This is a genomic window from Methylobacterium sp. ARG-1 (genome assembly GCF_001262595.1).
Classification (GTDB): domain Bacteria; phylum Pseudomonadota; class Alphaproteobacteria; order Rhizobiales; family Beijerinckiaceae; genus Methylobacterium; species Methylobacterium brachiatum.
On sequence record NZ_LHCD01000003.1, the window covers coordinates 279686 to 335855 of the forward strand.

Consider the following 56170-nt stretch of genomic DNA (forward strand, 5'->3'; position numbering starts at 1 on the left):
TCGGCTATACCGATAAGCCGGTGACCGAGCTCGGGCCCGACCGGGTGATCGAGCATTTCTCGGAGCTGCCCGAGGCGGTCCGGGCGCTGGTGCCGATGGAAGCCGCTTAAAGATTCAGCGCAGCCAGCTTCGCAGCCGCGCCACCGCCTCGTGGCACTCGGCCTCGGAGCCGGCGAACGAGAACCGGACGTGGTGGTGGCCGAGATCCGGGTCGAAATCGAGCCCCGGTGTCGCGGCGACGTTGGCCTCGTCGAGCATGCGCCGACAGAAGCCGGTAGCATCGTTGGTGAGGTTCGCCACGTCCGCGTAGAGGTAGAAGGCGCCGTCGGCCGGGTGCACGCGCCCAAGGCCGAGGCCGGGCAGCGCGTCGAGCAGGATCGCCCGGTTGCGGGCATAGCCGTCGCGCACCGCGTCGAGTTCGTCCGTGGCGTCGAGCGCTGCGAGCGCACCGACCTGCGAGAGGTAGGGCGCCGAGATGTAAAGATTCTGCGCCAGCCGCTCGATCGGGCGGACCAGGATTTCCGGCACCACCATCCAGCCGACGCGCCAGCCGGTCATGCAATGGTATTTCGAGAACGAGTTGATCACCAGTGCGTCTGGGTCGAACCGCAGGGCGGTCACGGTCGGCAGGCCGTAGCTGAGGCCGTGATAGATCTCGTCCGAGATCAGCGGCAGGCCCAGCTCCCGAGTCGCCGCGCAGAGGTCGCGCAACGCGGCTTCCGTGATCACCGTGCCGGAGGGGTTGGCGGGGCTCATCACCAGGGCGCCGGCCACGGGGGCGCGGGCATGGGTCTCGCGCAGCAGGGCGGCGGTGGGGGCGAAGCGGTCCTCTTCGCGCAGCACCATCGGGGCCGGCACGAGGTCGAGGGACGCCAGGATGCTGCGATAGGCCGGATAGCCAGGCTGCGGCACCGCCACCCGGGCTCCGGCATCGAACAGGCTCATGAAGGCGAGCACGAAGCCCGCCGAGGAGCCGGTGGTGATCACCACCCGCTCCGGGCTCACCGCGACGCCGTGGCGCTCGGCATAGTCCCGGGCGATCCGCTCGCGCAGAGCCGGCAGGCCGAGCGCCTCGGTATAGGGCACCCGGCCGGTGACGAGCGCCGCCTGCGTCGCCGCGATTACCGCCCGCGGGGCCGGTGCCGAGGGCTGGCCGACCTCCATGCGCACCACGTCGTCGCCGCGCCGGGCCTTGGCGGCGGCCGCGGCCATGACGTCCATGGCGAGGAACGGCTGGACGGCGGCGGCCCGCAGGGAGATCGGAATCATGCTTTCCTGACGGGGCGCGAGAGCGGGGTCGACGGACATCCGGGGTTAGCCCCTGGCGGCCCCGGCCTCAACTGGCGTCAGTGCGGCGCGAGGCCGGCGGCCATGTTGACCACCAGCGCCAGGATCCCGGTGTTGAACAGGTAGGCCCCGATCGTCTGCGCGGTCGCGATCCGCCGCATGCGCTTGCTGGTGAGATTGGTGTCCGAGGTCGCGGCCGCCGCCCCGATGGTCACGGTGAAGTACAGGAAGTCCCAGAAATCCGGCTCCATCTCGCCGTGGAAGTCCAGGCCGCCGCGCTCGGCGCCGGCTTCATCCTCAGTGCCGTAATAGACGTGGGCGTAGTGCACGGTGAAGATCATCTGCACGAACACCCAGGTGCAGACCAGGCTTGCGCCGGCGAGCGCGAGGGCATAGCGCTCGCCGGGTCCGGCGATGCGGCCGCCGACCACCAGCACCGCCACCGAGCCGAGGCTCGCCGCTGACGCCAGCAGGGCGAAGATCGTGATTACCCCGGCGCTGTCGTCGAGCCGTGCGGCCTCGCGGCGCATGGCGTCCCGGCTCTGCCCGGTCGCCCGTCGCACGACCAGCCCGGCATGGACGATCACGCCGGCGCACCAGCCGGTCAGCAGCCGCATTCCGGGGTCGAGGCCCGGCACAAGCAGGGCGGCGGCGATCGCCACCAGGATCGCGCAGAGCAGGTGCGGGCGCAGCCAGAAGGCGCGGAACAGCTTGAACATGGCGGACCGGATTGCGCGCGGCGGGCGGGATCTGCGGGCCGGTCTCGTGATTTGACCCGGCGCCGCGAAAACGCCTAACCCACCATCTACCGCTCGCGCCACGCGCGGGCCGGCTTGCCGCGCAAGCGAGGATCCATGCTCTTCAACCGCTCCCTGCCCGCGCTGGCCCTGGCGCTCGGTCTCGCCGCCGTCCCGGCTTCGGCGCAGGACGCCACACAATCCGCCGCTCCGGCTGCTGCGGCCTCGTTCACGGACGCGCAGCGCGCCGGAATCGAGGCGATCGTCAAGGACTACCTGATCAAGCATCCCGAGGTGCTGCAGGAGGCCCTGGCCGAGGCCGAGAAGCAGCAGGCCGAGACGCAGCGCCTCGCCCAGACGGCGGCCCTTAAGGAGGCCCGCGAGGCCCTGATCAACGGCCCGCACGACGTCGTCGCCGGCAACCCGACGGGCGACGTCACGCTGGTCGAGTTCTTCGACTACAATTGCGGCTATTGCCGCAAGGCGCTGGTGGACGTGCAGACCCTGATCAAGACCGACCCGAAGCTGCGGGTCGTGATCAAGGATTTCCCGGTGCTCGGCCCGGAATCGCTCGAGGCCAGCCAGGTCGCCATCGCGGTGCGCCAGCAGCTCAAGGGCGACAAGCTGTTCGAATTCCACCAGAAGCTGCTCGAGACCAAGGGCCGGGTGAACGGCGCCCGGGCGATCCAGGTCGCCAAGGACCTCGGCGCCGACACGACCAAGCTGCAGAAGGACATGGCCTCCCCCGAGGTGAAGGCCGCGCTCAGCGAGAATCGCGGCCTGGGGGACCGACTCGGACTGTCCGGCACGCCGGCCTTCATCATCGGCGACGAGGTGATTCCGGGCGCCGTCGGCGTCGATCCGATCCGCAAGACCATCGCGGATGTACGCCAATGCGGCCACGCCTCCTGCTGAGGCGTCGGGCCGGACCTAAGCACCGGCGGATGGCGGAGGGCGCGGTCTTGTCGCGCCGGGCCGCCTTCGGCTAGAGCGTCATCCCGGAAGGCGGTTGCCGCCTTTCGGAAAAAGACGATGCAAATCCAAAGTTCTAGCGCATCGGGCCGGTTCCGATCCCCGGAACGATGCGCTAAGAGCCGCCAGCCATGAGGCTGTGATCGAGTGCCAGCGCGCATGCCGGATGAACCGACCGCCGCGGCGCGATACGAAGAAGGCCGGATGCCCAAGAACGATCCCATCGACCCCGAGCTCGTGCGCGAACTCGCCAACCTCGTGACCGAGACCGGCCTGTCCGAGATCGAAGTCGAGAAGGGCGACCTGCGCATCCGCGTGGTGCGGCGGCTCGAACCCGTGAACGTCCAGGTCGCGGGCCCTGCCCCGGCCGCCGCCCTCGCGCCGCCCCCGGTGGCGCCGCCCACCGGCGCCCTGGCGCCGGCCGAGCCGGCCCGCGCGCATCCCGGCTCCGTGCCGTCGCCGATGGTCGGGACCGCCTATCTGCGCCCCTCCCCCGAGGCCAAGGCGTTCATCGAGGTCGGCTCGAAGGTCGAGGTCGGCGACAAGCTGCTGCTCATTGAGGCGATGAAGACCTTCAACGAGATCGTGGCGCCCCGCGCCGGCACCGTGACGGCGATCTTCGTCGAGGACGGCCAGCCGGTCGAGTACGGTGAGGCGCTGCTGGTCATCTCCTGACGCATCGTCCCGGCAACCGGCTCCGGCCGGCTCGCGGGTGAAGTGGATGCGACGACAGAGCTTTTCGCGAAGTGCCGGGCGGTGCATCCGCTGCGTGCTTCGGTCCGCGTCCCGCGCCGAGGCGGTGATTGCCCCGGCGCAGGGTGTTTTGGGCGTCTTCCGCCGGACCGGCTGCCGCTTCGGGCCTGGAAAACGCCGCGCAACAAGAGGATAGATCATCCTGCGCGGTCCCGTCGGATCGCCTGGACGCTCTAAGGGTTCGATGTTCGACAAGATCCTGATCGCGAACCGCGGCGAGATCGCCCTGCGCATCCTGCGGGCGGCGAAGGAACTCGGGATCGCCACCGTGGCGGTTCATTCCACCGCCGACGCGGACGCCATGCATGTTCGGCTCGCCGACGAGAGCGTCTGCATCGGGCCGCCCTCGGCCCGGGACAGCTACCTCAACATCCCGTCGATCATCGCGGCCTGCGAGATCACCGGGGCGGATGCGGTGCATCCGGGCTACGGCTTCCTGTCGGAGAACGCCCGGTTCGCCGAGGTTCTGGCGCATCACCAGATCGGCTTCATCGGCCCCAAGGCGCAGCATATCCGCACCATGGGTGACAAGATTGAGGCCAAGCGCACCGCGGTGAAGCTCGGCATTCCCTGCGTGCCCGGCTCGGAGGGCGGCGTCGAGGATGCCGACGAGGCCAAGCGCGTGGCCGCCGAGATCGGCTACCCCGTCCTGGTCAAGGCGGCGGCCGGCGGCGGCGGTCGGGGCATGAAGGTCGCCCGCAGCGAGGCCGAGCTGGAGCAGGCGATCGGCATGGCCCGCTCCGAGGCTAAGGCCGCCTTCGGCGACGACGCGGTCTATCTGGAGAAGTATCTGGAGAAGCCCCGGCATATCGAGGTGCAGGTGCTCGGCGACGGCCGCGGCGGCGCGGTCCATCTGGCCGAGCGCGACTGCTCACTGCAGCGGCGCCACCAGAAGGTGTGGGAGGAAGGCGGCTCGCCGGCGCTCAACGAGTCGATGCGCGCCGAGATCGGCGGCATCTGCGCCAACGCCATGAAGGAGCTGGGCTATCTCGGCGCCGGCACCGTCGAGTTCCTGTACGAGGACGGGCGGTTCTACTTCATCGAGATGAACACCCGCATCCAGGTCGAGCATCCGGTGACTGAGATGATCACCGGCATCGACCTCGTGATCGAGCAGATCCAGGTCGCCTCGGGCGGCCCGCTCTCGGTCTCGCAATCTGACATCAAGGTCGAGGGGCACGCCATCGAGTGCCGGATCAATGCTGAGCACCCGGAGACCTTCCGGCCGTCCCCCGGGCAGATCACCCATTACCACACCCCCGGCGGCCTCGGCGTCCGGGTCGATTCGGCGGCCTTCCAGGGCTACCGGATCCCGCCGCATTACGACTCGCTGATCGGCAAGCTGATCGTCCACGGGCGCACCCGCAACGAGTGCCTGATGCGCCTGCGCCGGGCGCTGGACGAGTTCGTGATCGACGGCATCGACACCACCCTGCCGCTGTTCCGGACGCTCGTCCGCAACCCGGACGTCCAGAACGGCCTCTATGACATCCACTGGCTCGAGCACTTTTTGGACGATGGCGGGATGAAGGTCTGATCCCGGTCGGGATCAGACACCGCCCTTGCGGCGATCGCGGCCGGTGCCGGCTCTGGCATTTGGACCGAGCCCGCGCGACACTCGCCTCATGCACGATCCGACCCGCGTGGACATCACCCCCGAGATCCTGCTCAAGGCCTACGCGGCGGGCATCTTCCCGATGGCCGAGGATGCGAGCGACCCGACCCTGTACTGGGTCGAGCCGCGGGCGCGCGGCGTCCTCCCCCTCGACGGATTCCGGGTGTCCCGGCGCCTCGCCCGGACGGTGCGCTCCGACCAGTTCGAGGTCCGCTGCGACACCGATTTTCACGGGGTGATCACCGGCTGCGCCGCCCCGCGCCGGGACAGCGAGAAGACCTGGATTAACGGCCGCATCCGTGAGCTCTACGGCGCGCTGTTCGACCTCGGACACGTCCACACGGTGGAGGTCTATGCGGGGGCGGAGCGGCGCTTGGTCGGCGGCCTCTACGGCGTCTCGCTGGGCGCAGCCTTCTTCGGCGAGAGCATGTTCCACGAGGTGCGCGATGCCTCGAAGGTCGCCCTCGTCCACTTGATGGGCCGCCTGCGCGCCGGCGGCTACCGGCTCGCCGACACGCAGTTCGTGACCGACCACCTCACGCAATTCGGCGCCGAGGAGCTGCCGCGGCACATCTACAAGCGGCGGCTGGCGGCAGCCCTCGACCAGGGCGCGGATTGGAACGTCTGGCCCTGCGACGGCTCCGTGCCGGGCGCGCAGGTGCTGGCGGCTCTTGGCGCCGTCGAGACCTAGCGGAAGATCGCGTCGAACAGATTCTGCGGCTGCGGCGGAGCCGGCGGGGCCGGAGCCGGGCCTTCGTTCGACGGGAAGAATTTGCGCGAGGGCTTCTGGCGCGGCTGCACCGGCACGCCGCGCGGCGCCTCGACATCGACCTGGCCGGCGGCGTTGAGCTGCTGGGCGGTCTTGGTCGAATCCCGGCCCGCGCGCTTCGTCCGCTCCGGCTTGGCGGCCACCGCCGGCACGTCCTCCTGCTCCTTCGCCTCGGCGATCACGTCGCTGCCGCCTTTGCAGTCGACCAGCCAGACGTCATAGATCGGATGCTCGATCGCGTGCAGGCCCGGGCTCGACGCGAACATCCAGCCGGTGAAGATGCGGCGATACTTGTTGTCGAGCGTGACCTCGTCGACCTCGAGGAACGCCGTGGTCTTGGCGCTCTCGGTCGGCGGCCGGGTGTAGCAGACCCGCGGTGTCATCTGCAGCGAGCCGAACTGCACGGTCTCGTCCACCGCGACCTCGAAGGACACGATGCGGCCGGTGATCTTGTCGAGGCCGGAGAAGACCGCGGTCGGGTTCTTGATCTTGTCGGCGGCGGCCGGGCCGGCGCAGAGGCCGAGCGCCAGGGCGGCCGTCAGGACGGGGCGTGCGAGGGCTTTGGTGCGGCTCAAGGCTCGGACCCCTAAAGCATCGTCCCGAGCGGCGGCCGGCCTTCGGACGACGACGATGCGAAACAAGGACCCCAGAACCGCGTCCCGGATCCGGAACGCGACGCTAGAGGGAGGCCGGTCGCGCCGTCACGGGCGCGGCGGTCGGATCGGATCGCCTACCAGAACACCGGAACGGTGGCGGCAAAAGGGCGTCCGGGCACCGCCGGCCGAAGAGGCTTACTCGCCCGGCCTCCAGGACACGTAATCTCCGGTCGCGGCCGGGCGGGAGCCCCAGGAGAGCTGCGAACCCTGCGGCCGGTACGCGTTCGGCGTGCCGGTCTGGTTCTCGACATGCGGCTTCTGCCAGGGGCGCGGCGTGTAATCTTCCTCGCTCGGGGCGAGGTCGACGTTGTGGCACAGCCAGGCGCGCCAGCCGGGCGGCACCTTCGAGGCGTCGGCGTAGCCGTTATAGATAACCCAGCGACGCTCCGAGCCGACCGAGCGGTCGATCAGCGCGCCTTCCGCCTTGTAATACTTGTTCCCGAGCTCGTCCTCGCCGACGAAGATGCCGGAGCGCGCGGTCTGGAGCGCCAGCGAGACGGTCTGGCCGTTCCACCACGTGAAGACGCGCAGCAAAGTGTCCTTCAGCGCCATCGCCGGTCCCGGTATCAAGCCACGCCGCACGGGCGCTTCGTCGCGCCGTTATGGTGAGCGCACGCCCGCGAGTCCAGCGGTTCGGCCCAACTGTCGCTGCGCGGCCACGCCCGGTTCGGCCATCTGCGGCGTATTCGCGGGCCGCCCGAAGGTGCCTCTACTTTAGGGTGTGGATTGAAAATTTTTCCGATCCGAATCCCGAATGCCGGAAGGGCACTTATCCGGGGTGGCCGGGATATCCACAGACTTTTGGTTGCCAGCACAACATCTAGCGGGGAACCAGCTGGCCGCACACCACTTGTTGACGTGAGAGCGATGGCGGCGGTAATGTCTCTGCATCGGTCGCGCCGCCCATGTGGTGCGTTTAAGCAGGTTCGACCGTCCCTGAATCATCTTCGCAGATTCGCCGCGTGCCCGGCTTCCGGGCGCGGGTGAACGCGACCCCCTTATTGGGCATCGACTCCGCGTTCAGCGGGGCCGGGACACGCGTGTCCCGACGGGAGAGGTGTGTTTCATGCGGTTCGAGCGTCGCTACACCACGGCCGGACAGTCGCCTTACACCGGCATTCCGTTCCGCAAGGCCCTCAGTGAGATCCGCAATCCCGACGGCTCGGTGGTGTTCCGCCTCGACGGCATCGACGTCCCAGAGAGCTGGAGCCAGGTCGCCAGCGACGTGCTGGCCCAGAAGTATTTCCGCAAGGCCGGCGTGCCCGCCCGCCTGAAGAAGGTCGAGGAGAACGACGTCCCCTCCTTCCTCTGGCGCTCGGTCGCCGACGAGGCCGCGCTGGCCGAACTCCCCGAGGAGGAGCGGATCGGCTCGGAATCTTCGGCCACGCAGGTGTTCGACCGGCTCGCCGGTTGCTGGACCTACTGGGGCTGGAAGGGCCGCTACTTCTCCTCCGAGGAGGACGCCTCGGCCTTCTTCGACGAGCTGCGCTACATGCTCGCCAAGCAGATGGTGGCGCCGAACTCGCCGCAATGGTTCAACACCGGCCTGCATTGGGCCTATGGGATCGACGGCCCGAGCCAGGGCCATTTCTACTGCGATTACCGCACCGGTGAGCTGACCCGCTCGGCCTCGAGCTACGAGCACCCGCAGCCGCATGCCTGCTTTATCCAGGGCGTCCAGGACGACCTCGTCAACGAGGGCGGCATCATGGACCTGTGGGTCCGCGAGGCGCGCCTGTTCAAGTACGGCTCGGGCACCGGCTCCAACTTCTCGGCGCTTCGGGGCGAGAACGAGAAGCTCGGCGGCGGCGGCAAGTCGTCCGGCCTGATGAGCTTCCTGAAGATCGGCGACCGGGCGGCCGGCGCGATCAAGTCCGGCGGCACCACCCGCCGCGCGGCCAAGATGGTGATCGTCGATATCGATCACCCGGATATCGAGGCGTTCATCGACTGGAAGGTGAAGGAGGAGCAGAAGGTCGCCGCCCTGGTGACCGGCTCCAAGGTCGTCTCAAAGCATCTCGGCCTGGTCATGAAGGCCTGCACCCAGTGCGAGGCCGAGGGCGACGCCTGCTTCGATCCCGAGCGCAACCCGGCGCTGAAGCGCGAGATCAAGGCCGCCCGCAAGGCCTCCGTGCCGGACGCCTACATCAAGCGCGTCGTCCAGTTCGCCCGCCAGGGCTTCACCAAGATCGACTTCCCCGTCTACGACACCGACTGGGATTCCGAGGCCTACCTCACGGTCGCCGGCCAGAACTCCAACAACTCGGTCTCGCTGACCGACGACTTCCTGCGCGCCGTCGACGCCGACGCCGACTGGCACCTCACCCAGCGCACCACCGGCAAGACCGCCAAGACCCTCAAGGCCCGGGACCTGTGGGAGAAGATCGGTGAGGCCGCCTGGGCCTCGGCTGATCCGGGCCTGCACTTCAACACCACGATGAACGACTGGCACACCTGCCCGTCGGGCGGCCGGATCCGGGCCTCGAACCCGTGCTCCGAGTACATGTTCCTGGACGACACCGCCTGCAACCTGGCCTCGGCCAACCTGCTGACGATGTACGACCGGCAGACCAAGCGCTTCGACGTCGAGGCGTTCGAGCACCTGAACCGCCTCTGGACGGTGGTGCTCGAGATCTCCGTGATGATGGCGCAGTTCCCGTCCAAGGAGATCGCCGAGCTGTCCTACCGCTACCGGACGTTGGGCCTCGGCTACGCCAATATCGGTGGCCTGCTGATGACCATGGGCCTGCCTTACGATTCGCATGAGGGCCGCGCGCTCGCCGGCGCCCTCACCGCGATCATGACCGGCGTGGCTTATGCCACCTCGGCCGAGATGGCGGCCGAGCTCGGGCCGTTCCCGGCCTACGACGACAATGCCGACGCGATGCTGAAGGTGATCCGCAATCACCGCCGCGCCGCCCACGGCGAGGCCGAGGGCTACGAGTTCCTGAGCATCGCCCCGGTGCCGCTCGACCACGTCAACATCCCGCAGGACAATCTCGGCGCTCATGCCCGCGCGGCCTGGGACCGGGCGCTCCAGCTCGGCGAGACCCACGGCTACCGCAACGCCCAGACGACCGTCATCGCGCCCACCGGCACGATCGGCCTCGTGATGGATTGCGACACGACCGGCATCGAGCCCGACTTCGCCCTGGTGAAGTTCAAGAAGCTGGCCGGCGGCGGCTACTTCAAGATCATCAACCAGGCGGCGCCGGACGCGCTGCGGGCGCTGGGCTACCGGGAATCCGAGATCGCCGAGATCGAGGCCTACGCGGTCGGCCACGGCTCCATGGGCCAGGCGCCTGCGATCAACCCGACCACCCTGCGCGCCAAGGGCTTCACCGACGATAAGATCGCCGCGGTAGAGAAGGGCTTGAAGTCGGCCTTCGACATCAAGTTCGTGTTCAACCGCTGGACGCTCGGCGACGACTTCCTGACCCAGACCCTCAAGGTCCCGGCCGAGAAGTTGTCTGATCCGACCTTCGAGCTGCTGCCGTTCCTCGGCTTCTCGAAGAAGGACATCGAGGTCGCCAACACCCATATCTGCGGGGCGATGACGCTGGAGGGCGCGCCGGGCCTCAAGCTCGAGCACTACCCGGTCTTCGACTGCGCCAACCCGTGCGGCCGGATCGGCAAGCGCTACCTCTCGGTGGAGAGCCACATCCGCATGATGGCGGCGGCCCAGCCGTTCATCTCGGGCGCGATCTCCAAGACGATCAACATGCCCAACGACGCCACCGTCGAGGATTGCAAGGCGGCCTACCGCCTGTCCTGGACCCTGGCGCTGAAGGCCAACGCCCTCTACCGCGACGGCTCGAAGCTCTCCCAGCCGCTCAACGCCGCCCTGATCGCCGATGAGGACGACGAGGCCGAGGACGCCTTGGAGGCGGTGCTGCAGGCTCCGGCCGCCGCCCGCGCCGCACAGGTCGCCGAGAAGATCGTCGAGCGGGTGATCGAGCGGGTCGAGCACATCCGCTCCCGCGAGAAGCTGCCGGCCCGCCGCAAGGGCTACACCCAGAAGGCGGTTGTGGGCGGCCACAAAGTCTACCTGCGTACCGGCGAGTATGACGACGGCCGCCTCGGCGAGATCTTCATCGACATGCACAAGGAGGGCGCGACCTTCCGGAGCCTGATGAACAACTTCGCCATCGCGATCTCGCTCGGCCTCCAGTACGGCGTGCCGCTCGAGGAATATGTCGAGGCCTTCACCTTTACCCGGTTCGAGCCGGCCGGCTTCGTGCAGGGCAACGACGCGATCAAGAACGCGACCTCGCTCCTCGACTACGTGTTCCGCGAGCTGGCCGTCTCGTATCTGGGCCGCGCCGACCTAGCCCATGTCAGCCCCGCCGAGATCGGCGGCACGGTGATCGGCGGGGGCGAGACGGCCGACACGACCCGCGAGGGCCCCAAGCCCGCCCCGGCCTCCTCGATCGTGTCGCGCGGCCTGCTGCGCGGCTCGGCCGACCGACTCACCCTGATCCAGGGCGGCCCGGCGGGCGGCGCGGTCGGCGTCGGAGCCCCGAGCACCGGACAGACGGCCCCGGCCGGCGGGACGGTCCACGCGATCCACGGCACTTCTGCGCTGAAGGCAGAGCCCGCGGTCGCCGCTCAGGCCGAGACGATCGCCGACACCCTCCCCTTCGCCAAGGCGGAACGCACGGTGGCCGACCGCCGCGCTGAGGCGAAGATGAAGGGCTATGTCGGCGAGGCCTGCCCGGAATGCGCGAACTTCACCCTGGTCCGCAACGGCACCTGCCTGAAATGCGACACCTGCGGAAGTACAACAGGGTGCTCTTAATTATGCCGTGTTGCGTCGTGTTGTCCGACGGGCTATAGTTTGTCCATCGTCTAGGGGATAGTTGGCAAAGCACTGACCGCGCTTTGATTTTTCTGGGCGAGTTAGTGTTTAGACTTCAGCTAGCTCGCTGCAGCCCTCGGCCCGGAACTGCATCATCTCGGAGAGCATCCTTGGTGGGCTGGCGCCGGGGAAACAGCTGAGAGCTTAGTCTAACGAAACTAGGACACAGCGGCGGGTGCAGCCCGCCGCTGGATGCATCAAGGAACAAAACGGGATCGAGCTTAGCCGTAGTTCAGAAGGGGTGGAAGGAATTCAAGATGGATGATGCGCAGTAGCTCGCCGCTGCCCTACCCGAAAAGTCGATGCGACCGTACCGCGTGCTAGGGTCTGGACTCGATCAGCACCAGAAAGCGATGACGGCGGCGAGGGCGACGGCTGAGGCATAGTTGCGGGCGAGCTTGTCGTAGCAGGTCGCGACGCGGCGGACGTCTTTGAGGCGATTGAAGGTGGCCTCGATCCGCCAGCGCTCGTGATAGCGCCGCTTGTCGTGGCGGATGCCTCGCTTGCGACCGCGCTGACCCGGGATGACCGACGTGATGCCCTGCGCTCGCAGGTCGGCGCGCAGCCAGTCGGCATCGTAGCCCTTGTCGGCAGCCAGACGCCGGATCCAGCCGGGCGCTTCGGCCAACACCGCCGGCGCAGTCGTCACGTCGCTGGCGTTGCCGGGCGTCAGCAGCAGGACGCCGGGGCGGCCGAGGACATCGGTGAGCGCGTGGATCTTGATCGTCAGGCCGCCGCGCGAGCGCCCGATGGCCTGCGCTTTCGCCCCCCTTTGCCGCCGTGCGCGGCGCGGTGGGCCCGCACATAGGTGCTATCGAGGGCGGCTGCGTCGCCTGCCCACCCGGCCTTGGCCAGATCCGCCAGCATGGCCTTCCAGAAGCCGCGGCGGGACCACCTGCTGAACCGGTTGTAGACGGTGGTGCGCGGCCCATACTCCGCTGGGCAGTCGCGTCAGCGGCAGCCCGAGGTGAGCACGTGCAGAATGCCGGAGATGATCTGCCGGTCGTCCCTCCACTCGGGTCCGGGTTGACCCCTGGGCATGAACGGTTCGATCACCGCCCACGCTCGTCCGAGAGCCAGAACAGGTCCGCCATCGCCACCTCCAGGCCGCAAAACGGCCGCCTGGAATCACAAAACGACAAACCCTGCAACAGCTTGGTGCGGTTCACACCCAAGCGCTGCCTCTTTCAAGGTCTCCGAGGTCCATGATGCGCAAATCATGGAAACGCAGGGGGGCTGAATCAAGATAATAATGCAACTGTCATGCTAGGTGAACTTCCAGTCTGGACTATACACAGCAACATAAGATGCATGATTAGCGCCCCAGGCTGGATCAACCATCTTCGCGAGTGCTTTACGAGCGAGCTCGACGCGCTGCGGACGATCTTCGGCTGGTAGGCTTGGACATCCTAGCACAGCGAGGCAAGCAGCAAGACAAGCGCGATATTGACCCGTATTGAAAGCGTTCACTGCAAATTTGTCTTGTATGCCATACGCATACATCCAGGGCTGAAGAAAAACCCCTTCCGCCGGCATTTTCAAGTCGAGACCAGCCTCTGCGTAGTGATATCCCTCAACGTACCGATTTTTGCTTTGGCAATATCGACTGGCGTGGTAGCGGGCCTCGACGCGCCGAGGGATGACGGCGATGGCCTGATCGTAAGTGGCAGTCACCCTATCAAACGGCTCATCAAGGTTTTCCATCAATAAAGCCGCATCCAAGTAACTGACATATATCTCTTCATCCCAAAATCCAAGCTTGGTGCGCCTGAGGTAAGCCTCGAGCGCTTTCCGATGCTCGGAACAGTCTCGATAGCTCTGGGCAAGGTAGAAAGTATATCGAGAAATTAGAAACGGATCTTTTTCGATTTTTAAAGTTTTCTCTAGTATCTCAGAATCGCGTATATAGGTTCTATCGTCACGCCTCCGCGCGCCGTCATGGCCCCGCTTCATTGCAAGCGGCAAAGTGCCGGTCCAGGCCAACTCTTTGCAGTCCGCAAATTCGTGGAGAACGCCTCGGTAACACCAAGGCATCGTGTTCTTGAATAATTGTGGGCGATGATATCGTGTTGTCAGATCATGGATCTGAAAATTGTATCCGGGAGCATCCAAGTCTGGCATCACGAAGCCAGCCGCGACGGCCAGCTCGGTGTCCGGGCTAATCAGCACGTCGTCTGCATCGATGACGAGCGTATAGTCGCCATGCGGCCGGGCAAGATCCAGGGCCTCGGTGCGGTTGTAGGCGAAATCGACCCAGGGGCGTTCCACCAGGGTGCCTGGCATATCGGCCATGGCGGCGCGGATGATGTCCTGCGTTCCGTCCGTCGAACCGGTGTCGACGATGATCCAATGATCAATAACCGGCCTAACAGAATCGAGGCAGCGTCGAATAACCGCCGCTTCGTTCTTGACGATCATCGACAAGCATATCTTTTGACCGGACGGAGTCATCTTCGAAACATTTCCTGACGCTGGGACAAGCAGGACCCGGTGACGTGATTCCAGCTTGTATCGTGACGCCGGGACTTTCGCAAAGCGCGCAAACGTCGATGGACTGTGAATGTTCCGTTTTATGAAGATCGCTGATTCATAATTTGAAGCTATTGTTTCCGTAATCCCTGCATCACGACGCAAGAAGATTTTATTTTAACCCAGACAAGATAAATTATACTGAGGCATGACGCCTGAAATTTGATGAATTGGAGATCCGGAAATTTCGAAGCAATCGATCGGCACATCAGTCCGGTCTGGCCAGCCCGACAATCGCGCTTATTCGATGATGTGCTTCAGGAAGCTGCTTACGGGCGGCGCTGGACGTCCCGGCACCGCTCGCTGAAACGCCGGCCGGCTCCGCTGTAACGGTGACGGCATTAGCAGAGATCTGAATCCAGCCGATACGCGCGGGTTCAGGGTGATCGTGAACCGCCGATTCAACCGGCCCTGTTCCGGGAAACATGTCGTCCGTGACGCAGCGACGCCTCGCCGCCATCCATCGAATCACCGGCGCTTCGGATCCTTCCATTCCGGAGCGCCGGCGATTGCTGAGCCGGCCAACTCACCCCACGGCGCGCGAGGCTTCCCGGACCTGTCGGGTTGCGCGATCGACCTGCTCGGTGGCTCGGGCGATCGTGTCCATGCCGGCCGCGATGCTGGAAACGCCGTGCGAGGCCGTCTGCATGCTGCCGGACATCTCGCGGGTCACCGCCGACTGCTCCTCGACCGCGGCCGCGATGGTCGAGGAGACCTCGTTCAGGGTCCGGATCGTGCCCTGGATCGTATCGATCGCGCCCACGGCCTCCTGCGTGGCCGATTGGGTCGCGGCGATCTGGCCGCGGATCTGGTCCGTAGCCCGGCCCGTCTGCTCGGCGAGGGCCTTGACCTCCGAGGCGACCACCGCGAAGCCGCGGCCGGCCTCTCCGGCCCGAGCCGCCTCAATCGTGGCATTGAGCGCCAGCAGGTTGGTCTGCGCCGCAATGCCGGCAATCAGGCCGACCACGTCGCCGATCTGGGTGGCTTGATCGCTCAGGCCGGCCACGATGCTGCCGGTGTGCTGCGCCTGGGTCACCGCTTGCCCGGCGATCGAGGCGGCGTGGCTCACCTGGCGGCTGATCTCGTTCACCGAGATCGAGAGCTGCTCCGCACCCGAGGCGACCGCCTGGATGTCGTCGGACACCCGACCGACGGTATCGGCGGCCGTCCCGGTCTGCCGCGTCACATCCGTGACGGCCTGCCCGATCGCGTCGAGATCCGCATCGATCGCTTCCCGGGCCTCGGCCCGGCGCTGGCGTTCACGGACCTGCGCGGTGATGTCGGTTGCGAACTTGACCACCTTGATGGGCCGACCATTGCCGTCATTGATCGGGTTGTAGGTCGCCTGGATCCAGATTTCCCGCCCGCCTTTCCCGATCCGCCGATACTCGGCGGACTGGAATTCGCCGCGTGCCAGCGCCGCCCAGAACGCGCGATAGGCCTCGCTGGACCGCTCCGCATCCGTGACGAACACGCCATGGTGGCGGCCGACGATCTCGTCTGCGCTGTAGCCGACCGCGTCGAGGAAGTTCTGGTTGGCGCTCAGGATCGTCCCATCGAGCGCGAAGGCGATCACCGCCTGCGAGCGGTGAAGGGCGGCGATCTGACCGTCGAGGTCGAGGGCGCGCAGCTTCTGCGCCGTGATGTCGGTGGCGATCTTGACGATCGTGGTCGGCTTCCCGGCCCGGTTGAGAACCGGGATATAGGACGCCTGGATCCAGACTTCCCGTCCATCCTTGCCGATGCGCTTGTACTCGGCGCTTTGGAAGGTCCCGGCCCGCAGCTTGTCCCAGAATTGCCGGTAGGCGGCACTCTCGCGCTCGACCGGGTCGACGAACAGGCTGTGGGGGCGCCCTCGGATCTCGCCGAGTGTGTAGCCCATGACCGCCAGGAAGTTCGTGTTGGCGTCCAGGATCGTGCCGTCCAGGGCGAACTCGATCGTGGCCAGCGACCGGTCCAAGGCCGCCCATTTGTCCCGTTGGCTCCGTCCACCCGTCAGGCGATCGAACATCGTTTCCTCCAGATGCAGGCCCGTCGCACGGCGCAGACCGGCATCGCCATGCGGGATGCCGGCGGCGGGCGCGCCTCAGCATCGGCAGTCTTGGGATGCCAGTAACCGAAGCGCCTTGATCGCAGGTTAAATCGCCGAACCCGTCATAAACTATGACAAATCCGATGCCGTTCGAGCATTTCCAAGGAAAAAATCGCAACCGCACGCAGCGGTTGCAGGCTTGAACTTTGACTTTTGTCTGAACCCGGCAGTCGATGGATGCCTCGGTGGGGCGGAACCACTACTGGAACAGCTGATTTTATAACGTGTGATGGTTTATGCCATGCTCTAGATGCACGTGATCCGCTGTTGTGGCCGCGCCCCATACGAATGGCGTGGTCGGCCGGGCTGGGACGCCGCTCATGCGTTCGCGACGGTTGCAGCCCTGCTTGACCGGCGATGCCGCACCACGCGCCGCTGAATGCGCGCACAACGCAGGGGACTGCGAAGGCTTTCAACGTGTCCGTGCATGAGTTCTGGCAGGCCAGGCACGGCATCTCAGCACGCGTCACGGGAATGTGAGGCGGACGGCTCCAAATCCCGCACCTGCGGGGTCGGCCCAGCTATTCCGGCGGCTGCGTCGGCGCGGAACCTTGGGCGTGGCGATCTCGCAGGTGCTGTCGCGCCACAGCCCGCGTCGCGGTCGGACCGGTTTCGTTCCTTCAAGCGGTGCTCGTCCGCGCCTGCCCCATACGAACCCGGGCACGCGTCGCGCGATAGCGCCGACCTCGCCGGGGCGATACCCGACTGCTTGTCAGCCGGCTCGGCCGATCGTCGCCTCGATCCGGCCATGTGGCTCGTCGGTGGGCAGGAACACCGTACCAGGATTCTCCAGACCGAAGGGTTTCAGGTCGATCGGCACGTAGTGCTTGTTCGGCATAACGAAGGCGATCTCGACCACCTCGGGGACGGCCGCGAGCGCGGCCTCGCCCATCCGGTACATGCTGTCCTGCACGCCCCGGCTGTAGGTCGTGCCGAAGACCGTGAGCAACGTCGCAAGAATCCGGGCATTGGCGGTTTCATAATCCGCCGGGGCCGCCGACCAGGTCCAGGTCGCGTCCATGCTGGTGGCGGCGATGCGATCGGTGGCGTCCGGGAGCGTCCGGTAGCCGTCCGCGACGAAGCCGGCCCAACCCGATTGGGTGGTCTTCATGAAGGTGTAGCCGCGGATCCCGGACTTCAGGATCGATCCGGACCGGGTGGCCTCGAGACCCACATAGCCGGACCCATTCCCGTCCCGGGTGAAGGTGTGGCCGTTCGGGACGCCGTCCACCGCGTGGCGCTGCCAGCAGGTCTCCTCGGCCTCGATCATCACGGTCTCCACCTGCGGATAGGTCTCGAGCAGGACTCGCGCTACCGCCACTGTGAAACCTTCCGCGTCTAGGGACAGGTTTCTGGCCGCCGTCACGTTGACGATGTTCTTGACGCTGTCGGTGGCGATGCAGGCGCGGTTGTCGCCCTCGGTCCAGGCGGCGTCGAAGCGCCCGGTCAGGAGCACGGAGAGCGTCAGCTCCCGCGGGACGTGGTGATCGCCAGAGCGGGTCAGCCGCATCACCCGAACCCGGTCCTTGCCGTATCGCGATGCCGTCAGAGCCATCATGATCCCCGAGTGGACGCCCCGAGCGGGGCCGTGCGGAGCGGGAGCTTAGGGTGGGAGCAGGCGCTTCTCCAATGCGGGGCAGCGCATCGGCAGACATATTGCTAGCCTAACCGGCATCCCGCCGGGAGGATTCCAGGGAGCGGCCGTGGACCTCAACACGATCGAGACCGTCATCCGGCCCCGCGCCCGGACCGACCTGCCGGACTGGCGCGCCGGCGACGCCTGCCTCGCCGGCGGGACCTGGCTGTTCTCGGAGCCGCAGCCCGAGATGCGGCGTCTCGTCGACCTGACGGCACTCGGCTGGCCGTCCCACACCATCGCGGCCGAGGGTTTGACCCTGGCCGCGACCTGTACCATCGCCCAACTCGATCGGCTGGAGCTCCCGCCGGACTGGATCGCCGCCCCGCTGATCGGGCAATGCTGTCGGGCCCTGCTCGGATCGTTCAAGATCTGGAACGTCGCCACCGTGGGCGGCAACCTGTGCATGGCCCTGCCGGCCGGGCCGATGATTGCTCTGGCCGCGGCCCTGGAGGCGACCTGCACGATCTGGGCGCCGGACGGGACCGAGCGGCATCTGCCGGCGACGGATTTCGTGGTCGGGCCGCAGCGGAATGCGCTCCGCCCGGGGGAGATCCTGCGCAGCCTGTTCCTGCCCGCGGCCGCTCTGGCCCGCCGCGCCGCGTTTCGGCGCATCAGCCTGAGCCCGAACGGCCGTTCCGGCGCGCTTCTGATCGGCACGCGCGGCTCGGGCGGCGCCTTCGCGCTCACCGTTACGGCTTCGATCCGACGGCCCCGGCGCCTCGCCTTCGCGGGCCTGCCGGATCGGGACACCCTCCGTCAGGCGCTCGCCGACGCGATCCCGGACGACCTCTGGTACGATGACGTGCACGGAACCCCGGACTGGCGCCGCCACATGACCGTGCACCTCGCGCAGGAGATCCGCGCGGCGCTGGCCGACGAGGTTTCGGCATGAGGCTCACGATCAACGGCCACGCCCATGCCGGTGCGCCGCGCCCCGGACAATGCCTGCGCACCTACCTGCGCGAGGCCGGCTGGTTCGGGGTTAAGAAGGGGTGCGACGCCGGCGATTGCGGTGCCTGCACGGTCCATGTCGACGGCGAGCCCGTCCATAGCTGCCTGCTCCCGGCGTTCCGGGCCGAGGGACGCAGCATCACCACCATCGAAGGCCTGGCCGGGCCCTGCCGGCCGGAGGATCCTCTCCCCGACGCCGTGCACCCGATACAGGCGGCCTTCCTTGCAGCGCAGGGCTTCCAGTGCGGGTTCTGCACGCCGGGCATGATCATGACCGCCGCCGCCCTCGATCAGGGCCAGAAGCGGGATCTCGGCGCTGCCCTGAAGGGCAATCTCTGCCGCTGCACCGGATACCGCGCCATCCGGGACGCCATCGCCGGGATCGCGCATCACGACGCGGCCATGAGCAGCGATCCGGTCGGCCGGAGCCTGCCTGCCCCGGCCGCTCCCGAGGTGGTGACCGGGCGCGCCCGCTTCACCCTCGACGCGCCGCCGGCCGACGCGCTCCATCTCAAGGTCCTGCGCTCGCCCCATGCCCATGCCCGGATCGTGGCGATCGACACCGCGGATGCGATCGCCATCCCGGGCGTCGTCGCGATCCTGACCCATGCGGATTCACCGCAGCGCCGGTTCTCCACCGGCCGTCACCAGGACCCGCGCGACGACGCGGCTGACACGATGGTGCTGGATCCCATCCTGCGTTTCGTGGGCCAGCGGGTCGCCGCGGTGGTTGCCGAATCCGTCGCGGCCGCCGAGGCTGGATGCCGGGCGCTGCGGGTCACCTACGCGCTGCGTCCCGCGCTCCGCGACCCGGACCTGGCGCTGAATCCGGACGCACCGAAGGTCCACGATCCCGTGGACCGGCCGGGCCACGATGCGCCGCCGCTGATGCGCCCCCCGAACCTGGCGGCCGAAGTCCATGGCGCGATCGGCAATGTCGAGGCGGGCTTCGCCGAGGCCGATGTGGTGTACGAGGAAACCTTTCGCGCGCAGCGGGTCCAGCACGGTGCCCTCGAGACTCATGGCTGCGTCGGCTGGCGCGATCCGGACGGACGCCTCACGCTTCGGACCAGCAGCCAGGTGCCGTTCCTAACGCGCGACGCCCTGTGCGACCTGTTCGGCCTGGCGCGGGATTCCGTGCGGGTGGTCTGCGGCCGGGTCGGGGGTGGCTTCGGTGGCAAGCAGGAGATGCTGACCGAGGATCTGGTGGCGCTGGCGGTCCTGCGAACGGGCCGGCCGGTGCTTTGGGAGCTGACCCGCCAGGAGCAGTTCACCGCCACCACCACCCGCCATCCGATGCGGGTCGCCGTGAAGGTCGGCGCGCGCCGGGACGGCCGTCTGACGGCGATCAGCCTCGACGTGCTCTCGGACACGGGGGCCTACGGCAACCATGCCGGCGGCGTGATCCACCACGGCTGCAACGAGGTGCTGGCGGTCTATGCCTGCCCGAACAAGCGGGTCGACGGCTATGCGGTCTACACCAACACGGTGCCGGCCGGCGCCTTCCGCGGCTATGGCCTCAGCCAGACGATCTTCGCGCTGGAATCGGCCCTTGACGAGGTTGCCCGCGCGCTGGCGATCGACCCGTTCGAGCTGCGCCGGATCAACGCCGTGCGGCCGGGCGACCCGATGGTGTCGAACAGCCTCGAGCCGCACGACGTGGTCTACGGCAGCTACGGCCTCGACCAGTGCCTCGACCGCGTCCAGCAAGCCCTGCGGGCCGATCCGGGATCGGAGCCGGAAACCGGCTGGCGCGCGGGTACCGGCATGGCGATAGCCATGATCGACACGATCCCGCCGCGCGGCCACCACGCCGACGCACAGGTCAGCCTGGAGCTGGATGGCCGCGTCACCGTACGGGTCGGCACCGCCGAGTTCGGCAACGGCACCGCCACGGTGCACCGCCAGATCGCCGCCTCGGCGCTCGGCATCGCGGCCGACCGCGTCTGCGTCGCGGGCGCCGACACCGATGCGGTCGGCCACGATACCGGCGCCTATGGCAGCACCGGGACCGTCGTGGCCGGCCTCGCGGTGCTGCGCGCGGCCGAGGCGCTGGCGATTCTGATCCGCCGGCGCGCCGCTGCGCTGACCGGTGCTGAGCCGGAAGCGTGCCGGCTCGGGAACGGCGCGGTGGAGACGCCGGGCGGCCCGCTGGCACTCGCAGCGCTCGGCCCGCTCGCCGCAGGCGGCCGGGCGGACGGCAGCCCCCGCTCCGTGGCGTTCAACGTCCAGGCCTTCCGGGTGGCGGTCCATCCGGTGAGCGGCGCGGTCCGCATCCTCCGCAGCATCCACGCCGCGGACGCCGGCACGGTGATCAACCCGATGCAGTGCCGCGGCCAGGTCGAGGGCGGCGTCGCTCAGGCGATCGGTGCCGCGCTCTACGAGGATTTTGCGATCGACGCCGCCGGCCGGGTCGTCACGCAGGCGCTGCGCGACTATCACATCCCGGCTTGCGCCGACGTGCCGGACACCGAGGTGCTGTTCGCGCACACCCATGACAGCGTCGGTCCGCTCGGGGCGAAGTCGATGAGCGAGTCGCCCTACAATCCGGTGGCGGCGGCGCTCGGCAACGCGATCCGGGACGCCACCGGGGCCCGGCTCACCGCCACGCCGTTCGCGCCCGACAGGATCTTTCGCGCCGTGATGGCCGGCGTGAGCGGGGACGGGTGATGGACATCAAGCGCGACGCTGCGATCCCAGGGCCGGATCGGGCGGGCTTCCTGGAACGTCGGTTCCGGCTCGCCGAGCACGGCACCACTGTGCGCACGGAGCTGCTCGCCGGCCTGACCACCTTCCTGACGATGGCCTACATCGTCTTCATCAACCCGAGCATCCTGGCCGATGCTGGCATGCCGAAGGGCGCGGTGTTCGTGGCGACCTGCCTGGTCGCGGCGCTCGGCTCCCTGGTGATGGCGCTCTACGCCAATTACCCGATCGCCCTGGCCCCCGGGATGGGTCTGAACGCCTATTTCGCCTACGTGGTGGTGCTCGGCATGGGCTTCACCTGGCAGGCGGCCCTCGGGGCGGTGTTCATCTCCGGGCTGTGCTTCCTGGTCGTCACCCTCACGGGGCTACGCGCGATCATCGTCGAGGGCATCCCGCGCTCGATGCGGATCGCGCTTACGGTCGGGATCGGCCTGTTCCTGGCCGTGATCGCGCTCAAGAATGCCGGCATCATCGCCGCCAGCCCCGCGACCTTCGTGACGCTCGGCGACCTGCACAAGCCGGGGACGGTTCTGGCGGTGATCGGCTTCCTGATGGTCGCCGCGCTCTCCGCCCGAAAGGTGAAGGCCGCGCTCCTCGGCAGCATCCTGACCGTGACGGTCCTGAGCTTCTTCTGGGCCGGCAACGCCTTCCAGGGCGTCGTCTCGCTGCCGCCCGCGATCACCCCGACCCTGTTCGCCCTCGACCTCTCCGGCGCGCTCTCGGGCGGCCTGCTCCACGTCGTACTGGTGCTGTTCCTGGTCGAGCTGTTCGATGCCACCGGGACGCTGATGGGTGTGGCGAGCCGGGCCGGCCTGCTCACCGACGGCCGGATGCAGCGGCTCGACCGGGCGCTGATGGCCGATTCCGCCGCGATCTTCGTGGGCTCGCTGCTCGGCACGTCGAGCACCACGGCCTACCTGGAGAGCGCCTCCGGGGTCGCGGAGGGCGGCCGCACCGGCCTCACGGCCGCGACCGTCGCAGTGCTGTTCCTGGCCTGCCTGTTCTTCGCGCCGCTCGCGGGCGCCGTCCCGCCCTACGCGACCGCGCCGGCCCTGTTCTACGTCGCCTGCCTGATGCTGCGCGAGCTCGTCGACCTCGCCTGGGACGACCCCACCGAGGTGATCCCGGCCTGCGTGACGGCCCTGCTGATGCCGTTCACCTACTCGATTGCCACCGGTGTCGCCTTCGGCTTCATCACCTACGCGGCGCTGAAGCTGCTGACTGGCCGGGCGCGCGAGGTGAAGCCGGCCGTCTGGGTGATCGCCTCCCTGTTCCTGTTCAAGTTCGTCGAGACCGGCGGCGCGCATTGACGCCAAGGGGCGGCGCGACGTTCTCGCGGCCGGCCTGCAGCGGAAAGGCGCTCGCTACACCGCGCCGCGATTCCAATCCGCGCCGCTCCGGGCGGGCATTCCGAGGGCGCCGAGGTGGCAAACGCGCCTCCGCTCCAAGGTCCAATGGTGGCGACCGGGTATCTGCCTGATCTCGATGCCCTGGTGCCTACTTCAGGGCACGATCCGCTTCGCTCAGCACGCGCCGACGGGGACCGGCGTCATAAGCCCTGTCGGCATGCGGCGTGTCGTGAGCAATCCCTGCTCCCGACCTCCGCTTGAGCGACGATTCCGGACTGCATACAGGCGGAAGTTTGGGAACACATTTCCGCCCCCACACACTAATCTTCTCTCGTCTCGGAAGCAGACGATAGACCCGCCGGATGGAGAGTCGCGTGAGTATCGACGGACGGAAAACTTTGGCTGCACAGTCGTCTCAGGCGCGGTGTTGTCGGTTCGAGAGACCGATACCGACACACAGCGTGATTTTGGAGACGACTGACGATGCGCACGCATGGCGCCCTGGATTCCACGACGTTCCGTAACAACACGGCCCCACGGGGGCTCTTCGTCTTCGAATCCGCTGATCAGAGCACTCGGCCCGGCGGTCTGCCGCCCTATCACGCTCATGGGCGCGCCGCCCTGGCGAATGCCCTCGACGAAGGGCTGATGGCCGACGAGGTCGCTCAGATCCTCGATGGCCGAGAGATCATCGACGCGTTTCCGGTCTGGCGCGGCGAGACGCCGTCGGATTACGCGGCGCGAGCGGTCGCCGAGATGTTCGTCGCCTACCTGCAATAGGCTCTGCCGGATCCCCGCCTTCGAACGCCCGACAGCGCGCTGACCGCTGCGGCGCGCCGCGACCGGTCCCACGCGCGCCGGCCCGGGCTGGAGTATTTCGCCATGAACACGATCCAGACGTTCGGGTGGGCTCACCCGGCGAGGGCGGTTCTGCGCGTCGCCTTGATGGGCGCCGCCTGTTTCGCTGCGTTCGCGCCGCTGGAAGACGGGGCGGTGTCCGCCGCCGTGCCGGCGCGCGCCGTTCAAGCCGATCGGTTCGGTGACGGATCGCCCGAACTGGCAGCGCGCGTGGCGCTCGGCCCGGGTGGCCGGGATATCCGGTTGGCCGGCGACCTGATCGAGGGTGTCGCGGCGCAGGTGGCGGCGCTGCTGGCGGCGAATCCGGGCGTGGAACGCATCCATCTGACCAGCGATGGCGGGCTGGTCGATGAGGCGGTGGCGCTCGGAGCGCTGGTCGCGGAACGGCGGCTCGCGACCTACGTGCCCGATGCCTGCGCCTCCGCCTGCACCCTCGTGTTCGTCCGCGGCCGGGCGCGCTATCTGGCAACGGGGGCGCAACTCGGGTTTCACGCCCCGTATGAACTGGGACCGGATGGCCGGATCGAAACGGTCGACCCCGCCGCCGAGCGCGCGGCGTATCTCGCGGCGGGCCTCACCTCGGATTTCGTAACCCGGACCATGTCGGTGGCGCCCGCGGATATCTGGATCCCCGAGCCGTTCCGGCTGCGCGAGGCGGGCGTCGTGACCGAGATGGTCGGGAGCGACCGGTTCCCCGACTCGACCCTCGACGCCGATCCCAGTCCGCAGGCGGCCCGGGCGGAAGTGCTCCGCAATCTCCCGATCCTGTCCGGTCTGGATCCCAGGGCGGTCGATGCGATCGCCACCTGGTATCGCGACGGGTATCTGGCCGGCCGTACGGAGGCGGAGGCCATTGCGGGCCTGCGCGAGCGCGCGTCGGCGGCGCTGCGGCAGCGGTTGCGCGCTGTCGACGACGCGGGCATCCGTACCCTCGGGCGCCTCGTCCTCGCGAACATGGCGGAGGCCGAGACCTGTCATGCCCTTGCGCAGGGCGACCTCGTCGCGCTCGACGAGGCCCTCAGGCGCGTTGGGGCGGGCGCCCCAGGCTTGGCGTCGCTCCTCACGCGGCGTTCGTCCCACATGCAGGTCGTGAGCCCTGGCGACGATACACCGAGCCACGCCGCGTCGCTGGTTCATCACGCGGCGCGACCGGCCTGCGCGAAGCCATTCGCGGCGCTGCGCCTTGCCCTCGCGCAATCACGGCCCGGCGCGGCAGGGGCCCTGCGGGCGATCCTGCTGACCGATCCGCCTGCGACGATCGCCAGCGCTGCCCGCCCTTGATGGCAGCCACAGCCGATCGTCCGCGAGCAGCGCGGCCTTCGCAGGTCGATCGGCCCTCCCCTCCCCGTACTTTTGTTCGCGAGATGCCGACGCTCTCACCGACCCGCCGCACCGTCCTCGCCGAGGCTCTGATCCTGACGGTGCGCGGCGCCCGTGCGGCCGCCCCCCATGGGTGGTCGCGTCCTCGGTGCCGCATTCGGAGATCCTTGACTTCGTGACGCGGACGCTCGCGCCGGGCTTTCAGCTGACGCGCATCGAGACCAGCGGCGATATCCGCCCGAACGCCCTCCTGCGAGACGGGGATGCCGACGCGAATTTCTTCCAGCACGCGCCGTTCCTGCACGCGGAGGAGGCCCAGCTCGGGGTGACCTTCGCCGTGGCGGTTGCGGTGCATATCGAGCCCCTGGGGATTTATTCCCGGCGCGTGACGACGCTCGCCGCGGTGCCGCAGGGGGCGAGCGTCGCCCTGCCGAACAACGTCACGAATTTCAGCCGCGCCCTGAAGCTCCTTCAGGAAAGCGGGTTGATCCGGCTCCGCCCCGGTGGCGACGGGGCGTGACCGCACGGGACGTCGCCGAGAATCCGAAGAACCTCCGCCTCGTCGAAGTCGCCGCGGCGCAGCTCCCGCGTTCCCTCGACGACATCAGCCTGCCCGTCATCAACGGCAATCACGCCCTCGAAACCGGGCTTGTCCCGGCTCGTGACGCGCTCGGCCTGGAGCGCGCCGAGGGCAATCCCTACGCGAATGTCTTGGTGATCACGCAAGCCCTGTCGAGGGACGGGCGGATCCTGCGCCTCGCCGACCTGCTGACTTCCGCCGAGGTGGCCCGGTTCATTCGCGACCGGTATCGCGGCTCGGTGATTCCCGTTCGGACCACCTGATCCGGTGCCAGCAACCCGAGATGAGTGTCCAGGTGTGAGCCCCGACTGGGGCGGGACTTGACTCCGTCGAGCCGGCTCGACGGGCGACCGTCTATTCGGATGATCAATGGAAATCGATCTTCTGTGCCGGATGGCAATTCAAATGCTCTGGCGGTCTGTATATTTAAGTCGATGCCGGTAGCAAGCTATCCGACTGGATGATGATCGTGCCTTGATAAAATCAAATGCGTATCGCTAAGTTATTGATTTGTTTGCAAGGGTATGATAGGAAAATAGTATCAGTATTCTCGGGCATGGCATATGAACGCCGCTTCTTCACAGCCGCGAAAAACTTCATTTTTGAACTTGCGTTCCGTCATCATCGGATCTTCCGTCGCGCTGTTTGTTGTATCGGCGGCAATAGGATTGTTTTCTGTTTTTCGCATCGGCATGATGAACGATGTCAGCCGAACGATTGCCGGGGAGATCAAGGCTGTCACGATCCTCGGGCGGATGAAGGAACTGAGCCAGGAATTGCGGGCCCTGGACGTGCTGGCACACAACGCGCACTCCGACGATGAGCGGCGGCGCTATCTCGCCGATGCCGTCCGAGCTCAGGAGGCCTTCTCCGCCGCCTGGAGTGCCTATGCACCGACCGTCGCCGGAACCGATGAACAGCAACTGGCGCACCGGTTGCGCGAGGCCTGGCAGCACTTTCTGGCGGTGGAGGCCGAGGCGACCGCTCTGGATCGGGCCGGTGAGCGGGAGCTGGCCGATACGGTGTTCGCCGTGCCGTTCCAGACCGACGCCGTCGCCTTCACCCAGGCGGTGGACACGGTCCTGGTCCACCGGCAGGCGCGGGCCTTCGAGCAGACGGCGGCCGCAGATGCAGTCGGCGCCACCTCGCGGCTGGCGGTCATCGCGGCTTTGGCCATCGCGGCCATTCTCACGCTGGGGATCAGCTGGTTCATCGTTCGTCGGGTGGCCGCGCCGATCGCGATGATCACGCGGGTGATGGCGCGTCTCGCCGAGAACGACCTCGCCGTGGCGATTCCCGGGGGCGAGCGGGGCGACGAGATCGGCGCCATCGCTGGGGCGGTGCAGGTGTTCAAGGAGAACATGCTGCATGCCAAATCCCTGGAAGAGGAGGCGGCCCGGGTTCGCCAGGAGGCGGAGCAGCAGCGCAAGGTCGTCCTACGCGACATGGCCGAGCGCTTCGAGGAGACGGTCGGCGGGATCGTCGGCACCGTCACCTCGGCCGTGACGCAGCTCCAGGGAACGGCGCACCAGATGAGCGAGGTCGCCGGTCAGACGGCGACCCAGTCGACGACGGTCGCGGCGGCGGCCGAGCAGGCCGAGTCGAATGTGCGGATGATCGCCGCCGCCGCCGATGAACTCGGCGCCTCGGTCCAGGAGGTCGGGCGACAGGCCGAACGCTCCGCCGCGATGGCCACCGGCGCTGCTGCGGAAGCCGCCCAGACCATCGCGTTCGTGCAGGTGCTCAGCGGCGCGGCGGACCGGATCGGCGACGTCGTCCGGCTGATCGCGAAGATCGCGGCGCAGACCAACCTGCTCGCCCTCAATGCCGCCATCGAGGCCGCGCGGGCCGGCGCTGCCGGCCGTGGCTTCGCGGTGGTGGCCGCCGAGGTCAAGCAGCTGGCGGGCGAGGCGAAGCGCGCGACCGACGACATCTCCAGTCATGTCTCGGTGATCAAGGCATCGACGTCCGACGCTGTCGCGGCGATCGAGGGAATCGCGGCCCGGGTGCAGGACATGAGCGGGGCCGCCGCCTCGATCGCCGCGGCCGTGGAGCAACAGGGCGCCGCCACTCAGGAGATCGTGCTGAACATCTCGCAGGCTGCCAACGGCACGGGCGAGGTGACGGCGAACATCACCACGGTCGCCGGAACGGCGGAGCATACCGGCGCGGCCGCGGACCGGATGCTCACCTCGGCCAGCGCTCTGTCGCGCGACGCCGAGCGGCTGGGCGACGAAGTCCAGCGCTTTCTCAGCAGCATCCGGGCGGCGTGATGCGGCGCGCGCGCGAAGCGGGAACAGGCAACCCACCCGCTCCGACATCATTCCCGACGCGGACCGTTCCGACGTTTGGCGCCGGAGAACCCAGCTCAGACGTGTTGATCGCGCGCGTACCCCTGGACCGGACCGGTCGCCGCGGCCTCGCGCACTCCAAGGATGTGCAAGCGCCATGATCCGAACGCTCCACATGTGCGCCCTCGCCCGTACGCTCCACCGGGCGCTCCGCTCGCGCATCGATCTCCGCGGCCTCTGTCGGGCTTCCATCGTGATCGGGGGGCGGAAGCCGGCGGTGTGGGCCGTGGTACTCGCGAGCCTCACAATGCCAGCCTCGGCGACCACGATCGGCGTCACGATGATCGAGCCGAGCGGGTTCACCGCATTGCTCCGCGACGGCATCGAGACTTACGCCAAGACGCAACCCGACCTTTCGGTGACCTTCACTTATGCCCCGCAGGGAGCGGGCGAGCGGCAGGTGGCGCAGGTCCGGAGCTTCATCGCCGCGAAGGTTGACGCCCTGTTGGTCCTGCCGGTCGATTCGGCCACGAAAGCGACGATCACGCGGCTCGCGCAGGAAGCCGACATCCCCCTCGTCTACGCCAATATGGCCCCCCGCGAGGATTGGTTTGCCGGCCGTGTCGCGTTCGTCCTGTCGAACGATCTCGTTGCCGGTCGGCTGCAGATGCGGAAGCTCGCGCAGATGCTGGACGGCAACGGCCGCGTCGCGATCATCAAGGGCCCCCCGACGCATTCGGGAACCGCCCTGCGTGCGCAGGGCGCGAAGGAAGTGGCCGCCGAGTTCCCCGGGCTGCGCATCGTCGAGGAGGGGGCGGCGGATTGGGATCGTCAGATGGCCGCGACGCTCGTCGCCAGATGGCTGGCGAAGGGCAGCGCGCTCGACGCGATCGTCGCCAGCAACGACGAGATGGCCATCGGGGCCGCCGACGCGATCGAGGCTGCCGGAATCCGGCCCGATCGGATCCTCATCGGCGGCATCGATGCGACCCCCGACGGCCTAGCGGCGATGCAGCGCAAGCGCATGGCCGTGACCGTCTATCAGGATGCCGGCCTGCAGGCCCGCCGGGCGGTGGACGACGCCCTCAAGCTAATCCGGCGGGAGCCGGTGCAGCAATACGACTGGGTGCCGTTCGAACTCGTCACCGACCGGATGTCGACCACGCATTTCTCGAGATAGGCGCTTCCCCGGCGCAGGGGCCAAAAACCGCTGCGCCGAGATTGCTGCCGCCGAAGTGGCTTGAGAGCCCTACCACATCACGAACGGGTTCTCGGGCGTGTCGCGGCTGGTGGAGATCCAGACGCTCTTGGTCTCCAGATACTCGCGGATCGACTCGATGCCGCTCTCGCGGCCGATGCCGGACCGCTTCATGCCGCCGAACGGCATCATGTAGCTGACGGCCCGGTAGGTGTTCACCCAGACCGTGCCGGCGCGCAGGCCCTTCGACATGCGCAGAGCCCGGCCGATATCCTGGGTCCAGACGCCGGCCGCGAGCCCGTAGATGACGTCGTTGCCGAGGCGCAGCGCCTCGGCCTCGTCCTCGAACCCGATGATCGACAGGACCGGGCCGAACACCTCCTCCTGCGCGATGCGCATGTCGTTGGTGACGCCGGTGAAGATCGTCGGCTCGACGAACTGGCCGCCGATCACGCCGGGACCGGAGGCGGGATTGCCGCCGAGCACGCAGCGCGCGCCCTCGCTCTTGGCGAGCGCGATGTAGTCCAGCACCTTGGTGTATTGCGGCGGCGTGGTGATCGGCCCGATATTGGTGTCCGCCTGCATCGGGTCGCCGAGCTTGGCCGTGCGGGCCAGCTCGATCAACCGGGCGACGAATTCCTCGCGGATGCTGTTCTGCACGAGCAGGCGGGAGCCGGCGATGCAGGTCTGCCCGGTCGCCGCGAAGATGCCCGAGATCGCGCCTGCGGCGGCCGCCTTCAGGTCGGCATCGGCGAACACGATGTTGGGCGACTTGCCGCCGAGTTCGAGCGACACGCGCTTGATCTGGCGGGCGGCCGCTTCGTAGACCCTCGCGCCGGTGACATCCGAGCCCGTGAAAGTGATCTTGGCGACGTCCGGATGCTCGACGATGGCGCTGCCGGCCTCGCCGCCGTAGCCGGTGACGACGTTGAACATCCCGTCCGGAAGCCCGGCTTCCTTGGTCAGGCGGGCGAATTCCAGGGTGCTGGCCGAGGCGAATTCCGACGGCTTGACCACTACGGCACAGCCGGCCGCGAGGGCCGGCGCGCATTTCCAGGCCACGAACAGCAGCGGCGAGTTCCAGGCGGTGAGCGCCCCGACCACGCCCACCGGCTCGTGCCGGGTGAACGCGAAGGTCTCCGGCTTGTCGATCGGCACCTGGGCGCCCTCGACCTTGCCGGCGAGACCGGCATAGTACCACCACCATTCCGGCTGGTAGCGTGTCTGGCCGTACATCTCGGCAAACAACTTGCCGTTGTCGCGGACCTCGACCTCTGCGAGGGCCTTCGCCTCGCGTTCCACAAGGTCGCCGATCCGGCGCAGGACCTTGCCGCGGGCCGAGGCGGTCATGGTGGCCCAGGGGCCGTCCCACATGGCGCGCTTGGCGGCGGCGACCGCCTTGTCGACATCGGCTTTGGAAGCGCGCGGGATCCTGGCCCAGGGCTCGCCCCGGTAGGGGTCGACGGACTCGAACCACGAACCCTCGACCGGATCGACGTCCTGGCCGTCGATATAGAGCTGATAGGTTTTCACGGCGCGCCTCTCTCGCGAATGACGCGCGCGGTATGAGCCGAAATCCGGCCGGTGACGAGACCGGCCGGCGCAGGGCCGCTCAGGCGTTGGCGCTGAGACGCTTGATGTCGGCGTCGACCATCTCGGTGATCAGCGACTCGAGGCTCGTCTGCGCCTCCCAGCCGAAAGTCGCCTTCGCCTTGGCCGGGTTGCCCAGCAGCACCTCCACCTCCGCCGGCCGGAAGAAGGCCGGGTCGATCACCAGGTGGTCGTCGATGTTCAGCCCGACATGCTTGAACGCGATCACGCACATGTCCCGCACCGTCGTCGTGCGGCCGGTGGCGATCACGTAATCGTCCGGCTTGTCCTGCTGCAGCATCAGCCACATCGCCTGCACGTAGTCCCGGGCGTGGCCCCAGTCGCGCTTGGCGTCGATGTTGCCCAGCCGCAGCTCCTTCTGCTTGCCGAGCTTGATCCGCGCCACCGCGTCCGTGACCTTGCGGGTAACGAACTCGACGCCGCGCAGCGGGCTCTCGTGGTTGAACAGGATGCCGTTCGAGGCGTGCAGCCCGAAGCTCTCCCGGTAGTTGATCGTCATCCAGTGCGCGTAGAGCTTGGCCACGCCGTAGGGCGAGCGCGGGTAGAACGGCGTCGTCTCGCTCTGCTGCGCCTCCTGGATCAGCCCGAACATCTCCGAGGTCGAGGCTTGGTAGTACCGGGCCTGGGGGGCGACCGAGCGCAGGCATTCGAGCATGTGCACGGCGCCCAGCCCCGTCACCTGGCCGGTGAGCAGCGGCTGCTGCCAGGAGGAGGTGACGAAGGACTGGGCGGCGAGGTTGTAGATCTCGTCGGGCTTGGCGGTCTGGACGATCCGCAGCAGGGCGGACTGGTCCAGCAGGTTGCCGTCGACCAGCTCGACATCGTCGAGGATGCCGAGCCACTTCAACCTGTGGTCGAACACGCCGGCATGGCTGGAGCGGCGCACGATCCCGGTGACCGTGTAGCCCTTCTGCAGCAACAGCTGCGCCAGATACGCGCCGTCCTGGCCCGTAACCCCCGTGATCAGCGCGCGCTTGCCCGTCATGAAACCGTCCCGTCCCGTTCCTGCCCGGCTGCTACGACCGCCGCAGCCTTCGCGTCAAGGTGACGCCAGACTGCGCATAGTCTTCGCAGAGTAGCGCGAAGCGGCGCACGATAGCCCGTCACTGCGAAGAATTACGCCCCGCCGGGCCATGCGTCGCGGAGCAGAGCGCCACGCCCTAGGGTTGGGTGAGCCAGACCGCAACGCCGTCGATCGAGCGGAATTCTTCCAACGCGTGGATTCGGGCATCGGGCAGCGCCGTGCGTGCCATCGTTGCCAGGGCGTGGCCCGGGCCGAGTTCCAGGACCCGGTCGGCGCCGTATTCCCGACAGGCGTCGAGGCAGGCGGCCCAGTCGAGAGTCTGGGAGATCTGGCGACCGAGCTTGTCGAGGCCGTCTTCCGGGCGGAAGATCATGGTGCCGTCGAGCCCGCTGACCAGGCGGGGGGCTCCGGCGGGGGGGCGGCGCAGGGCGATGGCGCCGAGCGCGCTCCGGAACGCGTTGCTCGCCTCCGCCAGCAGCGGCGTGTGCGAGGGCGTGTGCACAGGCAGCAGGATTGCCCGCTGCGCCCCGGCTCCGATGGCGTCCCGGCACAGGGCGTCGAGGGCATCACGCCGGCCGCCGACCACGAAGCTGTCGGCGGCGTTGCGGATGGCGAGGTGGCAGCCGTGCCGGGCGGCCAGGGCGTCGAGCGCGTCGCGGGTGAGGCCTCGGATCCCGGCGAGGCCGAACCCCTCCCCCGAGGCGGCGTCCATCGCCTCGGCCCGGCGGGCGGCCAGGGCGAGGATGTCGGCATCGGCGATCCGCCCGGCGACGCCCCAGGCGGCGAGGTCGCCGATACTGTAGCCGGCCACGATGGCCCGGCCGGTGAAGCCCAGCGCCCGCCAGGCGGCGAGCGCGGCGGTGCAGCACAGGATCTGCCCGGCCCGGTTGGCGTGGAGCGCGTCGCCGCCCCGCTGGGCGAGGTCGCGCGGGTCGGTGCCGCCGAGGAGCGGGGTCGCGGCGGAAAACACCGCCTGCGCCGCCGGATGGTCGGCGGTGAGATCGAACATCCCCGGATGCTGGCCGCCCTGACCGGAGAGCAGGATCGCGACGCTCATGTGGGCTCCCGGGTTCGGAACGCGGCGGCCGGGCGCATGGCCAGGCCGTCCAGGCCCTTGGCCAGCACGGTCCCGCCCTCGGTTGCGTCGCGCAGCTCGCGCCAGTGCAAGCCGGTCCCGTCCGGAAGAAGGATCTCGCCGTCGAGGCGCATCGGGGCGGTCTCCGCAAGAAAAGCGAGCCCGTCGAGCAGGCCAGTGGGCACGGGCTCCTGGCAGGGCCAGAGCAGGTCGAGGTCGGAGGCGGCACTCAGGTAGGCGAGCCCGGTCACCGCCTGCCACAGCAGGCCGCCGAACGGGCGTGGGTTCAGGCCGTAGCGTTCGCCGAGCGCAACAGCAGCCGCGATCGTCGCCTGCCAGGCGGCGGGGGCGTGAATTGCGGCCGCGGCCAGGCTCGGGCCGTCGAGGCGGGCGAGGTGCTCGGCCGGCAGAGCGAGGCCAATCCGGCGCTTGCCGTCGGCGGGCGGCAGCGGCAGGCCGAGCGGGACGGTGTCGCCGGTCTCTCCTGGGACCCGGCGGCGGACGATCAACGGACGACCCGCCTCGGCCCAGCCAGCGAGATGCGGCACGCCCGCGAGATCCTCGCGGGTCCGGAGCCAGGACGCCCAGGCGTGGGGATCGGCGCGGACGAGATCCTGCCGGGTGACGGTGTCGGACCGGCGGGCTTCAATGGTTGAGTGAGGGATCTGTCCCATCCGCGATCGTTTCCTGGGGCGTCGGGAAGTACGATCTTCAGCCTCCCGTTCGGTCATTGCGAGCGCAGCGAAGCAACCGAGTGCAGCGCGCTCTCAAGACAGAGCGCATCGCTGGGTCGCTTCGCTGCGCTCGCAATGACGGGTGCCGGTGCTATCCGCGCCCGGCCTGGGCGATCACCGCCGCGCTGATCCCCCGCGCCACCGGCCGGCCGCCGCGCTCCTCGCCGAGCCGGTCGCGGTCGTCGCCGGGCTGGAGGTTGGCGATCAGATCGCGGATCTGGCCATCGAGCGGCTTGGCCGGATCCAGAACGACGTGGACGGCCCCGGTCGCCACCATGTTGTCGATCCCGGGGGCGAAGACCGGCGTCGATTTCGCCATCTCCTGGAGCTTGTCGAGGGGCAGCTTGGTCACCTTTGCCACCGAGGGCAGGTCCATCACGCTCGGGTTGGCGCCGGGCAGCGCTGCCAGGATCCGGGTCGCCAGCGCGGTGGCGATGAAGGCGCCGGCGGCGGAGTGGCCATAGATCAGCCCGATGGTCGGGTGGCCGGAACGGTCGGCGAGCAGCAGCGCCTTGGCGAGATGGGCGAGGCACTCGTTGAGCCCCAGGAGCTCGTCGCGCCGGCTCATGCGCTGGCTGTCGGAATCGACCACCACCAGGATCGGCGCCCTGTCGCCGGCCCGCACCGCGTCGAGCACGGCGCGGGACAGGATGAGCGCCCCGTCGACCCCGAGGGGCGTGTCGCCGTCGACCCCGACGACATGAAGGGTTCCGTCCGCGAACCGGCCGGCCCCGGTGACGAGGCCGTCACGTACGGTGACGGAATGGCCCTGCAGGAATAACCCGGCCAGGATCTCAGCGAGCGTCATGGTCGGACTCCCCCACCCGGGACACGGTCTCGTCGAAGGCGCGCGTGTCCATGGCGGGCACCGCCTCCGGGTCGTTGACGCCGAGCCGGGCCCAGACATCCGTGGCGTCCAAGCAATCGCCGAAGCGTGCGAGGCGCGATTCGAGGCGCGCCTGCTCGGCCTCAAGCGTGGCGAGGTCGAAGGCGGGCGCCCGGCCGATCAGGTCGAGGGCGGCTTTGCGGAAGGCCGAGACGCTGTCGGCGCAGAAGGCGTCGGCGCCGCCGATCAGGCGGCGATGCTTGCCGCCCATGGTCCGCCAGACCAGCGCCCTGTCGCGGGAATCGAACTCTTCCGCGCCCTTGTTGGTCTCGATCACCTCGGGGCCCGAGACCGAGATCCGGCCGCCCTCTGAGACGGCGAGCCGCGAACAGGTGCCGGCGATCAGGCCGCCGCCGCCGTAGCAGCCGGCTCGGCCGCCGATCAGCCCGATCACCGGGATGCCGGCCGCCCGGACATCGATGATCGCCCGCATGGTCTCGGCGATGGCGGTCTCGCCGGCATTGGCCTCCTGAAGCCGGACGCCGCCGGTGTCGAACAGGATCAGCACGGCCGCCGGCTTCGAGGTCAGCGCTGCGCGCAGCAGGCCCACGAGCTTCGCCCCGTGAATCTCCCCGAAGGCGCCGCCCATGAACCGGCCCTCCTGGGCGGCCACGAGCACGGTCTTGCCCTCGAGCTTGGCCCGGCCGACCACGATGCCGTCGTCGAAGGCGCGCGGCAGGTCGAACAGCGGCAGGTGCGGGCTCATGCGCCGCTCGGTCGGGGGCAGGAATTCGTGGAAGCTGCCGGGATCGGTCAGCGCCACCACGCGCTGGCGGGCCGTGGCCTCGTACCAGCTCAAGGCGTCCGGGTCGGTACTCGCGGCGTACGCGCCAGCCATGGTCAAGCCTCCATCAGCCGGGCGCCCTGGAGCAGGCGCAGGGACACGGTGTCGGGACGGGCGCCGCCGTCATTGATGCTGATGCGCAAGCCGCCGGGCTGGGCCCGGGCGACGAAATCCGCCACCACCGCCTCCCAGACGGCGCCGTAGCCGGCGATCGGGGTCTCGATCGCGACCTCGCAGGCATCCGGCGGCAGCACCCGCTCCAGCAGGATCTCCAGATTGCCCGACGCCACCACGCCCGTGATGGCGTTCGGCGCCGAGCCGGGCAGCGGCTTCTTCGTTGTGTGGCGGAAGGTCAGGGATTCCATGATCGGTTCCTCGCAGGACGTCCCGTCATCCAAACAGAACACCTCATCCTGAGGTGCCGAAGCTTAGCGGAGGCCTCGAAGAAGGCGTCCAGTGAACTCGGCGGCCCCTGGAGGCCTCCTTCGAGGCCGGCCGACCCGCGGTCGCCCGGCACCTCAGGATGAGGGCGCGGTTGGGAGAGACCCGGTTCAATGCGGGTCCCTACCAGTTCCGAAACTTCGCGGGTGGCTCGTAGAGGCCCCCCGACCAGTGGACCAGATCCTTGATCGACTTCGCGGCGAGCAGCGCCCGGTCGGCATCGAGGGGCTCGATGCCAAGATCCTCGGGCCGGCGGATCACGCCGCGGGCGCGCAGCTCCTCGACCTTGGCCCGGTCCCGGCCGCGGCCGACATCGGTGTAGCCGGCCACCCCGCGGATCGCCTGCTCGCGCTCGTCGGCATCCCGGCAGAGCAGGAGGTTGGCGATGCCCTCCTCGGTGACGATGTGGGTGACGTCGTCGGCGTAGATCATCACCGGCGCCAGCTCGAGCCCGATCTTTTTCGCCAGCTCCAGGGCATCGAGCTTCTCTACGAAGGTCGGCACCAGCTTCTCCCCGAAGGTCTCGACCAGTTGCACCACCAGCTTGCGGCCGCGCATCAGCGCCGGGTCGCCGACGATCTGGCCTTCGCGGCCAGCCTTCATCCAGGCATCCGATGGATGTCGGCGGCCATGCGGATCGGAGCCCATGTTGGGCGCGCCGCCGAAACCCGCCACCCGCGACTGCGTGATCGTCGAGGAATGGCCCATCAGGTCGATCTGCAGCGTCGCGCCGATGAACATGTCGCAGGCGTAGAGGCCGGCCGTCTGGCAGAAGGCGCGGTTCGAGCGCAGGGAGCCGTCGGCCCCGGTAAAGAAGATGTCCGGCCGGGCCCGGATGTAGCGGTCCATGCCGACTTCCGAGCCGAAGCAGTGCACCTGCTGGACCCAGCCGGATTCGATCGCGGGAATCAGGGTCGGGTGCGGGTTGAGCGCCCAGTGGGTGCAGATCTGGCCCTTGAGCCCGAGCTTCTCGCCGTAGGTCGGCAGCAGCAGCTCGATCGCCGCCGTGCCGAAGCCGATCCCGTGGTTGAGCCGGCGGATGCCGTACTCGGCGTAGATCCCCTTGATCGCCATCATGGCGATCAGGATCTGGGTCTCGGTCATCGCCCCCGGGTCGCGGGTGAACAGCGGCTCGACGTAGAACGGCGTGTCGGCCTCGACCACGAAGTCGATCCGGTCGCCCGGGATGTCGACCCGCGGCACCGTGTCGACGATCTGGTTCACCTGGGCGATCACCACGCCGTTCTTGAAGGCGGTGGCCTCCACGACGGTGGGCGTGTCCTCGGTGTTGGGGCCGGTATAGAGGTTGCCGTCCCGGTCGGCCGAGACGCCGGCGATCAGCGCCACGTGGGGCGTGAGGTCCACGAAGTAGCGGGCGAACAGCTCCAGGTAGGTATGCACCGCGCCGAGCTGGATCTGGCCGCCGTAGAGCATCTTGGCGATGCGCGCGCCCTGCGGGCCGGAATAGGAATAGTCGAGCCGCTTGGCGATGCCGGTCTCGAACACGTCGAGATGCTCCGGCAGCACAATCCCCGACTGGACCATGTGAAGGTCGTGGACCTTGCCCGGGTCGCAGGCGGCGAGTCCCCTTGCCAGGCAATCCGCCTGCTTCTGGTTGTCGCCCTCCAGGCAGACCCGGTCACCGGGGCGGAGCACCGCCTCCAGCAGGTCGACGACGGATCCGGCCGGGACGACCTTGCCGTCGGCATGGGCGCGCGCCGCCGCGATGCGGGCGTCGCGCGCCTCTCGTTCGCCGCGCCACTGGGTCATCCGGCGTCCCCTTCGTGTATGCACAAACAGGGGTACAACCCCGTGTGAGAATTTTCCAGACCGCTCCGATCACGCTTCCGTATACGGGATTGATGATGTGTCAATGTTCTGCATATCTCTCGCCGCCGGCGACGGGTGGATTCGGGAAAGAGCGCGCCATACCGAGCGCGTTGAGACGGGCGCCCGAGCGCGCCGCAGAACCTGCCGCGGGAGGGCAACGCCAATGATCGTCCTGGGTGTCGCCCTCCTGGCCGCGTGCACGTTGATCGGCGTGTATCTCGGCGATCTCCTCGGCGTGGCGCTGGGGGTGAAGGCCAATGTCGGCGGCGTCGGCATCGCCATGATCCTGCTGATCGTCACCCGGCTCTGGCTCTCCCGCCGGGGCGGCCTGACCAAGGGCGTGCAGTTCGGCGTCGAGTTCTGGGCGGGCATGTACATCCCGATCGTGGTCGCCATGGCGGCCCAGCAGAACGTGGTCGCGGCCGTGAGCGGCGGGCCGATCGTGATCATCGCGGCCACCGGCTCGCTCGTCCTGTGCTTCGGCGCCGTAGCCCTGCTGAGCCGGATCGGCCGGCGCGACCCGGGCAGCCCGGAGGTCGAGCACGGTGGTTCGGTGATCGGCGGCGAGGCGGATCCGATCGTGGGCGCGCCGCCCGCGATCCCGGCCGAGCGACGGGGGTGAGCGCCATGGAATTCGGACATCCCATCTGGCACGGCATCGAGCACGTCTTCGTCGAGCAGAGCCTGGTGGCGGCCTTCGCGGTGGTGGGCGCCCTGATCCTGGTCTCCAACCTGGCGGCCAAACGCTTCACGAAGGGCCGCGTTCACGGCTCGGCCATCGCGATCGTGTTGGGGCTGGCGCTCGCCTATGTCGGCGGGCTGTATACCGGCGGGAAGAAGGGCATCGCCGACATCCCGGCGCTGGCCGGCATCGGCCTGATGGGCGGGGCGATGCTGCGCGACTTCGCCATCGTTGCCACCGCCTTCGAGGTCGATGTGACCGAGGCCCGCCGGGCCGGGCTGGTCGGCGTGCTGGCGCTGGCGCTCGGCACGATCATCCCGTTCCTCGTCGGCACGCTCACGGCCGTCGCCTTCGGCTACCACGATGCGGTCTCGATCACGACGATCGGCGCCGGGGCGATCACCTACATCGTCGGCCCGGTGACCGGGGCGGCGATTGGGGCGGATTCCACCGTCATGGCGCTGTCCATCGCCACCGGGGTGACCAAGGCCGTGATGGTGATGGTCGGCACGCCGCTGGTCGCCAAGCTGATCGGCCTCGACAACCCGCGCTCGGCCATGGCCTATGGCGGCCTGATGGGCACGGTGAGCGGCGTCGCGGGCGGGCTCGCGGCCACCGACCCGAAGCTCGTGCCCTACGGGGCGCTCACCGCCACCTTCCACACCGGAATCGGCTGCCTGGTCGGTCCCTCGATCTTCTACTTGACGGTGCGGGCGCTGGTCGGTTGAGGATCCCCGGGGCGCGGGACCGGTCAATGCACGGCGAATTCCAGAAGATCGACAGCGGGCTGCTCTCGGACCGGATCCGCAACGCGCTCACCGACGCGATCACCGCGGGCGAGCTCCAGGCCGGCACGGCGCTCGACGAGCAGAACCTGGCCCAGCGCTACGGCGCCTCGCGCACCCCGGTGCGGGAGGCGCTGCGCCAGCTCGCGGCCTCGGGGCTGGTGGAGGTCCGGCCGCGGCGGGGCGTGGTGGTCGCCCGGCTGACACCTGAGCGCATCGCCGACATGTTCGAGACCACCGCGGAGATCGAGGCGATGTGCGCCCGGCTCGCGACCTACCGGATGACGCCGCTGGAGCGCGGCCGGCTGATGGACCTCCACGAGGATTCCGCCGCCGCCGTGGAGGCCGGGGACGTGGACGCCTACGACCGGCTCAACCGCGCCTTTCACGAGTCGCTCTACGCGGCGACCCATAACGGCTTCATGGCCGAGCAGGCCCTGGCGATCCGCGAGCGCCTAGCCGCCTTCCGCCGGACCCAGCTCCGCCACGCCGACCGGATCCGCCGCTCCCGGGACGAGCACGGCGAGATTCTTTCGGCGATTGCCGAGGGCGACGGGGAATTGGCCGCAAAGCGCATGCGGGCGCACATGCTGCGGGCCGCGGCGGCGTTGGGGCGGTATATCGCCGAGACAGTTGGTTGAGGGCAAACTCCGTCAGCTCTGTTTGCAATATCAAACAGGTTTGGCGGCGCTTAAAAATCAGAATATGTTTAGATAGAATATTTTTGTTGTTACGGTTATTAGGATGCCGATGGCTTTTATTGCGATCTGAAAAATTCTTGAAGTTCTGAACGGTTTGCTCGAAATGATCGTCGGCTTCTGCCGCAGTTTTTATGTGTGCACCAGTGAGGCCGTGTGCAAAAAGAAGGTCGAGAACCGGTAGCCGTGCATCGAGTGGATAAGGTATGAGGCTGTGCAATTTTGGGATCTGATCGAGTTTATAAACCCATCACAACAGTCAGCAACCTGATTGGTTGGCAGTCTTGCAATAATGTTTTCTGAATCGCTGGTTCTAGGCGGTTCCCATATATTCTCCATCCGGCCGTCATACCGGAAGCTCCGCTGAGCCGTCGATTTGGCATCTGCACAACGTGGCTGAGATAAGATGTTCGATCAACTGAAATAGAAATGCTTGCGCTACCTGATTAATCAGACTTGCACTGATCCCATTATCTACGCCAACTCACAAGTTTGTTTCCTATATTTCCCATGCATCGTATTGAAAAAATCGGGCGCCACAGGAGTTATAAAACAATCGCCGCAAGCGAGCGTAGCACGATTCCGCGCTGCCAAATTCGGGCCCCAGTCGTTTTAAACTAGCTCTGCGATTACGCTTTCACTGGCAGATTGAATATAGCGATGAATGACCGACCGAGCGCGCAAATCAGTCTCGCTACCGTCTTTTGTACTATTCCAAATATCCAGCACTACATCTTCAAAATGCTATATCTCATATCGCCAATCACTAAATACAATCCCGCAATCAACCCAAACTTTAAAAGGAAGTCTATTTCTTGTGCCTCCGGTTGTTCTATATACGGAAGTACATTTTATAATATGCTATTCCCAATGTCGCCCCAGGATCGGCGTATCACTCCATCCTGCATAGAGTAAGAGGTAGGATGCGTGAGGGATCGCGATCGACCATTAGCACATTCAAGCCATTCCTAGCTAGCAGATGAGCGACGTGATACATATAGATAGTCTTGCCAACGCCGACCTCATTGTCGAAAATACTGATGATTTTTGCCATTGTGCGGCCTAAACCGTAAATTGGCTGACCTGTTGAGGCTTTGAGTTATGGTTTTTGCCGACGCCCACAAGGTCATAAAGAGCAAGCGGTCGATTAGCTTCTACCACAAGGCACTCTAATAATCACCCCTAATAGAGTGAACATTTCTCCCGAAATGCTACATAATAGTATCATTTCGTTCCTTGCTTCTCTTTGTTTCAGCCGCGAAGCTCTTTGGCGCGTCCCTTTTGGCCTCCGGGGTACGTCTACTCTTGTGACTTTTACAAAAACGAAGACTTCGAAAAAATTTTTCACCGCGCCGAATCCCGTATCAAACTATCTCCTCACACCACCTCTCGAGCCACCCCACCCTTTCCGACCCCGCTCCCACCCAGCGCATCCGCCAACTGCCCGATCCGCTCGGCAGCGCGCCCAATCCCATCAGCAGCGCGGGCGGCATCCTCTGCGCGGTTGCGCTCGGCCGCTTCGGCGACCTTGCGCAGCGCCGCCGTCTCGGCCTCCAGGGCGGCGTGGCGGGCGCGCAGCTCGGCCAGCTCGTCGGCGATGGTCAGGGCGGCCATCACCTGCAGGCGCATGTCGCCGATCTCGCCGAAACTCTTGCGCATCTCGCCGATGCGCGTGCCAAGGCTCTCGGCCAGCCCGGTGAGATGCTCCTCCTCGCCGGCGCCGCAGGCCATGCGGTAGAGCTTTCCGTCGATGGTCACGTTGATCTGGGGCAAGGATCGCTCCGGTGCGCGGCGCGTCAAGGATACAGGTCAGGCGCGTCCGAGCACGCCCTGGACCGTCTGGATCGCGCGGTCGAGCCTCTGGCCGACCACGCCGGTGGTCGCCTCGACCGCGGCGAGCTGCGCGCTCGCCGCATCCAGGGCGGCGGCGAGCCGGGCCCGGTCCTCGTCCATCAGCGCCAGCTCGGCATCCCGGTCATCCGGCTCGGCCTCGGCCTCCAGACGGCGGGCGACGACGGCGTCGAGGCGCGTCAGCGCGGCCTCCAGCCGGGCGAAGGCGGCGTCGATGGGGCTCGGGTCTGGGGTGTCGTCGGCCATGGGGCTCCGCGTACCGCGCGCATCGCCCCGAAACGGGGGCGCCGGCTTCGGGAAAGACGATGCGTCAGGGAGGCAAGTTTCGGCCGGATGCCCCGAGAATGCCAGCCCGAATTGTCGGCCGCGTCCCGGCGCGGCGCCCGCCGCCCGCGGGGCGACCGGTTCGGCGCGCGACAGGTCTCGCGGTGCGGCCGTCCGCGATCGCGCGGTGATCGCGTGCGGCCTGAACCGTCACGTCTCAGCAATCGCCCGCGCCGAAGGCTGTTTATCGGATGTGGGATACGCCCATGTTTGTCACAGGCTCGCGTTTGACAGGTCGAGGCGCCATGTTAGACAGCCGCGCGCTCTCGGAAGAGACCGCAAGAGACATGCCGGATGGCCGGTCCGTGACAGTCCCGAGACCCCTGCCGCCACCGTCGGAGCCGACGCGTGAGGGAAGCGGAGCCCGGCCTCTCCCGGCCCGGTTCATCGCAGGTTCAAACCCGCCCGCCCAGATCCGCCCCGCCCGGTCGGCCTGGACCCGGGCTGCCGAGACCGCGCCGAGGATCGTCCCCGCCGGTCCGGCGCGCGGTGAGCCGCATCAGGAAGGAGTGACGCCGTGACGAAGGTTGCCATCAACGGGTTCGGACGCATCGGCCGCAACGTCCTGCGCGCGATCGCGGAAGCGGGCCGCACCGACATCGAGGTCGTGGCGATCAACGATCTCGGCCCGGTGGAGACCAACGCCCACCTGCTCCGCTTCGACTCCGTGCACGGCCGGTTCCCCGGCGAGGTCGCGGTGGACGGCGAGTTCCTGGTGGTCAACGGCAAGCGCATCAAGGTCACGGCCGTGCGCAACCCGGCCGAACTGCCGCACCGCGATCTCGGCGTCGACATCGCGCTGGAATGCACCGGCATCTTCACCTCGAAGGACAAGGCCAAGGCCCATCTCGACGCCGGCGCCAAGCGCGTCTTGGTCTCGGCCCCGGCCGACGGCGCCGACTTGACCGTGGTCTACGGCGTCAACCACGACAAGCTGACCGCCGAGCACCTCGTGGTCTCGAATGCCTCCTGCACCACCAACTGCCTGGCGCCGGTCGCCCAGGTGCTGGACGCGGCCGTGGGCATCGAGCGCGGCTTCATGACCACGATCCACTCCTACACGAACGACCAGCCGTCGCTGGACCAGATGCACAAGGATCTCTACCGGGGCCGCGCCGCCGCGCTCTCGATGATCCCGACCTCCACGGGTGCCGCCAAGGCCGTCGGCCTGGTCCTGCCGGAGCTGAAGGGCAAGCTCGATGGCACCGCGATCCGCGTGCCGACCCCGAACGTCTCGGCGGTGGACCTGGTGTTCACGGCCAAGCGGGCAACCTCGGTCCAGGAGATCAATGACGCGATTAAGGCCGCCGCCGCCGGCCCGCTCAAGGGCGTGCTCGGCGTGACCGACCGGCCGAACGTCTCGATCGACTTCAACCACGACCCGCATTCCTCGACCTTCCACCTCGACCAGACCAAGGTCATGGACGGCACCTTTGTGCGGATCCTGTCGTGGTACGACAACGAGTGGGGCTTCTCGAACCGCATGGCCGACACGGCCGTGGCGATGGCCAAGCTCATCTAACGCGCGCCGCCCGCCGACCCGGAGTGGGACGGCGGGCGTCTTTCGGACCGAACGGCCCAAACTCGAACCAGGGATCATCCCGGGATGACCGACGCTTCGCAGGGTACGTCGAGCGGACAGGGCGCCGTCGTGACGCCCGCGCCGAAACCCGTAGCCCCCTCGCCGGCCGCGACGCCGGTCGCCACGACGCCGTCGCAGGGGCTGCCGGCCAGCCATCTCCTCGACCAGCTCGCGCGCATCGAGGACAAGTGCTCGCGGATCGAGGACAAGTACGCCCGCTCCGAGGCGCTGCTGTCCCGGGTCGAGGACAAGGTCGAGAACGCCGCCAACCGGATGAACGAATCCGCCCGGCAATCCGACCTCGCCGCCCTGCGCACGGAGATGCGCGGATTGGCCGACCGCACCCGGCGCCTCCCCGGCACCGGGGCGCTGGTTCTGACCGCGGTGATCACCGCGATCCTGACCGTCGTGCTGATGGTCGCGGTGCAGCGCCTGAACCTCGACCGCCTGATCCCGGCGCCGGCCGCCACCACCGGCACCACCGTCCAGTAATCCCGACCCGCACAGGACCGCATGAGCGCCTTCCGCACCCTCGACGACGCCGGTTCCCTCACGGGCAAGCGCGTGCTGATGCGCGTCGATCTCAACGTGCCGATGGAGAACGGCCGCGTCACCGACGCGACCCGCATCGAACGCGTCGTCCCAACCATCCGGGAAATCGCCGACAAGGGCGCCAGGGTGATCCTGCTGGCCCATTTCGGCCGCCCCAAGGGCAAGCGCGAGCCGAAGGATTCGCTGGAGCCGGTGGTGCCGGCGCTGAGCCAGGCGCTCGGCCGGCCGGTCGCCTTCGCGGCCGACTGCGTCGGCGACGATGCGGCCCGGGCGGTGGCGGCCCTGAAGGACGGTGAAATCCTGCTTCTGGAAAACACCCGCTACCACGCTGGCGAGGAGAAGAACGACCCCGCCTTCGCCGACGCGCTCGCGGCTAACGGCGACGTCTACGTCAACGAGGCCTTCTCGGCCGCCCATCGCGCCCACGCCTCCACCGAGGGCCTGGCCCACCGCCTGCCGGCCTATGCGGGCCGCGAGATGCAGGCCGAGCTCGAAGCCCTGACCAAGGGCCTGGAGGCGCCGCAGCGCCCGGTGATCGCGCTGGTCGGCGGCGCCAAGGTGTCGTCGAAGATCGACCTGCTGGAGAACCTCGTCGCCAAGGTCGACATGCTGGTGATCGGCGGCGGCATGGCCAACACGTTCCTGCACGCGCAGGGCAAGGCGGTGGGCAAGTCCCTGTGCGAGAAGGACCTCGCCGAGACCGCCACCCGCATCCTGGCGGCGGCCGTGAAGGCCGGCTGCCGGATCATCCTGCCGGTGGACGCGGTGGCGGCCACGGAGTTCAAGGCCCAGGCCCCGCACGAGACCGTGCCGGTGGATTCGGTGCCCGAGGGCAGCATGATCCTCGATGCCGGGCCGCGCTCGGTTTCCGAGATCAACGCCGCCATCGACGGCGCCAAGACCCTGGTCTGGAACGGCCCGCTCGGCGCCTTCGAGCTCGCGCCCTTCGACGCCGCCACGGTGGCCGCTGCCAAGCATGCGGCCGCGCGCACCAAGGCCGGCCAGCTCGTCTCGGTTGCGGGAGGCGGCGACACTGTGGCTGCCCTGAACCACGCGGGCGTAGCCGCCGACTTCACCTACGTCTCGACCGCGGGCGGCGCCTTCCTCGAATGGCTCGAGGGCAAGGCCCTGCCGGGCGTCGAGGCGCTGCGGGCCAAAGGGTGAGAACCGCGCGGCGGCATCGGGTGCTGGCCCGACGACGCCGCGCACCTATCTAAAGCTTGGCCTCCGCCGGCTAGGGGCGTGTCGATGAGCGAGACTTTGGAAACCGTCACGATCGAGATCCTGAAGGAAATGCAGGCGAAGATCGTGCAATCGCGGACGGAGACCCTGGCTCGGCTCGACAGCCTCGAAGCCACCATACCGGCGGATCAGAGCAAGGCGATCGCCTTGCTCGCGACCATGCGCGCCTCGGCCAGCGAGTTCGATGTCTGTGTCAAGGACATCGACAACCTGATCGCCGGCCTGGAAAACGAGGCACACTAGATTTCCGTCGCCGTGGGCGATCGGGCGGACCACCAGACGGTAAGCGGGAAGACAGACGACGATGGCACGGATCACCCTCAGGCAGCTTCTCGACCACGCCGCCGAGCACGAATACGGCGTGCCGGCGTTCAACCTGAACAACATGGAACAGGGCTTGGCGATCATGGCGGCGGCCGATGCCACCGACTCGCCGGTGATCCTGCAGGCGAGCCGTGGTGCCCGCGCCTATGCCAACGACGTCGTGCTGGCCAAGCTGATCGACGGCCTGGTCGAGATTTACCCGCACATCCCGGTCTGCATGCATCTGGATCACGGGAACAACGAGGCGACCTGCGCCACCGCGATCCAGTACGGCTTCACCTCGGTGATGATGGACGGCTCGCTCAAGGCCGACGGCAAGACCCCGGCCGACTACAACTACAATGTCGAGATCACCCGCAACGTCACCAAGATGGCCCATTGGGCCGGCGTCTCGGTCGAGGGCGAGCTCGGCGTGCTCGGTTCGCTGGAGAGCGGTCAGGGCGAGGCCGAGGACGGCCACGGCGCCGAGGGCACGCTCAGCCACGATCAGCTGCTCACCGACCCGGACGAGGCGGTGAAGTTCGTGGAGGCCACCAAGGTCGACGCCCTCGCGGTCGCCATGGGCACCAGCCACGGCGCCTACAAGTTCACCCGGAAGCCGGACGGCGACGTGCTGGCGATGAACGTGATCGAAGAGATCCACCGCCGCCTGCCGACCACCCACCTGGTGATGCACGGCTCCTCGTCGGTGCCGCAGGAGCTGCAGGACATCATCAACCAGTATGGCGGCCAGATGAAGCCGACCTGGGGCGTGCCGGTCGAGGAGATCCAGCGCGGCATCAAGCACGGCGTGCGCAAAATCAACATCGATACCGACAACCGGATGGCGATGACCGGTCAAATCCGGAAGGTGCTCACCGAGAATCCGTCCGAGTTCGACCCGCGCAAGTACCTGAAGCCCGCCATGGAGGCGATGACCAAGCTGTGCAAGCAACGCTTCGAGGAGTTCGGCACCGCCGGCAAGGGCTCGAAGATCCGGCCGATCTCCGTCTCCGAGATGGCCAAGCGCTACGCCAGCGGCGCGCTGGATCCGAAGATCGGCGCGCAGTAACGCGCCGGCCGGCCGGTTCGATGAGCAGCCAACAGCGCCTCGCCCTGCTCGGGCCCCACAACCTGGATGCCGACGGCATCGACGCCTTCGCGGCCGCGCTCGACGCGGCCTGCAAGGTGGGCGATGTCGCGGCCGTGATCCTGCGGCTGGCCGCCACCGACGAGCGCGGGCTCACCGCCCGGGTGAAGCAGATCGCGCCGATCACCCAGGGCTGCGGCGCCGCGCTGGTGGTGGCCTGCCCGGGCTTCACCGGCGACCTCGTCTCGGTGGCGACGCGGGGCGGCGCCGACGGGGTGCATGTCGACAAGCCGCGCGACCTGAAGGACCTGCGTGACCGTCTCCGGGACGGCCGCATCCTCGGCGCGGGCGGCCTCGAGACCAAGCACGGCGCCATGGAGGCGGGCGAGGTCGGCATCGATTACCTGATGTTCGGCGGCCTCTATCCGGACGGTGTCGCCCCCGAGGCTGAGACCGTCCTGGCCCGGGCCGAATGGTGGGCCGAGATCTTCGAGACGCCCTGTGTCGCGGTCGCCGCGGCACCAGACGAGATCGGACCGCTCGCAGCCACCGGTGCCGAGTTCGTCGGCCTGGAAAGCGGCCTATGGCTGAACGAGCCCGACGCCGTGGCCCGGGCGCAGGCCGTGCTCGCGGGACAGGCCGCGTGAGTCTTCGCGTCCTGCGTTTCGCGGTGCTCCTGGTTGCGGTGCTGCCTGTGCCGGCGCTCGCCGCCCCGGGCCCACTCGATCCGGCCAAGACCGCCGCTCCGTCCGACAAGAAGACGACGCCGGAGCTTCCGAGCCCCTACACGCCGAACTATTCCCGGGGGGCCGTTCCCCCCAGTAACGGCCAGCCGGCCGACCTCGCCTACGGCGCCTATCAGCGCGGCCAGTACGTCACCGCCTTTCGTGAGGCGACCAAGCGCATCGAGGCGAACCCGAAGGATGCGGCGGCGATGACGCTGCTGGGCGAACTCTACAACCAGGGTCTCGGCATCAAGCAGAACCCCGTGAAGGCGGCCGAATGGTATCGCCTCGCCGCCGCCCAGAACGACGCCGCCGCGATGTCCTCGCTCGGCCTGATGGCGCTTGACGGGCGCGGCATGCCCAAGGACCCGAAGGCCGGCCGGCGCTGGCTGGAGCAGGCCACCGCCAACGGCTCGGCCACGGCGGCCTACAATCTCGGCCTGATCCTGATCGGCACCGGCGCCACCGCCGACGAGGCGGCGGCCGCCGCGCAGTTCCGCAAGGCCGCGGAGGCCGAGATCGGCCCGGCCCAGCACGATCTGGGCGTGCTCTATCTCCAGGGCCGCGGCGTCCCCAAGGATGCCAGCCAGGCGGCCCAGTGGTTCCGGCGCGGCGCCGATAACGGCGATCTCGCCAGCGAGGTCGAGTACGCGATCCTGCTGTTCAACGGCAACGGCGTGACTAAGGACGAGCGCTCGGCCGCCCGGTACTTCCTACATGCGGCGTCCCGCGGCAACGCTATCGCGCAGAACCGCGTCGCCCGGCTCTACGCGGTCGGCCGCGGCGTCGCCAAGAACCCGATCGAGGCCGCGGCCTGGAACCTCGCCGCCGCCGCGCAGGGCCTGTCCGATGCCTGGCTGGACCAGACCCTGTCCGGGCTCAGCGGCGAGGAGCGTACCCGCGCCGAGCGGCTGGCCAACGAGCGCATCGAGCAGCGCTGACGGCAGGCCTGGCGCGGAAAACTCGGGGTTAACGCGCTCGGTTTCCCCAATCAGAGGCCTCATCCTGAGGTGCGCGGCGATCAAAGATCGCTGGGCCTCGAAGAAGGCCTCCGGTTGCGTCGGCGATCTCTGGAGGGCACCTGCGAGGCCTCCGCTACGCTTCGGCACCTCAGGATGAGATGTTCTGTCGAGAAATGCGTTCGCCGGGCGAACAGACCTGCAGCCTACCCCTCCGCCTTCGACCAATCGACGCCGGCTTCGAGCTCTGGAAGCAGGACCACGCTCTCCTGCTCGTTCGGGTCGGTCCGGGCAATCACCGCGGTCACCCGCTCGGTCTGGCTGCGGTTGTAGGGCAGATGCGGCACGTCGGCGGCGATGTAGACGAACTCGCCGGCGCCAGCGATCACGTGATGCTCCAAGCGCTCGCCCCAGAAGCAGCCCGAGATGCCGGACAGGACGTGGATCGCAGTCTCGTGCGATTCGTGCTTGTGGGCGTGGGCGCGCTCGCCGGGCGGGATCTCCAGGAGCTGGAGATGCAGGGCCTTGGCGCCGACCGCCTCCGCCGAGATGGCCGGGCGGTAGATATGGCCCTGCTTGCCCCGGAACGGCGCGCTCTCGCGCAGCACCATCAGGCCCGGCCTCCGGGTCTCGGGTTCGTCGCTCATCATTCCCCCACCTTAAATGCGGCATCCACGGGGATCTGCATGCCGTTGACGAGGGCGTTGGTCTGGTTCGCCATGCCGACCACCGCCAGGAACTCGCCGTGCTGCTCCGGGGTCAGGCCCTTCGCGCCCGCCGCGGCGGTGTGCGAGTGGATGCAGTAGGGGCAGCCATTGGCGATCGAGACCGCGATATAGACCAGTTCCTAGGTCAGCGGATCGAGGCTGCCCGGTCCCATCACGGTCTTGAGGCTGGCCCAGGTCCGCTCCAGCAGGCTCGGATCGTTGGCGAGGCCGCGCCAGAAGTTGTTGACGAAATCCGAGCCGCGGGTCGTCCGGATGTCGGCGAACACCGCCCGCACGCGCGGATCGGCCTCCGCCTCGGCGTCGCTCCACAGCTTCACGGTGGCCATCGGTCCCCTCCCCGCCTCAGAGCTTGCACGCGCCCTCGAGCGCCCGGTTCTCGGCCTCGGTGAACAGCCGCGAGCGGATATGGAAGCGCTTTTCCCGGCCGTTTTCCAGCGAGAACATGCCGCCGCGTCCCGGGACCACGTCTAGCAGGATATGAGTGTGCTTCCAGACCGCGAATTGCGAGCGCGAGATGTAGAAGTCCGCGCCGCCGACGGTGCCGAGATGGACGTCGCCGTCGCTGATGATGAAGTCGCCGACCGGGTAGCACATCGGCGAGGACCCATCGCAACAGCCGCCGGATTGGTGAAACATGACCGGTCCGTACTCGGAGCGGAGCTCGTCGATCAGCGCCAGAGCAGCCGGCGTGGCGGTCACCCGCAGCGGCGTCCCGTCTGCGCCGGTTTGCTCCGCGGTGGTGGCGTCGTTCGTCGAAACGGCGGTCATGCGTCACTCCGATCCTGATTGATGGATATGCGTGCTGGAATGCTAATTTCTACGGCCAATTTCTTTGGGGAAGCCGGTTTGCCTCCGGCTCTCCCACCCGCCCCCTCATCTTGAGGTGCGAGCGCCGCGAGCCTCGAAGGAGCTTTCCGGGAGGCTTTGTGATCCCTGAAGAGCTCCTTCGAGGCCTCCGCTCCGCCGCGCGCCTCAGGATGAGGGAAGAGGTTTGTAAAGTCCGCGCGTTCAAGACGGCGTCGCGAAGCCCATCGGCCCAAACCAAACAAACAAAAAACCCCGGCCGTGGGGCCGGGGTGAAGTCAGCTCGGGGGATGACCCGGACCGGAACTCAGAAGAAGCCGAGTTTCTTGGCCGAGTAGCTGACCAGCATGTTTTTGGTCTGCTGGTAGTGATCGAGCATCATCTTGTGGGTTTCGCGGCCGATGCCGGACTGCTTGTAGCCGCCGAAGGCCGCGTGGGCCGGGTAGGCGTGGTAGCAGTTCGTCCAGACGCGGCCGGCCTGGATCGCCCGACCGAAGCGGTAGGCGCGGGTGCCGTCGCGGGTCCAGATGCCGGCGCCGAGGCCGTAGAGGGTGTCGTTGGCGATCGACAGCGCGTCGGCATCGTCCTTAAAGGTCGTGACCGACAGGACCGGCCCGAAGATCTCCTCCTGGAAGATCCGCATCTTGTTGTGGCCTCGGAACACCGTCGGCTTCACGTAGAAGCCCTCAGCGAGCTCGCCGTCCTTGACGTTGCGCTCGCCGCCGGTGAGCAACTGCGCCCCTTCCTGGCGGCCGATATCGATGTAGCTGAGGATCTTCTCCATCTGCTCGCCCGAGGCCTGGGCGCCGATCATCGTCGCGGGGTCGAGCGGCGAGCCCTGGGTGATCGCCTCGACCCGCTTGATCGCCCGCTCCATGAAGCGGTCGTAGATCGACTCGTGCACGAGCGCGCGGCTCGGGCAGGTACAGACCTCGCCCTGGTTGAGGGCGAACATGGTGAAGCCTTCGAGGGCCTTGTCGAAGAAGTCGTCGTCCTCGTTGGCCACGTCGGCGAAGAAGATATTCGGCGACTTGCCGCCCAGCTCCAGGGTCACCGGGATCAAGTTCTGCGAGGCGTATTGCATGATCAGGCGGCCGGTGGTCGTCTCACCGGTGAACGCGATCTTGGCGATGCGCGGCGAGGAGGCGAGCGGCTTGCCGGCCTCGAGACCGAAGCCGTTGACGATGTTGATCACGCCCGGGGGCAGCAGGTCGGCCAGCAGCTCCATCACCACGAGGATCGAGGCGGGGGTCTGCTCGGCGGGCTTGAGCACGACGCAATTGCCGGCCGCGATCGCCGGGGCGAGCTTCCAGACAGCCATCAGGATCGGGAAGTTCCACGGGATGATCTGGCCGACGACGCCGAGCGGCTCGTGGAAGTGATAGGCCACCGTGTCGTGGTCGATCTCGGAGATCGAGCCTTCCTGCGCGCGGACGCAGCCGGCGAAGTAGCGGAAATGGTCGATCGCCAGGGGGATGTCGGCGTTGGTCGTCTCGCGGATTGGCTTGCCGTTGTCCCAGGTCTCGGCGAGTGCGATCAGATCGAGGTTCTCCTCCATCCGGTCGGCCATCTTGTTGAGGATGCGGGCGCGCTCGGCCGGCGCAGTGCGGCCCCAGGCTTCCTTGGCCGCGTGGGCGGCGTCCAGCGCCTTGTCCACGTCGGAGGCATCGGAGCGGGCCACCTCGCAGATGACCTTGCCGGTAATCGGCGAGGTGTTCTCGAAATAGCGACCGGCGGTCGGGGCGACCCATTGGCCACCGATGAAATTGTCGTAGCGGGCCGAGAAGGGTGACTTCGTCCGGGCGTCGCCGAGGAATTCCGGCTTGTTCATGGCTCTGTTCCCTCCATAAGCCCCGGCCTCGCGAACCGCGGCTCTTGGGCTGAAGCTGGTACGCGGACCGCCGCTTATCTCAGGTCGGTCCGGTTCGGCTCGGATGGCAGCCAATGGCTTTTGGCCTGCCGAATCAAGGTGGACTTTTGGCCAGTGCGCGAGTGGGGCGAGTCTACGCCCTCCTGTCCAGGATCGCGAGGGGACAATTTTGGACCGGTTCTGAAGTGCCCGCCAGCGACGCGAAGACCGGCCCGTCGCGGCGCCCAGCCGACGATTGCTCGGCCAACACTGTCGTATTCGCGCAAAGACGGTATGCTGACCTTAAGCGTTAGCTAGGCCGACGCCTGAGACGGTTCTCAGGGGCCCAGGGCGAACGGCAGGGCGAGCATCGCCAGCGGCAACGCCGCGACCGCGGCGGCTCGCAGCCAGGCCGGCCGATAGGACATCACCGCCACGACCAGCAGCGCCCCCCCGGTAAGGCCGCCGATCCATTGGACCGGCCCGAAATTCCAGCCGCTGCAGGCGACCGCTGCGGCGAAGGCCACGGCGAGCCCGGACCATCCGGCTGCCCGCAGGCTCCGGATACGTGCCCGCGGTGCGGGGACTCGGAATGCGGCGCGATGGTGCCGGTCGAGGCTGAGTGCCAGGGCGGCGAAGCTCGAGAAGCTGAGGCAGACGCTCAGGGCGAGCGCGGAAGCGGTCACGCTTCCACCGCCCTGGACAGGGTCGGCCGGGCGACCGGCGACCGCTCCGGCCGCTTGGCCGCGAGCCGCGCGCCGGCGGTGAGCAGGAGCGCGACCACCAGCATCGCCGCGTCGAATCCGAGGAACCGAGCCTGGCCCACCGTGAGCGCGTCGGCGACCGGGATGGCCAGGAAGGCGAGCGCAGCGATCCCTAGGGCAAACGGCCAGGCCTTGGCCTTTGGGTATAGGGACGCCACCAGGGCGGCGAGGATCCAGGCGGCGAAGAAGGTGCGCACCTCCCAGCCGGCGCGCTCGGCGAGGTCGACGGGCAGCAGGCGATTGGCCAGGAAATAGGCGGCCAGACCCGTGGGCAGGCCGGCGATGGTGCCGAGATTGAGGACTCGCACCAAGCGCAGGCCGAAGCCCGCCGGGTTCGCGCCCTTCGGCGCCCGGGCGACGGTCCAGAGCACGAGGCCGGACGCGATGGTCGCCGCGCCCATGAGGCCGCAGAGGAAGAACAGCGCCCGCAGCGGTGCAGCGGCGAAATGCGCCTCGTGCAGGCCGACCATCACGGCGCCGGTGCGGGTCACCGCGCCGACCTCGCCGGTGCGGGACAGTTCGGCGCCGGTATCGCCGGCATAGACGATCTGCGGATGGAGATGGGCGAGGCCGGGCGGCTCTTCGAAATACGCGGTGACGCTCGCGGCCGCATCGCCCGGCATCGTGACCATCACGACTTCGGGCGCCTCGCCGTGGGCCGCAATCGCCCGGGCGACGATGTCACCGAGTGGCATCAGGCTGCCGGGCTGGCCCGCGGGCTTGCGTGTCGCCGCCATGATTCCGGATTCGGCGTAATAGGCCAGGATATCGTGCTGGTAGGCTGCCTTCACGCCCCAGGGCATCAGCATCGGCCCCAGCTCGATCAGGCCGGTATAGACGATCATCAGGTGGAACGGCAGCGCCAACACGCCGACGACGTTGTGGGCGTCGAGCCAGCCGCGCTGGGCCGACTTGTCCCGCCGGAAGGTGAAGAAGTCCGCGAAGATGCGCCGGTGGGTGATGATCCCGGTGATCAACGAGATCAGCAGGATCATCGCGCAGGTCCCCACGATCCAGCGTCCCCAGATCGGCGGCAGGCTCAGCTCGAAATGGAAGCGGTAGAGGAAATCGCCGCCCCGGGTGTCGCGCGCCTGAGATGCCTCGCCGGTGGCGGGGTCGAGCAGCGCGTGGTGATACGGTCCGGCCGGATGGTTCCACCAATAGACTTCGGTTAACGGGTTTTCGGCGGTCGGAAGCTTGACGGACCATGCCAGCGCATCGGGCATCTGCCGCTTCAGATAGGCCGCGGCGCGTGTCGCCGCCGTCGCCGGATCGGCCGTCGCCTCGGTCAGTTCCGGCCGCATCCAGTGCGAGATCTCAGCGCGGTAGTAGCTCGCTGTGCCGGTGACGAAGATCGCGAACAGCACCCAGCCGACCACGAGGCCGGACCAGGTGTGCAGCCATGCCATCGACTGGCGGAGGCTCTTCCTGGGCCGGCTCATGAGGCCACCGTTGCCGAGAACGCCCCGGCGAGCCACAGGCCCCCGGCCAGCAAGGCCGCGATGCCTCCGAGGACCAAAGCCGCCCGCGCCAGATTCCGCGCAGCGAAGACCCAGACGACCGCACCGGCCATGATCGCGAAGCTCGCCAGCGTACCCGCCGAGACCGCCTCGGAGCGTGCCATCGGCAAGATCAAAGCCAGGAGAGCAGCCGACAGGGCCGCGACGCCGTAGCCGCCGACAGCGGCCAGCACCACGCGCCCGGCCACCGCCAGACGGTAGGTCAGCCCCGGCATCGAGCGGACGCTCATCGCACGGTCTCCCGATTTCGTGATCCCATGTCGCGGCCTAGCAGCGGCCGACCGGGACTCGCAACGGCTATGTTTGGGAACGATTCCAGTGTGGCGAGAGCCGCTTAGGCGGCTGGCCGATAGCCGCGACCTCCGGCTACGGGTTCATCCATCGGCGCGCTGAATTTCCGTTTGCAACGGCGAATCGGTTCGCGCCCATCCGCCCTTCACCCGACCTCAGCGTATTCCGCCGACGCCGCTTCGGCTCGATCGCTGCAGCGCGGCCGCCGCGTCCCGCGCGCTCGGCGGCAAGTCCGGGTCATTCTCCGTGCGGCCGAATTCGGCGCCCGGTCCGGTCGCAGGGGCGGCGAAGCTGCGGTCGCGCCCCTTGCCCCAGGCGTAGCCGGCATTCACCCCGGTATAGAAGCCGCTGAAATCCTCAGCCCGCGCGGCCGCGTTGCTCAGGACGAGAAGGATCGCGGGCATCAAAACAGTACGCATGGCGATCCCGAAACGCAGAAGGCGGCGCCCCCGGGTCGGGGACGCCGCCTTCCAGCATTCTCACGGATCGCGGCAGCAAGACGGCCGCGAAACCGATCAATCTTCGACGTTGATGCTCGAAGCTTCGCGACCCTTCTGGCCCTCGACGACGCCGAGGGTGACCTGCTGGCCCTCGGCAAGCGATTCGAGGCCGGCGCGGGACAGAGCCGAGCGGTGGACGAACACGTCCTTGCCGCCGTCATTGACCGAGACGAAGCCGAAGCCCTTGGCGGGATCGTACCACTTCACGGTGCCGCTCATCTCGACCGACGGGCCGGAGGCTGCACGGCCACCGCCGCTGAAGCCGCCGCCGGCACCACCGCCGTAGCCGCCACCGCCGCCGTAACCACCGCCGCCACCACCGTAGCCGCCGCCACCGCCGAAGCGATCGCCGCCGAAACCGCCGGTGCGCGGGCGCATCTCACGCCGGGGCGCGGGCGCCTCGGCCGTGGACGTGTCGACGCTGGTGACGCTCGTGACCTGCGGACCCTTCTGGCCCTGCGCCGTGGTGACCGTCAGCCGGGTGCCCGGCATCAGGTCGGCGTGGCCAGCAGCCTCGACGGCGCGGATATGGAGGAAGGCATCGCCCGAACCGTCGCCGAGTTCGACGAAGCCGAAGCCCTTCTCCTTGTTGAACCACTTGACCGTCGCATCACGCTCCGGCCCGGTTGCCACCGGTGCCGCGCCGCCGCGGGCCGGGCCACGGTCGAAACCGCCACCGCCGAAACCGCCACCGCCGCCGCCACCACCGAAACCACCACCGCCGTATCCGCCGCTGGGGGGAGCCTGATCAGGCCATCTCGGCTCGCCAGCCTCGTCGAAGCCGCGCTTCTGCGGCCCCCTGAAATCACGACCACGTCCCATCGAAAGCTCGCAAAAACCGTCCGCCGCCCTGGTCTCGAATACCGCGTGCGCGCCATCCCAGACAGCCCACGCCCCGCACTATCATTACCCCCGGTCGCGGTAACCAAGAATAACGCCCCAGTCCTGACGCAATCGGGCCTTGACCGCAAGGACCTTCTTGGCCAAGACGCGCCGGTTTCGTTACTTTCTTGCGTTAAACAACGCAGGGCGACAGGACGGCTCGTCGCGGCGTTCGCCTTGCCGACGAGGGCGTTAGCGAAACGCAAAGGCTGTTCGGCTAGACTTGCGTCGCGCCCCGTAACGGCACCCGGCCATGATCGCGACCCCGACATTCCCCGATCTCTCGGCCCTCGTGGTGGACGAGAGCCTCTACATCCGGCGAATCGTGCGCGACATGCTCATGCGGGTCGGCATCAAGCGCGTGCTCGAAGCGCCGGACGGCGCCGAGGCCCTCGGGGTGCTGGCCGAGAGCAAGCCCGATATCAGCATCATCGATTGGGACCTCTCGATTCTGTCGGGGGAAGAGTTCATCCGTCTGGCCCGTACCCCGACCA

51 protein-coding genes and 2 pseudogenes (2 of these 53 cut by a window edge) are annotated in these 56170 nt (G+C 67.9%); 26 read left to right on the forward strand and 27 right to left on the reverse strand.

Annotated elements, in window-relative coordinates:
- Positions 1–110 carry the end of a phosphoglycolate phosphatase gene (gph, locus tag AKJ13_RS04995; RefSeq protein WP_050732359.1) on the forward strand. It extends 589 nt beyond the left edge of the window, so the window shows 110 of its 699 coding nt (coding positions 590–699); its start codon lies beyond the left edge, outside the window; its stop codon occupies positions 108–110.
- 4 nt (positions 111–114) lie between these two features.
- Here gph and AKJ13_RS05000 read toward each other — a convergent pair whose 3' ends face one another.
- Positions 115–1269 (reverse strand): aminotransferase class I/II-fold pyridoxal phosphate-dependent enzyme, encoded by a 1155-nt coding sequence (locus AKJ13_RS05000; RefSeq protein WP_082316863.1) that lies wholly within the window; start codon positions 1267–1269, stop codon positions 115–117.
- Positions 1270–1346: 77 nt separating this feature from the next.
- Positions 1347–2006, reverse strand: a complete 660-nt coding sequence (locus AKJ13_RS05005; protein ID WP_050732361.1) for a DUF1345 domain-containing protein — start codon at positions 2004–2006, stop codon at positions 1347–1349.
- 135 nt (positions 2007–2141) lie between these two features.
- On the opposite strand from AKJ13_RS05005, the gene AKJ13_RS05010 reads away from it, so the two are divergent.
- The 4 genes from AKJ13_RS05010 (at position 2142) to aat (ending at position 6055) form a co-directional block, all read left to right on the forward strand.
- Complete coding sequence (locus AKJ13_RS05010; RefSeq protein ID WP_050732362.1) at positions 2142–2939, forward strand: DsbA family protein; 798 nt, start codon at positions 2142–2144, stop codon at positions 2937–2939.
- A gap of 261 nt (positions 2940–3200) precedes the next feature.
- Complete coding sequence (gene accB, locus AKJ13_RS05015; protein WP_007559745.1) at positions 3201–3671, forward strand: acetyl-CoA carboxylase biotin carboxyl carrier protein; 471 nt, start codon at positions 3201–3203, stop codon at positions 3669–3671.
- A 262-nt stretch (positions 3672–3933) separates the two neighbouring features.
- Positions 3934–5286 carry an acetyl-CoA carboxylase biotin carboxylase subunit gene (gene accC / locus AKJ13_RS05020; RefSeq protein WP_007559733.1) on the forward strand — a complete coding sequence of 451 codons (1353 nt, stop codon included), beginning with the start codon at positions 3934–3936 and terminating at the stop codon, positions 5284–5286.
- Between the two features lie 88 nt (positions 5287–5374).
- Positions 5375–6055: a leucyl/phenylalanyl-tRNA--protein transferase gene (gene aat, locus AKJ13_RS05025; protein WP_050732363.1), complete on the forward strand. Its 681-nt coding sequence runs from the start codon at positions 5375–5377 to the stop codon at positions 6053–6055.
- Here aat and AKJ13_RS05030 read toward each other — a convergent pair.
- Both AKJ13_RS05030 and AKJ13_RS05035 read right to left on the reverse strand, forming a co-directional pair.
- Complete coding sequence (locus AKJ13_RS05030) at positions 6052–6708, reverse strand: DUF2155 domain-containing protein (protein WP_050732364.1); 657 nt, start codon at positions 6706–6708, stop codon at positions 6052–6054. The genes aat and AKJ13_RS05030 overlap by 4 nt on opposite strands.
- Positions 6709–6924: 216 nt before the next feature.
- Positions 6925–7341, reverse strand: a complete 417-nt coding sequence (locus AKJ13_RS05035; protein ID WP_082316864.1) for an NADH:ubiquinone oxidoreductase subunit NDUFA12 — start codon at positions 7339–7341, stop codon at positions 6925–6927.
- Between the two features lie 514 nt (positions 7342–7855).
- On the opposite strand from AKJ13_RS05035, the gene AKJ13_RS05040 reads away from it, so the two are divergent.
- On the forward strand, positions 7856–11587 hold the full coding sequence (locus AKJ13_RS05040; RefSeq protein WP_050732365.1) for a vitamin B12-dependent ribonucleotide reductase: 3732 nt from the start codon (positions 7856–7858) through the stop codon (positions 11585–11587).
- 397 nt (positions 11588–11984) lie between these two features.
- Here the strand turns inward: AKJ13_RS05040 and AKJ13_RS30250 are convergent.
- From AKJ13_RS30250 to pucL, 4 genes and pseudogenes are all read right to left on the reverse strand, one after another.
- Positions 11985–12741 (reverse strand): annotated as a pseudogene (locus AKJ13_RS30250) (IS5 family transposase).
- 172 nt (positions 12742–12913) lie between these two features.
- Positions 12914–14065: a glycosyltransferase gene (locus tag AKJ13_RS30255; RefSeq protein ID WP_244471515.1), complete on the reverse strand. Its 1152-nt coding sequence runs from the start codon at positions 14063–14065 to the stop codon at positions 12914–12916.
- Between the two features lie 637 nt (positions 14066–14702).
- Positions 14703–16187, reverse strand: coding sequence for a PAS domain-containing methyl-accepting chemotaxis protein (locus AKJ13_RS05055; protein ID WP_050732367.1), 1485 nt, complete (start codon positions 16185–16187; stop codon positions 14703–14705).
- A gap of 793 nt (positions 16188–16980) precedes the next feature.
- Positions 16981–17823, reverse strand: a complete 843-nt coding sequence (gene pucL / locus AKJ13_RS05060; RefSeq protein ID WP_050732504.1) for a factor-independent urate hydroxylase — start codon at positions 17821–17823, stop codon at positions 16981–16983.
- A gap of 148 nt (positions 17824–17971) precedes the next feature.
- Here pucL and AKJ13_RS05065 point away from each other — a divergent pair, with 148 nt between their 5' ends.
- The 9 genes from AKJ13_RS05065 (at position 17972) to AKJ13_RS05100 (ending at position 29142) form a co-directional block, all read left to right on the forward strand.
- A complete protein-coding gene (locus tag AKJ13_RS05065; RefSeq protein WP_050732368.1) occupies positions 17972–18799 on the forward strand; it encodes an FAD binding domain-containing protein in 828 nt (275 codons plus the stop codon).
- The gene (locus AKJ13_RS05070) at positions 18796–21528 is read left to right on the forward strand and encodes a molybdopterin cofactor-binding domain-containing protein (protein ID WP_050732369.1); all 2733 of its coding nucleotides are present in this window, start codon (positions 18796–18798) and stop codon (positions 21526–21528) included. The genes AKJ13_RS05065 and AKJ13_RS05070 overlap by 4 nt, the downstream gene beginning before the upstream one ends.
- Entirely contained in the window at positions 21528–22874 is a 1347-nt protein-coding gene (locus AKJ13_RS05075) for an NCS2 family permease (protein WP_050732370.1), read from the forward strand. Before AKJ13_RS05070 ends, AKJ13_RS05075 begins: the two co-directional genes overlap by 1 nt.
- A 522-nt stretch (positions 22875–23396) precedes the next feature.
- Positions 23397–23693: a hypothetical protein gene (locus AKJ13_RS05080; RefSeq protein ID WP_050732371.1), complete on the forward strand. Its 297-nt coding sequence runs from the start codon at positions 23397–23399 to the stop codon at positions 23691–23693.
- 102 nt (positions 23694–23795) lie between these two features.
- Positions 23796–25052 carry a hypothetical protein gene (locus tag AKJ13_RS05085; protein ID WP_050732372.1) on the forward strand — a complete coding sequence of 419 codons (1257 nt, stop codon included), beginning with the start codon at positions 23796–23798 and terminating at the stop codon, positions 25050–25052.
- Between the two features lie 214 nt (positions 25053–25266).
- Positions 25267–25611: a MetQ/NlpA family ABC transporter substrate-binding protein gene (locus AKJ13_RS33050; RefSeq protein ID WP_280137099.1), complete on the forward strand. Its 345-nt coding sequence runs from the start codon at positions 25267–25269 to the stop codon at positions 25609–25611.
- The gene (locus tag AKJ13_RS33055) at positions 25608–25934 is read left to right on the forward strand and encodes a MetQ/NlpA family ABC transporter substrate-binding protein (protein WP_280137100.1); all 327 of its coding nucleotides are present in this window, start codon (positions 25608–25610) and stop codon (positions 25932–25934) included. Before AKJ13_RS33050 ends, AKJ13_RS33055 begins: the two co-directional genes overlap by 4 nt.
- Positions 25935–26234: 300 nt before the next feature.
- A complete protein-coding gene (locus tag AKJ13_RS05095) occupies positions 26235–27944 on the forward strand; it encodes a methyl-accepting chemotaxis protein (RefSeq protein ID WP_064774605.1) in 1710 nt (569 codons plus the stop codon).
- Positions 27945–28119: 175 nt separating this feature from the next.
- Entirely contained in the window at positions 28120–29142 is a 1023-nt protein-coding gene (locus AKJ13_RS05100; protein ID WP_050732374.1) for a substrate-binding domain-containing protein, read from the forward strand.
- 69 nt (positions 29143–29211) lie between these two features.
- Here AKJ13_RS05100 and AKJ13_RS05105 read toward each other — a convergent pair whose 3' ends face one another.
- From AKJ13_RS05105 to mdcA, 8 genes are all read right to left on the reverse strand, one after another.
- Positions 29212–30693 carry an aldehyde dehydrogenase gene (locus tag AKJ13_RS05105; protein WP_050732375.1) on the reverse strand — a complete coding sequence of 494 codons (1482 nt, stop codon included), beginning with the start codon at positions 30691–30693 and terminating at the stop codon, positions 29212–29214.
- Positions 30694–30772: 79 nt separating this feature from the next.
- Positions 30773–31756 (reverse strand): GDP-mannose 4,6-dehydratase, encoded by a 984-nt coding sequence (gmd, locus tag AKJ13_RS05110; protein WP_050732376.1) that lies wholly within the window; start codon positions 31754–31756, stop codon positions 30773–30775.
- Between the two features lie 175 nt (positions 31757–31931).
- A complete protein-coding gene (locus AKJ13_RS05115) occupies positions 31932–32852 on the reverse strand; it encodes an acyltransferase domain-containing protein (RefSeq protein ID WP_050732377.1) in 921 nt (306 codons plus the stop codon).
- Positions 32849–33544, reverse strand: coding sequence for a malonate decarboxylase holo-[acyl-carrier-protein] synthase (mdcG, locus tag AKJ13_RS05120; protein WP_050732378.1), 696 nt, complete (start codon positions 33542–33544; stop codon positions 32849–32851). Before mdcG ends, AKJ13_RS05115 begins: the two co-directional genes overlap by 4 nt.
- A gap of 151 nt (positions 33545–33695) precedes the next feature.
- Positions 33696–34412, reverse strand: a complete 717-nt coding sequence (mdcE, locus tag AKJ13_RS05125) for a biotin-independent malonate decarboxylase subunit gamma (protein WP_050732379.1) — start codon at positions 34410–34412, stop codon at positions 33696–33698.
- Positions 34399–35328: a biotin-independent malonate decarboxylase subunit beta gene (locus AKJ13_RS05130; RefSeq protein WP_050732380.1), complete on the reverse strand. Its 930-nt coding sequence runs from the start codon at positions 35326–35328 to the stop codon at positions 34399–34401. Before AKJ13_RS05130 ends, mdcE begins: the two co-directional genes overlap by 14 nt.
- A gap of 2 nt (positions 35329–35330) precedes the next feature.
- Positions 35331–35639, reverse strand: coding sequence for a malonate decarboxylase acyl carrier protein (gene mdcC / locus AKJ13_RS05135; protein WP_050732381.1), 309 nt, complete (start codon positions 35637–35639; stop codon positions 35331–35333).
- A gap of 199 nt (positions 35640–35838) precedes the next feature.
- Positions 35839–37485 (reverse strand): malonate decarboxylase subunit alpha, encoded by a 1647-nt coding sequence (gene mdcA, locus AKJ13_RS05140; protein ID WP_050732382.1) that lies wholly within the window; start codon positions 37483–37485, stop codon positions 35839–35841.
- 223 nt (positions 37486–37708) lie between these two features.
- Here mdcA and madL point away from each other — a divergent pair, with 223 nt between their 5' ends.
- The 3 genes from madL to AKJ13_RS05155 are packed head-to-tail and all read left to right on the forward strand — an operon-like array spanning position 37709 to position 39653.
- Positions 37709–38167 carry a malonate transporter subunit MadL gene (madL, locus tag AKJ13_RS05145; RefSeq protein ID WP_050732383.1) on the forward strand — a complete coding sequence of 153 codons (459 nt, stop codon included), beginning with the start codon at positions 37709–37711 and terminating at the stop codon, positions 38165–38167.
- Positions 38168–38190: 23 nt separating this feature from the next.
- A complete protein-coding gene (gene madM, locus AKJ13_RS05150) occupies positions 38191–38955 on the forward strand; it encodes a malonate transporter subunit MadM (RefSeq protein ID WP_050732505.1) in 765 nt (254 codons plus the stop codon).
- A gap of 26 nt (positions 38956–38981) precedes the next feature.
- Entirely contained in the window at positions 38982–39653 is a 672-nt protein-coding gene (locus tag AKJ13_RS05155; protein WP_007568081.1) for a GntR family transcriptional regulator, read from the forward strand.
- Between the two features lie 1434 nt (positions 39654–41087).
- Here the strand turns inward: AKJ13_RS05155 and zapA are convergent.
- Both zapA and AKJ13_RS05165 read right to left on the reverse strand, forming a co-directional pair.
- Positions 41088–41483: a cell division protein ZapA gene (gene zapA, locus AKJ13_RS05160; RefSeq protein WP_050732384.1), complete on the reverse strand. Its 396-nt coding sequence runs from the start codon at positions 41481–41483 to the stop codon at positions 41088–41090.
- Between the two features lie 36 nt (positions 41484–41519).
- Entirely contained in the window at positions 41520–41807 is a 288-nt protein-coding gene (locus tag AKJ13_RS05165; protein ID WP_007568088.1) for a DUF4164 family protein, read from the reverse strand.
- 595 nt (positions 41808–42402) lie between these two features.
- On the opposite strand from AKJ13_RS05165, the gene gap reads away from it, so the two are divergent.
- The 7 genes from gap (at position 42403) to AKJ13_RS05200 (ending at position 48320) form a co-directional block, all read left to right on the forward strand.
- Positions 42403–43407, forward strand: coding sequence for a type I glyceraldehyde-3-phosphate dehydrogenase (gene gap, locus AKJ13_RS05170; RefSeq protein ID WP_007568089.1), 1005 nt, complete (start codon positions 42403–42405; stop codon positions 43405–43407).
- Positions 43408–43491: 84 nt separating this feature from the next.
- A complete protein-coding gene (locus tag AKJ13_RS05175) occupies positions 43492–43959 on the forward strand; it encodes a hypothetical protein (RefSeq protein ID WP_050732385.1) in 468 nt (155 codons plus the stop codon).
- 21 nt (positions 43960–43980) lie between these two features.
- Positions 43981–45183, forward strand: a complete 1203-nt coding sequence (locus tag AKJ13_RS05180; RefSeq protein ID WP_050732386.1) for a phosphoglycerate kinase — start codon at positions 43981–43983, stop codon at positions 45181–45183.
- Positions 45184–45261: 78 nt separating this feature from the next.
- A complete protein-coding gene (locus tag AKJ13_RS05185) occupies positions 45262–45504 on the forward strand; it encodes a hypothetical protein (RefSeq protein ID WP_144426186.1) in 243 nt (80 codons plus the stop codon).
- 61 nt (positions 45505–45565) lie between these two features.
- The gene (fba, locus tag AKJ13_RS05190; protein ID WP_007568093.1) at positions 45566–46636 is read left to right on the forward strand and encodes a class II fructose-bisphosphate aldolase; all 1071 of its coding nucleotides are present in this window, start codon (positions 45566–45568) and stop codon (positions 46634–46636) included.
- Positions 46637–46656: 20 nt separating this feature from the next.
- Entirely contained in the window at positions 46657–47301 is a 645-nt protein-coding gene (locus tag AKJ13_RS05195; RefSeq protein WP_050732388.1) for a thiamine phosphate synthase, read from the forward strand.
- A complete protein-coding gene (locus AKJ13_RS05200; protein WP_200905589.1) occupies positions 47298–48320 on the forward strand; it encodes a tetratricopeptide repeat protein in 1023 nt (340 codons plus the stop codon). The genes AKJ13_RS05195 and AKJ13_RS05200 overlap by 4 nt, the downstream gene beginning before the upstream one ends.
- Positions 48321–48544: 224 nt before the next feature.
- Here AKJ13_RS05200 and AKJ13_RS05205 read toward each other — a convergent pair whose 3' ends face one another.
- From AKJ13_RS05205 to AKJ13_RS33060, 9 genes and pseudogenes are all read right to left on the reverse strand, one after another.
- A complete protein-coding gene (locus AKJ13_RS05205) occupies positions 48545–48985 on the reverse strand; it encodes a cupin domain-containing protein (protein WP_050732507.1) in 441 nt (146 codons plus the stop codon).
- Positions 48985–49392, reverse strand: a pseudogene (locus AKJ13_RS05210) (carboxymuconolactone decarboxylase family protein). Before AKJ13_RS05210 ends, AKJ13_RS05205 begins: the two are co-directional and overlap by 1 nt.
- A 16-nt stretch (positions 49393–49408) precedes the next feature.
- Complete coding sequence (locus AKJ13_RS05215) at positions 49409–49834, reverse strand: DUF779 domain-containing protein (RefSeq protein WP_050732389.1); 426 nt, start codon at positions 49832–49834, stop codon at positions 49409–49411.
- A 343-nt stretch (positions 49835–50177) separates the two neighbouring features.
- The gene (gene adh / locus AKJ13_RS05220; protein ID WP_050732390.1) at positions 50178–51701 is read right to left on the reverse strand and encodes an aldehyde dehydrogenase; all 1524 of its coding nucleotides are present in this window, start codon (positions 51699–51701) and stop codon (positions 50178–50180) included.
- Positions 51702–52057: 356 nt separating this feature from the next.
- On the reverse strand, positions 52058–52405 hold the full coding sequence (locus AKJ13_RS05225; RefSeq protein WP_050732391.1) for a DUF3325 domain-containing protein: 348 nt from the start codon (positions 52403–52405) through the stop codon (positions 52058–52060).
- Entirely contained in the window at positions 52402–53925 is a 1524-nt protein-coding gene (locus AKJ13_RS05230; protein ID WP_082316867.1) for a PepSY-associated TM helix domain-containing protein, read from the reverse strand. The genes AKJ13_RS05225 and AKJ13_RS05230 overlap by 4 nt, the downstream gene beginning before the upstream one ends.
- Entirely contained in the window at positions 53922–54233 is a 312-nt protein-coding gene (locus tag AKJ13_RS05235) for a hypothetical protein (RefSeq protein ID WP_050732393.1), read from the reverse strand. Before AKJ13_RS05235 ends, AKJ13_RS05230 begins: the two co-directional genes overlap by 4 nt.
- 216 nt (positions 54234–54449) lie before the next feature.
- A complete protein-coding gene (locus AKJ13_RS05240; protein WP_244471516.1) occupies positions 54450–54698 on the reverse strand; it encodes a hypothetical protein in 249 nt (82 codons plus the stop codon).
- Between the two features lie 111 nt (positions 54699–54809).
- On the reverse strand, positions 54810–55616 hold the full coding sequence (locus AKJ13_RS33060; RefSeq protein WP_050732395.1) for a cold shock domain-containing protein: 807 nt from the start codon (positions 55614–55616) through the stop codon (positions 54810–54812).
- Positions 55617–55929: 313 nt separating this feature from the next.
- Here AKJ13_RS33060 and AKJ13_RS05250 point away from each other — a divergent pair, with 313 nt between their 5' ends.
- Positions 55930–56170: the 5' portion of a response regulator gene (locus AKJ13_RS05250; protein ID WP_007568119.1), read on the forward strand. It continues 233 nt past the right edge of the window; 241 of the gene's 474 nt are visible here — the first part of the coding sequence; the start codon lies at positions 55930–55932; the stop codon falls past the right edge of the window.

What these genes read in the sequence shown, in the direction of transcription:
- pucL (WP_050732504.1), bottom strand. Translation starts at nt 17,823, where the DNA reads ATGGCTCTGACGGCATCGCGATACGGCAAGGACCGGGTTCGGGTGATG.
- AKJ13_RS05215 (WP_050732389.1), bottom strand. Translation starts at nt 49,834, where the DNA reads ATGACCGCCGTTTCGACGAACGACGCCACCACCGCGGAGCAAACCGGC.
- AKJ13_RS05095 (WP_064774605.1), top strand. Translation starts at nt 26,235, where the DNA reads ATGAACGCCGCTTCTTCACAGCCGCGAAAAACTTCATTTTTGAACTTG.
- mdcE (WP_050732379.1), bottom strand. Translation starts at nt 34,412, where the DNA reads ATGACGCTCGCTGAGATCCTGGCCGGGTTATTCCTGCAGGGCCATTCC.
- AKJ13_RS05035 (WP_082316864.1), bottom strand. Translation starts at nt 7,341, where the DNA reads ATGGCGCTGAAGGACACTTTGCTGCGCGTCTTCACGTGGTGGAACGGC.
- AKJ13_RS05230 (WP_082316867.1), bottom strand. Translation starts at nt 53,925, where the DNA reads ATGAGCCGGCCCAGGAAGAGCCTCCGCCAGTCGATGGCATGGCTGCAC.
- AKJ13_RS33060 (WP_050732395.1), bottom strand. Translation starts at nt 55,616, where the DNA reads ATGGGACGTGGTCGTGATTTCAGGGGGCCGCAGAAGCGCGGCTTCGAC.
- AKJ13_RS05080 (WP_050732371.1), top strand. Translation starts at nt 23,397, where the DNA reads ATGCGCACGCATGGCGCCCTGGATTCCACGACGTTCCGTAACAACACG.
- mdcA (WP_050732382.1), bottom strand. Translation starts at nt 37,485, where the DNA reads ATGACCCAGTGGCGCGGCGAACGAGAGGCGCGCGACGCCCGCATCGCG.
- AKJ13_RS05070 (WP_050732369.1), top strand. Translation starts at nt 18,796, where the DNA reads ATGAGGCTCACGATCAACGGCCACGCCCATGCCGGTGCGCCGCGCCCC.
- AKJ13_RS05005 (WP_050732361.1), bottom strand. Translation starts at nt 2,006, where the DNA reads ATGTTCAAGCTGTTCCGCGCCTTCTGGCTGCGCCCGCACCTGCTCTGC.
- AKJ13_RS05175 (WP_050732385.1), top strand. Translation starts at nt 43,492, where the DNA reads ATGACCGACGCTTCGCAGGGTACGTCGAGCGGACAGGGCGCCGTCGTG.
- adh (WP_050732390.1), bottom strand. Translation starts at nt 51,701, where the DNA reads ATGAACAAGCCGGAATTCCTCGGCGACGCCCGGACGAAGTCACCCTTC.
- AKJ13_RS05000 (WP_082316863.1), bottom strand. Translation starts at nt 1,269, where the DNA reads ATGATTCCGATCTCCCTGCGGGCCGCCGCCGTCCAGCCGTTCCTCGCC.
- AKJ13_RS05075 (WP_050732370.1), top strand. Translation starts at nt 21,528, where the DNA reads ATGGACATCAAGCGCGACGCTGCGATCCCAGGGCCGGATCGGGCGGGC.
- AKJ13_RS05040 (WP_050732365.1), top strand. Translation starts at nt 7,856, where the DNA reads ATGCGGTTCGAGCGTCGCTACACCACGGCCGGACAGTCGCCTTACACC.
- AKJ13_RS05085 (WP_050732372.1), top strand. Translation starts at nt 23,796, where the DNA reads ATGAACACGATCCAGACGTTCGGGTGGGCTCACCCGGCGAGGGCGGTT.
- AKJ13_RS05240 (WP_244471516.1), bottom strand. Translation starts at nt 54,698, where the DNA reads ATGCCCGCGATCCTTCTCGTCCTGAGCAACGCGGCCGCGCGGGCTGAG.
- madL (WP_050732383.1), top strand. Translation starts at nt 37,709, where the DNA reads ATGATCGTCCTGGGTGTCGCCCTCCTGGCCGCGTGCACGTTGATCGGC.
- accC (WP_007559733.1), top strand. Translation starts at nt 3,934, where the DNA reads ATGTTCGACAAGATCCTGATCGCGAACCGCGGCGAGATCGCCCTGCGC.
- AKJ13_RS05010 (WP_050732362.1), top strand. Translation starts at nt 2,142, where the DNA reads ATGCTCTTCAACCGCTCCCTGCCCGCGCTGGCCCTGGCGCTCGGTCTC.
- AKJ13_RS05055 (WP_050732367.1), bottom strand. Translation starts at nt 16,187, where the DNA reads ATGTTCGATCGCCTGACGGGTGGACGGAGCCAACGGGACAAATGGGCG.
- gmd (WP_050732376.1), bottom strand. Translation starts at nt 31,756, where the DNA reads ATGACGGGCAAGCGCGCGCTGATCACGGGGGTTACGGGCCAGGACGGC.
- mdcG (WP_050732378.1), bottom strand. Translation starts at nt 33,544, where the DNA reads ATGGGACAGATCCCTCACTCAACCATTGAAGCCCGCCGGTCCGACACC.
- AKJ13_RS05235 (WP_050732393.1), bottom strand. Translation starts at nt 54,233, where the DNA reads ATGAGCGTCCGCTCGATGCCGGGGCTGACCTACCGTCTGGCGGTGGCC.
- aat (WP_050732363.1), top strand. Translation starts at nt 5,375, where the DNA reads ATGCACGATCCGACCCGCGTGGACATCACCCCCGAGATCCTGCTCAAG.
- AKJ13_RS05180 (WP_050732386.1), top strand. Translation starts at nt 43,981, where the DNA reads ATGAGCGCCTTCCGCACCCTCGACGACGCCGGTTCCCTCACGGGCAAG.
- fba (WP_007568093.1), top strand. Translation starts at nt 45,566, where the DNA reads ATGGCACGGATCACCCTCAGGCAGCTTCTCGACCACGCCGCCGAGCAC.
- accB (WP_007559745.1), top strand. Translation starts at nt 3,201, where the DNA reads ATGCCCAAGAACGATCCCATCGACCCCGAGCTCGTGCGCGAACTCGCC.
- AKJ13_RS05195 (WP_050732388.1), top strand. Translation starts at nt 46,657, where the DNA reads ATGAGCAGCCAACAGCGCCTCGCCCTGCTCGGGCCCCACAACCTGGAT.
- AKJ13_RS05100 (WP_050732374.1), top strand. Translation starts at nt 28,120, where the DNA reads ATGATCCGAACGCTCCACATGTGCGCCCTCGCCCGTACGCTCCACCGG.
- AKJ13_RS05155 (WP_007568081.1), top strand. Translation starts at nt 38,982, where the DNA reads ATGCACGGCGAATTCCAGAAGATCGACAGCGGGCTGCTCTCGGACCGG.
- mdcC (WP_050732381.1), bottom strand. Translation starts at nt 35,639, where the DNA reads ATGGAATCCCTGACCTTCCGCCACACAACGAAGAAGCCGCTGCCCGGC.
- AKJ13_RS05205 (WP_050732507.1), bottom strand. Translation starts at nt 48,985, where the DNA reads ATGAGCGACGAACCCGAGACCCGGAGGCCGGGCCTGATGGTGCTGCGC.
- AKJ13_RS30255 (WP_244471515.1), bottom strand. Translation starts at nt 14,065, where the DNA reads ATGATCGTCAAGAACGAAGCGGCGGTTATTCGACGCTGCCTCGATTCT.
- AKJ13_RS05130 (WP_050732380.1), bottom strand. Translation starts at nt 35,328, where the DNA reads ATGGCTGGCGCGTACGCCGCGAGTACCGACCCGGACGCCTTGAGCTGG.
- AKJ13_RS05115 (WP_050732377.1), bottom strand. Translation starts at nt 32,852, where the DNA reads ATGAGCGTCGCGATCCTGCTCTCCGGTCAGGGCGGCCAGCATCCGGGG.
- AKJ13_RS05165 (WP_007568088.1), bottom strand. Translation starts at nt 41,807, where the DNA reads ATGGCCGACGACACCCCAGACCCGAGCCCCATCGACGCCGCCTTCGCC.